53 protein-coding genes, 1 tRNA gene and 3 pseudogenes are annotated in these 56,091 nt (G+C 72.8%); 19 read left to right on the forward strand and 38 right to left on the reverse strand.

Going from position 1 to position 56,091, the window contains the following annotated elements; genetic code table 11:
- The first annotated feature begins 164 nt into the window (after positions 1-164).
- Entirely contained in the window at positions 165-680 is a 516-nt protein-coding gene (locus tag AB0K25_RS10875) for a peptidoglycan-binding domain-containing protein (RefSeq protein WP_363819736.1), read from the forward strand.
- A gap of 52 nt (positions 681-732) precedes the next feature.
- Positions 733-1,965: an APC family permease gene (locus AB0K25_RS10880; protein ID WP_363819739.1), complete on the forward strand. Its 1,233-nt coding sequence runs from the start codon at positions 733-735 to the stop codon at positions 1,963-1,965.
- On the opposite strand, the gene AB0K25_RS10885 is transcribed toward AB0K25_RS10880, so the two are convergent.
- On the reverse strand, positions 1,966-3,756 hold the full coding sequence (locus AB0K25_RS10885; RefSeq protein ID WP_255597768.1) for an NAD-binding protein: 1,791 nt from the start codon (positions 3,754-3,756) through the stop codon (positions 1,966-1,968).
- Between the two features lie 111 nt (positions 3,757-3,867).
- Between AB0K25_RS10885 and AB0K25_RS10890 the strand changes: the two genes are divergently transcribed.
- Together AB0K25_RS10890 and AB0K25_RS10895 are read left to right on the forward strand one after the other, a co-directional pair.
- The gene (locus AB0K25_RS10890; protein ID WP_363819742.1) at positions 3,868-4,392 is read left to right on the forward strand and encodes an MSMEG_6728 family protein; all 525 of its coding nucleotides are present in this window, start codon (positions 3,868-3,870) and stop codon (positions 4,390-4,392) included.
- A 58-nt stretch (positions 4,393-4,450) separates the two neighbouring features.
- Entirely contained in the window at positions 4,451-5,977 is a 1,527-nt protein-coding gene (locus tag AB0K25_RS10895) for an FAD-dependent oxidoreductase (protein ID WP_219464993.1), read from the forward strand.
- 55 nt (positions 5,978-6,032) lie between these two features.
- Here AB0K25_RS10895 and adhE read toward each other — a convergent pair whose 3' ends face one another.
- On the reverse strand, positions 6,033-8,606 hold the full coding sequence (gene adhE, locus AB0K25_RS10900) for a bifunctional acetaldehyde-CoA/alcohol dehydrogenase (protein WP_219464994.1): 2,574 nt from the start codon (positions 8,604-8,606) through the stop codon (positions 6,033-6,035).
- Positions 8,607-8,826: 220 nt separating this feature from the next.
- Between adhE and AB0K25_RS10905 the strand changes: the two genes are divergently transcribed.
- Positions 8,827-9,795 (forward strand): hypothetical protein, encoded by a 969-nt coding sequence (locus AB0K25_RS10905; RefSeq protein ID WP_363819745.1) that lies wholly within the window; start codon positions 8,827-8,829, stop codon positions 9,793-9,795.
- Positions 9,796-10,315: 520 nt separating this feature from the next.
- Positions 10,316-10,759, forward strand: coding sequence for an HNH endonuclease (locus AB0K25_RS10910; protein ID WP_219464999.1), 444 nt, complete (start codon positions 10,316-10,318; stop codon positions 10,757-10,759).
- 117 nt (positions 10,760-10,876) lie between these two features.
- On the opposite strand, the gene AB0K25_RS10915 is transcribed toward AB0K25_RS10910, so the two are convergent.
- Together AB0K25_RS10915 and AB0K25_RS10920 are read right to left on the reverse strand one after the other, a co-directional pair.
- The gene (locus AB0K25_RS10915) at positions 10,877-11,647 is read right to left on the reverse strand and encodes an enoyl-CoA hydratase/isomerase family protein (RefSeq protein WP_357536410.1); all 771 of its coding nucleotides are present in this window, start codon (positions 11,645-11,647) and stop codon (positions 10,877-10,879) included.
- Positions 11,648-11,762: 115 nt separating this feature from the next.
- Positions 11,763-14,150, reverse strand: a complete 2,388-nt coding sequence (locus tag AB0K25_RS10920; RefSeq protein ID WP_363819748.1) for a M4 family metallopeptidase — start codon at positions 14,148-14,150, stop codon at positions 11,763-11,765.
- A gap of 168 nt (positions 14,151-14,318) precedes the next feature.
- Between AB0K25_RS10920 and AB0K25_RS10925 the strand changes: the two genes are divergently transcribed.
- Both AB0K25_RS10925 and AB0K25_RS10930 read left to right on the forward strand, forming a co-directional pair.
- The gene (locus AB0K25_RS10925; RefSeq protein WP_363819751.1) at positions 14,319-14,906 is read left to right on the forward strand and encodes a hypothetical protein; all 588 of its coding nucleotides are present in this window, start codon (positions 14,319-14,321) and stop codon (positions 14,904-14,906) included.
- A gap of 187 nt (positions 14,907-15,093) precedes the next feature.
- A complete protein-coding gene (locus AB0K25_RS10930; RefSeq protein ID WP_219465004.1) occupies positions 15,094-15,834 on the forward strand; it encodes a hypothetical protein in 741 nt (246 codons plus the stop codon).
- Positions 15,835-15,844: 10 nt separating this feature from the next.
- On the opposite strand, the gene AB0K25_RS10935 is transcribed toward AB0K25_RS10930, so the two are convergent.
- The 5 genes from AB0K25_RS10935 to AB0K25_RS10955 form a co-directional block, all read right to left on the reverse strand.
- The gene (locus AB0K25_RS10935) at positions 15,845-16,267 is read right to left on the reverse strand and encodes an ASCH domain-containing protein (protein ID WP_219465006.1); all 423 of its coding nucleotides are present in this window, start codon (positions 16,265-16,267) and stop codon (positions 15,845-15,847) included.
- A 190-nt stretch (positions 16,268-16,457) separates the two neighbouring features.
- A complete protein-coding gene (locus AB0K25_RS10940; RefSeq protein WP_091247537.1) occupies positions 16,458-16,877 on the reverse strand; it encodes a VOC family protein in 420 nt (139 codons plus the stop codon).
- A gap of 35 nt (positions 16,878-16,912) precedes the next feature.
- Entirely contained in the window at positions 16,913-17,305 is a 393-nt protein-coding gene (locus AB0K25_RS10945; RefSeq protein WP_357536419.1) for an AraC family transcriptional regulator, read from the reverse strand.
- A gap of 122 nt (positions 17,306-17,427) precedes the next feature.
- Positions 17,428-18,525: a hypothetical protein gene (locus AB0K25_RS10950; RefSeq protein ID WP_219465009.1), complete on the reverse strand. Its 1,098-nt coding sequence runs from the start codon at positions 18,523-18,525 to the stop codon at positions 17,428-17,430.
- 169 nt (positions 18,526-18,694) lie between these two features.
- Positions 18,695-18,771 (reverse strand) — tRNA-Thr (locus AB0K25_RS10955).
- A gap of 366 nt (positions 18,772-19,137) precedes the next feature.
- Between AB0K25_RS10955 and ugpC the strand changes: the two genes are divergently transcribed.
- Positions 19,138-20,229, forward strand: a complete 1,092-nt coding sequence (ugpC, locus tag AB0K25_RS10960) for a sn-glycerol-3-phosphate ABC transporter ATP-binding protein UgpC (RefSeq protein WP_219465011.1) — start codon at positions 19,138-19,140, stop codon at positions 20,227-20,229.
- A 221-nt stretch (positions 20,230-20,450) separates the two neighbouring features.
- On the opposite strand, the gene rlmB is transcribed toward ugpC, so the two are convergent.
- Together rlmB and cysS are read right to left on the reverse strand one after the other, a co-directional pair.
- Positions 20,451-21,617, reverse strand: a complete 1,167-nt coding sequence (rlmB, locus tag AB0K25_RS10965; RefSeq protein WP_219465013.1) for a 23S rRNA (guanosine(2251)-2'-O)-methyltransferase RlmB — start codon at positions 21,615-21,617, stop codon at positions 20,451-20,453.
- Positions 21,617-23,032 (reverse strand): cysteine--tRNA ligase, encoded by a 1,416-nt coding sequence (gene cysS / locus AB0K25_RS10970; protein ID WP_219465014.1) that lies wholly within the window; start codon positions 23,030-23,032, stop codon positions 21,617-21,619. The genes rlmB and cysS overlap by 1 nt, the downstream gene beginning before the upstream one ends.
- 62 nt (positions 23,033-23,094) lie before the next feature.
- Between cysS and AB0K25_RS10975 the strand changes: the two genes are divergently transcribed.
- Both AB0K25_RS10975 and AB0K25_RS10980 read left to right on the forward strand, forming a co-directional pair.
- On the forward strand, positions 23,095-23,769 hold the full coding sequence (locus tag AB0K25_RS10975) for a helix-turn-helix domain-containing protein (protein WP_219465015.1): 675 nt from the start codon (positions 23,095-23,097) through the stop codon (positions 23,767-23,769).
- Between the two features lie 299 nt (positions 23,770-24,068).
- Positions 24,069-25,268, forward strand: coding sequence for a hypothetical protein (locus tag AB0K25_RS10980; protein WP_363819758.1), 1,200 nt, complete (start codon positions 24,069-24,071; stop codon positions 25,266-25,268).
- A gap of 197 nt (positions 25,269-25,465) precedes the next feature.
- Here AB0K25_RS10980 and AB0K25_RS10985 read toward each other — a convergent pair whose 3' ends face one another.
- From AB0K25_RS10985 to AB0K25_RS10995, 3 genes are all read right to left on the reverse strand, one after another.
- Positions 25,466-27,157: a S8 family serine peptidase gene (locus AB0K25_RS10985; protein WP_363819761.1), complete on the reverse strand. Its 1,692-nt coding sequence runs from the start codon at positions 27,155-27,157 to the stop codon at positions 25,466-25,468.
- An 89-nt stretch (positions 27,158-27,246) separates the two neighbouring features.
- Positions 27,247-27,936 (reverse strand): HAD family hydrolase, encoded by a 690-nt coding sequence (locus AB0K25_RS10990; protein ID WP_363819764.1) that lies wholly within the window; start codon positions 27,934-27,936, stop codon positions 27,247-27,249.
- Positions 27,937-28,123: 187 nt separating this feature from the next.
- Positions 28,124-29,086, reverse strand: a complete 963-nt coding sequence (locus AB0K25_RS10995) for an EamA family transporter (RefSeq protein ID WP_219465019.1) — start codon at positions 29,084-29,086, stop codon at positions 28,124-28,126.
- 77 nt (positions 29,087-29,163) lie between these two features.
- Here AB0K25_RS10995 and AB0K25_RS11000 point away from each other — a divergent pair, with 77 nt between their 5' ends.
- Positions 29,164-29,712: a CGNR zinc finger domain-containing protein gene (locus AB0K25_RS11000; protein ID WP_208567801.1), complete on the forward strand. Its 549-nt coding sequence runs from the start codon at positions 29,164-29,166 to the stop codon at positions 29,710-29,712.
- On the opposite strand, the gene AB0K25_RS11005 is transcribed toward AB0K25_RS11000, so the two are convergent.
- From AB0K25_RS11005 to AB0K25_RS11015, 3 genes and pseudogenes are all read right to left on the reverse strand, one after another.
- The gene (locus AB0K25_RS11005; RefSeq protein WP_363819768.1) at positions 29,669-30,250 is read right to left on the reverse strand and encodes a GNAT family N-acetyltransferase; all 582 of its coding nucleotides are present in this window, start codon (positions 30,248-30,250) and stop codon (positions 29,669-29,671) included. The two genes, AB0K25_RS11000 and AB0K25_RS11005, sit on opposite strands and share 44 nt — an antisense overlap.
- 93 nt (positions 30,251-30,343) lie before the next feature.
- A complete protein-coding gene (locus AB0K25_RS11010; RefSeq protein WP_308290928.1) occupies positions 30,344-30,556 on the reverse strand; it encodes a DUF397 domain-containing protein in 213 nt (70 codons plus the stop codon).
- Positions 30,547-30,992, reverse strand: a pseudogene (locus AB0K25_RS11015) (helix-turn-helix transcriptional regulator). The gene AB0K25_RS11010 and the pseudogene AB0K25_RS11015 overlap by 10 nt, the downstream one beginning before the upstream one ends.
- A 599-nt stretch (positions 30,993-31,591) precedes the next feature.
- Here AB0K25_RS11015 and AB0K25_RS11020 point away from each other — a divergent pair.
- Positions 31,592-31,939 (forward strand): hypothetical protein, encoded by a 348-nt coding sequence (locus AB0K25_RS11020; RefSeq protein ID WP_363819771.1) that lies wholly within the window; start codon positions 31,592-31,594, stop codon positions 31,937-31,939.
- Between the two features lie 106 nt (positions 31,940-32,045).
- Here AB0K25_RS11020 and AB0K25_RS11025 read toward each other — a convergent pair whose 3' ends face one another.
- The 10 genes from AB0K25_RS11025 to AB0K25_RS11070 form a co-directional block, all read right to left on the reverse strand.
- Complete coding sequence (locus AB0K25_RS11025; RefSeq protein ID WP_363819774.1) at positions 32,046-33,455, reverse strand: class II fumarate hydratase; 1,410 nt, start codon at positions 33,453-33,455, stop codon at positions 32,046-32,048.
- Between the two features lie 153 nt (positions 33,456-33,608).
- Positions 33,609-33,851 (reverse strand): type II toxin-antitoxin system RelE/ParE family toxin, encoded by a 243-nt coding sequence (locus AB0K25_RS11030; RefSeq protein WP_219465025.1) that lies wholly within the window; start codon positions 33,849-33,851, stop codon positions 33,609-33,611.
- Positions 33,848-34,147 (reverse strand): type II toxin-antitoxin system Phd/YefM family antitoxin, encoded by a 300-nt coding sequence (locus AB0K25_RS11035; RefSeq protein WP_357536431.1) that lies wholly within the window; start codon positions 34,145-34,147, stop codon positions 33,848-33,850. Before AB0K25_RS11035 ends, AB0K25_RS11030 begins: the two co-directional genes overlap by 4 nt.
- A gap of 283 nt (positions 34,148-34,430) precedes the next feature.
- Positions 34,431-34,673, reverse strand: coding sequence for a hypothetical protein (locus AB0K25_RS11040; protein ID WP_219465028.1), 243 nt, complete (start codon positions 34,671-34,673; stop codon positions 34,431-34,433).
- A 608-nt stretch (positions 34,674-35,281) separates the two neighbouring features.
- On the reverse strand, positions 35,282-35,995 hold the full coding sequence (locus AB0K25_RS11045; RefSeq protein ID WP_363819778.1) for a hypothetical protein: 714 nt from the start codon (positions 35,993-35,995) through the stop codon (positions 35,282-35,284).
- 1 nt (position 35,996) lies between these two features.
- Positions 35,997-36,266, reverse strand: coding sequence for a DUF1778 domain-containing protein (locus tag AB0K25_RS11050; protein ID WP_157746987.1), 270 nt, complete (start codon positions 36,264-36,266; stop codon positions 35,997-35,999).
- Positions 36,267-36,383: 117 nt separating this feature from the next.
- On the reverse strand, positions 36,384-36,947 hold the full coding sequence (locus AB0K25_RS11055; protein WP_219465031.1) for a GNAT family N-acetyltransferase: 564 nt from the start codon (positions 36,945-36,947) through the stop codon (positions 36,384-36,386).
- A gap of 38 nt (positions 36,948-36,985) precedes the next feature.
- On the reverse strand, positions 36,986-38,653 hold the full coding sequence (locus AB0K25_RS11060; RefSeq protein ID WP_357021260.1) for a fumarate hydratase: 1,668 nt from the start codon (positions 38,651-38,653) through the stop codon (positions 36,986-36,988).
- A gap of 67 nt (positions 38,654-38,720) precedes the next feature.
- Entirely contained in the window at positions 38,721-40,133 is a 1,413-nt protein-coding gene (locus AB0K25_RS11065) for a PQQ-binding-like beta-propeller repeat protein (RefSeq protein WP_219470422.1), read from the reverse strand.
- A 202-nt stretch (positions 40,134-40,335) separates the two neighbouring features.
- The gene (locus AB0K25_RS11070) at positions 40,336-40,824 is read right to left on the reverse strand and encodes an Lrp/AsnC family transcriptional regulator (protein WP_219465032.1); all 489 of its coding nucleotides are present in this window, start codon (positions 40,822-40,824) and stop codon (positions 40,336-40,338) included.
- Positions 40,825-40,964: 140 nt separating this feature from the next.
- Here AB0K25_RS11070 and hppD point away from each other — a divergent pair, with 140 nt between their 5' ends.
- The 4 genes from hppD to hisC are packed head-to-tail and all read left to right on the forward strand — an operon-like array spanning position 40,965 to position 45,139.
- Positions 40,965-42,170: a 4-hydroxyphenylpyruvate dioxygenase gene (gene hppD / locus AB0K25_RS11075; protein ID WP_219465033.1), complete on the forward strand. Its 1,206-nt coding sequence runs from the start codon at positions 40,965-40,967 to the stop codon at positions 42,168-42,170.
- An 11-nt stretch (positions 42,171-42,181) separates the two neighbouring features.
- Entirely contained in the window at positions 42,182-42,919 is a 738-nt protein-coding gene (locus tag AB0K25_RS11080; RefSeq protein ID WP_219465034.1) for an RDD family protein, read from the forward strand.
- Positions 42,920-42,959: 40 nt separating this feature from the next.
- Positions 42,960-44,039: an RDD family protein gene (locus AB0K25_RS11085; protein WP_363819783.1), complete on the forward strand. Its 1,080-nt coding sequence runs from the start codon at positions 42,960-42,962 to the stop codon at positions 44,037-44,039.
- Complete coding sequence (gene hisC / locus AB0K25_RS11090; RefSeq protein WP_208567788.1) at positions 44,036-45,139, forward strand: histidinol-phosphate transaminase; 1,104 nt, start codon at positions 44,036-44,038, stop codon at positions 45,137-45,139. The genes AB0K25_RS11085 and hisC overlap by 4 nt, the downstream gene beginning before the upstream one ends.
- Positions 45,140-45,209: 70 nt before the next feature.
- Here hisC and AB0K25_RS11095 read toward each other — a convergent pair whose 3' ends face one another.
- The 5 genes from AB0K25_RS11095 to AB0K25_RS11115 all read right to left on the reverse strand — a co-directional run bounded on the left by AB0K25_RS11095 (position 45,210) and on the right by AB0K25_RS11115 (position 49,740).
- A complete protein-coding gene (locus AB0K25_RS11095; protein WP_219465035.1) occupies positions 45,210-46,457 on the reverse strand; it encodes a PQQ-binding-like beta-propeller repeat protein in 1,248 nt (415 codons plus the stop codon).
- Between the two features lie 161 nt (positions 46,458-46,618).
- Positions 46,619-47,101: an SRPBCC family protein gene (locus AB0K25_RS11100; protein ID WP_363819787.1), complete on the reverse strand. Its 483-nt coding sequence runs from the start codon at positions 47,099-47,101 to the stop codon at positions 46,619-46,621.
- A 108-nt stretch (positions 47,102-47,209) separates the two neighbouring features.
- Complete coding sequence (locus AB0K25_RS11105; RefSeq protein ID WP_208567785.1) at positions 47,210-47,419, reverse strand: DUF397 domain-containing protein; 210 nt, start codon at positions 47,417-47,419, stop codon at positions 47,210-47,212.
- A 201-nt stretch (positions 47,420-47,620) separates the two neighbouring features.
- Positions 47,621-48,817 (reverse strand): fumarylacetoacetase, encoded by a 1,197-nt coding sequence (fahA, locus tag AB0K25_RS11110; RefSeq protein WP_363819790.1) that lies wholly within the window; start codon positions 48,815-48,817, stop codon positions 47,621-47,623.
- Positions 48,814-49,740: a hypothetical protein gene (locus AB0K25_RS11115; protein WP_363819793.1), complete on the reverse strand. Its 927-nt coding sequence runs from the start codon at positions 49,738-49,740 to the stop codon at positions 48,814-48,816. Before AB0K25_RS11115 ends, fahA begins: the two co-directional genes overlap by 4 nt.
- 95 nt (positions 49,741-49,835) lie before the next feature.
- Here AB0K25_RS11115 and AB0K25_RS11120 point away from each other — a divergent pair, with 95 nt between their 5' ends.
- Complete coding sequence (locus AB0K25_RS11120; RefSeq protein WP_357536443.1) at positions 49,836-51,017, forward strand: cupin domain-containing protein; 1,182 nt, start codon at positions 49,836-49,838, stop codon at positions 51,015-51,017.
- A 93-nt stretch (positions 51,018-51,110) separates the two neighbouring features.
- On the opposite strand, the pseudogene AB0K25_RS11125 reads toward AB0K25_RS11120, so the two are convergent.
- The 5 genes and pseudogenes from AB0K25_RS11125 to AB0K25_RS11145 form a co-directional block, all read right to left on the reverse strand.
- Positions 51,111-51,893: pseudogene (locus AB0K25_RS11125) on the reverse strand (hypothetical protein); the annotation flags it as partial.
- A 399-nt stretch (positions 51,894-52,292) separates the two neighbouring features.
- Positions 52,293-52,526 (reverse strand): annotated as a pseudogene (locus AB0K25_RS11130) (tetratricopeptide repeat protein); the annotation flags it as partial.
- A gap of 7 nt (positions 52,527-52,533) precedes the next feature.
- Positions 52,534-53,016, reverse strand: a complete 483-nt coding sequence (gene ispF, locus AB0K25_RS11135) for a 2-C-methyl-D-erythritol 2,4-cyclodiphosphate synthase (RefSeq protein ID WP_357536445.1) — start codon at positions 53,014-53,016, stop codon at positions 52,534-52,536.
- Positions 53,017-53,032: 16 nt separating this feature from the next.
- Positions 53,033-53,728 (reverse strand): 2-C-methyl-D-erythritol 4-phosphate cytidylyltransferase, encoded by a 696-nt coding sequence (gene ispD, locus AB0K25_RS11140; protein ID WP_208567780.1) that lies wholly within the window; start codon positions 53,726-53,728, stop codon positions 53,033-53,035.
- 54 nt (positions 53,729-53,782) lie between these two features.
- Positions 53,783-54,268, reverse strand: coding sequence for a CarD family transcriptional regulator (locus AB0K25_RS11145; protein WP_013288937.1), 486 nt, complete (start codon positions 54,266-54,268; stop codon positions 53,783-53,785).
- Between the two features lie 328 nt (positions 54,269-54,596).
- On the opposite strand from AB0K25_RS11145, the gene AB0K25_RS11150 reads away from it, so the two are divergent.
- Positions 54,597-55,328 carry a hypothetical protein gene (locus tag AB0K25_RS11150; protein ID WP_208567779.1) on the forward strand — a complete coding sequence of 244 codons (732 nt, stop codon included), beginning with the start codon at positions 54,597-54,599 and terminating at the stop codon, positions 55,326-55,328.
- 137 nt (positions 55,329-55,465) lie between these two features.
- Here the strand turns inward: AB0K25_RS11150 and AB0K25_RS11155 are convergent, their stop codons facing one another.
- Complete coding sequence (locus AB0K25_RS11155) at positions 55,466-56,029, reverse strand: hypothetical protein (protein ID WP_363819797.1); 564 nt, start codon at positions 56,027-56,029, stop codon at positions 55,466-55,468.
- Positions 56,030-56,091 lie beyond the last annotated feature (62 nt).

Genomic DNA, 56,091 nt, shown 5'->3' on the forward strand with positions numbered 1-56,091 from the left:
CCCGGCAGAGCGGAGCGGGGGATACGAGGATGGTCGCCCCACCCGGCCCCGGGCCAGCTGTCCGCTTCCCGCCTTCCTGACGACGGAAGGCTGCCTGACAACGGACGAGAAATCGTCAAGCCTGTGTCCAGCGGAGCCCGTCCGGCAGTCAGAGGGGGATACCCATGTTTCTGCGCATCAGGGTCGTCGCGACGGCGGTGGTCGTCGCCGTGCTCGGCGCTCTCGCCATTTCCGCAGCGCCGGCGTCGGCTTCCGTCAGCCAGGGGTACGTCGCGGGTGCGGGGGCATGGGCGGACGACTGGGCGGATGAGGGCCCCGTCTCCGCCTCGACGCGCCCGCACAGCAACGTCGTCGCCATGTGGCAGATGATCCTGTGGGCCGACGGCTATCTCGACCGCTCCGGAATCGACTGTCGGTTCGGGCCGGTCACGACCTCCGCCACGACGAAGTGGCAGAGCGACCGGGGCCTACGCAGCGACGGCGTGGTCGGCTCCGGGACCCTGGCCAAGGCGGCAACCCGCCTCAGCGTCTACGAGTCGTGGTTCTACTACGACGGTGCCGGCACCAACTTCATCTACTTCGATCGCCGCTCCGACGGCAGGTGGGACATGAGCCTCGGCCCCGACCTGGAGTGGCAACTCCTCTCGTACACCTACGCGAGCTTCAGCATCTGCTCCTGACCGGCTGCGCGCCGGGTACCACCCGTTCACCTCCGGTCTCTAACCTGCGCTGGTGGATCGACTGAGCCGGCGGTTGGGCGTACCCGATGCGGTGGTGGTCGGGCTCGGGGCGATGCTCGGCGCGGGCGTGTTCGTGGTCTTCGCCCCGGCCGCCGCCGCAGCCGGTGGGGCCGGGCTGCTGGTGGCGCTGGCGCTGGCCGGGTTCGTCGCCTACTGCAACGCGACCAGTTCGGCCCGGCTGGCGGCCCGCTACCCGGAATCGGGCGGCAGCTACGTCTATGGCCGGGAGCGCCTCGGCCCGTTCGCCGGGTTCCTCGCCGGTTGGGGTTTCGTGGTCGGCAAGACGGCGAGCTGCGCGGCGATGGCGTTGACCATCGGGGCGTACCTGTGGCCGGGGCAGGCCCGGCTGGTCGCGGTCGGCGCGGTGCTCGCGGTGACCGGGGTGAACCTGCGCGGCGTCACCCGCACGGTCGCCGCCACGAAGGTGCTGGTGGTCGTGGTGCTGGCGGTGCTGGCCCTGGTCGCGGTGACCGGCCTGACCGCCGGGGACGTCCGGTTCGACCGGCTCGCCGAGGGCGGCGGTACGGCCCGGGGCGTGCTCACCGCCGCCGGGCTGCTCTTCTTCGCCTTCGCCGGGTACGCCCGGATCGCCACCCTCGGTGAGGAGGTCCGCGACCCGGCCCGCACGATCCCCCGGGCGGTGCCGCTGGCCCTCGGGGTGGTGCTGGCGGTCTACCTGGTCCTCGCCGTGGTCGCCGTCGGCGTGCTCGGCCCCGACCGGCTGGCCGCCTCCGTCGCGCCGCTGGCCGACGTGGTGACCGTCGCGGGGCTGCCCGGCCTGGCCTGGGTGGTCCGGGCCGGGGCCACGGTGGCGGTGACCGGGGTGCTGCTCTCCCTGCTCGCCGGGGTGGGTCGCACCCTGCTGGCGATGGCCCGCCGCCGGGACGTGCCGGGGGCGCTGGCCGCCGTACACCCGGTGCACTCCGTCCCGCACCGCGCGGAGCTGACCGTGGCCGCCGTGGTGGTCGCGGTGGTGGCGCTCGGCGACGTCCGGGGCGCGATCGGCTTCTCCAGCTGCACGGTGCTGGTCTACTACGCGATCACCAACGCCGCCGCGTGGACCCTGGGCCCGGACCCGACCCGACGGGTGCCCGTCCGGGCGCTCGCCGCGCTGGGGCTGGTCGGCTGCCTGCTGCTCGCGGTCAACCTGCCGGCCGCCAGCGTCCTCGCCGGTTTCGGGGTGCTCGCCCTCGGCGCGCTCTGGTACGCCCTGCGCCCCCGCTAGTCACTCCTGCGGATCACGCGAGGCCGGCACCCCGGCGGACGGCGGCGGGGCCGGTGGCGGCGGGGTGGTCTCGCGGAGCAGGGCGGCCAGCCCGGCCCGGCGGGCCACCACGGTCAGCCGGTCCCCCGCCGAGATCACCATCCGGGGGTCCGCCCGCCAGTCGGTCTTCTGCCCGACCCGGGAATGGGCCAGCAGGCGCACCTCGCCGGGGCGGGCCACCGCGCCGAGCGGGCGGCCGTCCAGCGCGGCACCGGCCACCACCGGCACCTCCACCACCAGCAGGGCGTGCCGGTCGACCGGGATGGTGGCGATGACCGCCCGGTCCAGCAGGGCGGCGGCGAAGGACGGGGCAGCCAGGTAGGACACGCTGCGTGAGATGCCGATGCCGAACGCCCGCTGGATGCGTTCGGCGAAGTCGCCGTCGAAGAGCCGCAGCACCACCCGCAGCTCCGGGTTGAGCGCCCGGCCGTTGAGCGCGGCCCGCAGGTTGACCCCGTCGTCGGTGGAGACCACCACCAGCGCCTGGCAGTGTTCCACCGAGGCCGAGAGCAACGTCTCCTCCCGGGCGGCGTCCCCGACGATCAGCGGTACGCCCAGCCGCCGGGCCAGCGCCGCACCCCGCGCCTCGGCACTGCGGTCGATCGCCACCACCTCGACGCCGAAGTCGTGCAGTTGCGCCATCACCCGGGTACCGATGTTGCCCAGCCCGACGACCACCACGTGCCCGGCGCGTTCCGGCTGGATGCGCCCGGCGTGCAGGGCCAGCCGGGCGTTGACGATGCCGTCGACCACCACGGCGGTGATCAGCGGGATCAGCGCCAGCCCGGCCAGGTTGAGCACCACCTGCATGATCTGGGCGGCGGCCGGTTTGGTGACGTCCGGGTCCTGGCCGCTGAGCGTGGTGACCAGGGTCAGGTAGAGCGCCTCCGTCCAGCTCACCGCGACCGCACGGGCGTTGAGCCAGCCGAGCAGGGCGATCACCCCGAGCAGGGTCAGCACCGCGATGCCGATCTTGCGGGTGGCGAAGCTGCGGACCGCCCGCAGCAGCACCGCCAGGGGTCGGCGGCGACGTCGGGCCCGGACCAGCCGGCGGGCCGCCAGCTCGGTGCCGGCGGGCTGCCCGGTCGCCTCGGCGAGCACCACGTCGGCGGCCTTCTCGTCGGCGGGCAGCACCCGGACCAGGTCCGGATCGGTGGTGACGGCCAACCCGCAGACCACGTCGGCGGGGCGGACGTCGGCGCGGCGGGCCACGTAGAGCGTGCGACCGCCGTGCCGGAAGTGGGTCGGGGCCACCTCACCGAGGGCGGCGGCGACGAACGCCGGGGCGGCCATCGAGGCGTCGGAGAGGACCGCCGAGTCGGGGAAGAGCTGCCGCAGGCCGTTGGCGAGGCTGGTGTTGAACATCCGGACCACCAGGCGCAGCCGGGGCTCCACCTCCTGCGCGCAGAGCGCGGCGTGCATGTTGCCCACGTCGTCCTGGTGCAGCAGGGCCAACCCGTCCGCCCCGGCCAGGCCGGCCCGGTGGAAGGTGGCCTCGTCGAGCCGGTCGGCCCGGATCACCTGCACCCCGTCGACGTCCCGCCCGTCGGGGCCCTCCGAGCGGCGGCGCTCCGGCACCACCAGGGTGATCCGCACCCGGCCGTGGGCCAGCTCGGTGCCGAGCAGCGCCCGGACCACCCAGTACGCCAGCGGGTCGTTGCCGCAGACCACGTAGTGCGGACGGGTGTCGCCGTTCATCCGTAACCGCCAGCCGGTCGCGCGCCGGGCCCGGTCCCGCAGGGGTTCGGCCATGCCCGGATGGTAGCCAGCCGGTCGCCGGGGACGCAGCCCTGGTGCGCGCACCGGACGGTACCGGTCGGTCAGGCAGGCATGGTGGGCGTGGCGGCGGGTAGAGCAGCGGGCGTGCAGACGTTCCTGCCGTACCCGGACTTTCTGGCCAGCGCGCGGTCCCTCGACCAGCGGCGGCTGGGCAAGCAGCGGGTGGAGGCGCTCCAGGTGCTGCGCGGGCTGACCCGGCCGGGGTACGGCTGGCGCAACCACCCGGCGGTGAAGATGTGGGCCGGCTACGAGGAGGCGCTGACCCGGTACGGGCTGGACGTGTGCGCGGTCTGGTCGGCGGCGGGCCGGGCGGACACCTGCGCGTCGACCCTGGTCACCGACCTGACCGCCGCCCGGGGCGACGGCCGGGTCCGCAGCCAGGCCGAGCTGGCCGCCGCCGGTGAGTTGCCACCCTGGCTGGGTCGTGAGGACCTGCACCGCAGCCACCGGTCGGCGCTGCTGCGCAAGGACCCGGAGCACTACCGCCCGCAGTTCGGCGACGTGCCGTCCGATCTGGAGTACGTCTGGCCGCCGTCCGACCGTCCCCCGTTCGCCGCCGGGCGGCCGAACCCCGCCGACGACTCCGGTGGCGGCACCGCACCGGTCTGACCGGGCCGGATCGGGCCTGGTCGGGCAGACTGGGGGTCCCTCGGGTCGGAAGGTGCACATGGCGCTGTCGCAGAAGCTGGGCCGGCTCATCGGCGTACGCGAGCATGTGGTGGACCCGGGCGGGGGTGGCGCCCCCCGGGTGGTCCGGCCGACCACGGCCGTGGTGGTGGGCGGCGGGATCGCCGGCATGTCGGCGGCGGTGGTGCTCGCCGAACGCGGGGTGGACGTGACGGTGCTGGAGGCCGCGCCGACGCTGGGTGGCCGGCTCGGCGCGTGGCCGGAGGCGCTCGCCGACGGCAGCCAGGTCAACGAGCACGGCTTCCACGCGTTCTTCCGGCAGTACTACAACTGGCGGTCGATCCTGCGGCGGGTCGATCCGACGCTCGGTTTCCTCAAGCCGATCCCCGGCTATCCGATCCTGTCCGCGCAGTGGCCCACCGAGGAGTTCGGCCGGCTGCCCCCGGCCCCGCCGGCCAACCTGCTCGCGTTACTGCTGCGCAGCCCCAGCCTGCGCCTGGCCGACCTGCGCACCATGGACCGGGACGCCGCGCTGCCGCTGCTCAGCTACGACCCGGTGCGCACCTACGCCGAGTTCGACGACACCACCGCCGACGCGCTGCTCGCCTCGCTGAAGCTGCCCGACCGGGCGCGGGCGATGCTGTTCGAGGTCTTCTCGCACTCGTTCTTCAACCACGAGACCGAGATGTCGGCCGCCGAGATGATCGCCCAGTTCCACTTCTATCTGCTGGGCAACCCGGAGGGGTTGGCGTTCGACTGCCCCGACGAGGACTACGCCACGGCGATCTGGCAGCCACTGACCCGGTACGTGGAGCAGCACGGCGGCCGGGTGCACACCGCCTCGGCGGTCGCCCGGCTGGACCGGGAGCCGGACGGCTGGCGGGTGACCACCGCCGACGGCACGGTCCACCCCGCCGGGCAGGTGGTGCTGGCCGTCGACCCGCCCGCGTTGGCGGCGCTGGTCGACGCCTCCCCCGGCCTGGTCGCGGTGGCGCCCGAGCTGGTGGCGCGGATGCCCGCGTTCGGTCGGCCCGGCCCGCCGTACGCGGTGGCGCGGTACTGGCTCGACGGGGACGTCCGGGCCGACCGGGCGGTGTTCAGCGGGGTGTCCCGCCAGCCCACCCTGGACTCGGTGACCCTCTACCACCGGTTGGAGAACGAGTCCCGGCGCTGGGCGCAACGCACCGGCGGCGCGGTGGTGGAGCTGCACGCGTACGCCTGCGACGAGGGGGTGCCGGCCGAGGAACTGGCCGAACGGATGCGCACCGAACTGGTCACGCTCTGGCCGGAGGTCGCCGGGTTGGGCGTCCGTGAGCTGCGCGCCCGGGTCGAGGCGCAGGCCCCGGCGTTCACCCCGGGCAGCCACCCCGGCCGGCCGGGGGTACGCACCGACGCCGAGGGCCTCTACCTGGCCGGGGACGGCATCGGCACCGACTTCCCCAGCGCGTTGATGGAACGGTCGGCGGCGACCGGGATCATCGCCGCCAACCACATCCTGCGCGCCGCCGGGGCCGCCACCGAGCCGGTCCGCTCGATCCGCCCCCGGGGACTGCTCGCCGGGAAGTGAACCGCCCGCCGAACCCGCCCGGTCCCCTGGCCGGGCGGGCTGTCGGGCCACCCGGTCAGCGCGACGTGCCCTGGTAGGCGTCCCGCATGAGCTGCTGCATGTCGTCGAGCATCGGCATCCGGGGGTTCGCCGGGGCGCACTGGTCCTCGTAGGCGTTGAGGGCCTGCTGTGGCAGCGCCGCCTCGAACGCCGCCCGGTCGACACCGATCGCGGCGAACGACGGTTCGATGCCGACCGCGTCGCGCAGCCGTTCCACCGCCTCGGCCAGCGACGCCACCCCTTGCGCCGGGGTGCCCGCCGGCAGGCCGAGCAGCTTGGCGATGTCGGCGAACCGTTCCGGGGCCCGGTAGCTCTCGTAACGCGGCCAGCCGGACAGCTTCGCCGGGACGGTGCCGTTGTAGCGGATCACGTGCGGCAGCAGCACCGCGTTGGTCCGGCCGTGGGCGATGTGGAACGTCGCACCGAGGGTGTGCGACATGGCGTGCACGATGCCGAGGAAGGCGCTGCCGAACGCCATCCCGGCGATGGTGCCCGCGTTGTGCATCCGTTCCCGCGCCTCGGGGTCGGCGTCGACCACCGCCCGTTCCAGGTTGCCGAAGATCAGCCGGATGGCGTGCAGGGCGAGCCCGTCGGTGAAGTCGTTCGCGTACACCGACACGTACGCCTCGATGGCGTGGGTGAGGGCGTCGAAGCCGCTGTCGGCGGCGATGGTCGCCGGCATGCTGGCGGTCAGCACCGGGTCGACGATCGCCACGGTCGGGGTGAGCGCGTAGTCGGCCAGCGGGTACTTCTTGCCGGTCCGGTGGTCGGTGATCACCGCGAACGGGGTCACCTCCGCGCCCGTGCCCGACGTGGTCGGTACGCAGACCAGCCGGGCCAGCGCGCCGAGGGTGGGGAAGGTGAAGGCGCGCTTGCGGATGTCGAAGAACTTCTCCCGCATGTCGTCGAAGACCACGTCCGGGTGCTCGTAGCGCAGCCACATCACCTTGGCCGCGTCCATCGCCGAGCCGCCGCCGAGGGCGACGATGGTGTCGGGGCGGAAGGCCCGCATCAGCGCGGCCCCCCGGTCGACGGTGTCGACGCTCGGCTCGGGTTCCACGTCGTCGATGATCTGGAGGGCGATCCGCTCGGGGCGGCGTTGCAGCACCCGGTTGATCCGGTCGACGAAGCCGAGCCGGGTCATGGTGGCGTCGGTGACCACGGTGACCCGGTGCACGTCGGGCATCTCGGCGAGGTAGCGGATCGCGTTCGCCTCGAAGAAGATCTTCGACGGGACCTTGAACCACTGCATGTTGTTGTTCCGCCGGCCGATCCGCTTGATGTTGAGCAGGTTCACCGCCGAGACGTTGTCCGACACCGAGGTACGCCCGTAGCTGCCGCAGCCCAGCGTCAGCGACGGCAGGAACGCGTTGTACATGTCGCCGATGCCGCCCTGCGAGGCCGGCGAGTTCCAGATGATCCTGACTGCCTTGACCCGGCGGCCGAACTCCTCCACCAGCTCCTCGTCGGCGGTGTGGATGACCGCGCTGTGCCCGAGCCCGTGGAACTCGACCATCTGCTCGGCGTACCGTAGGCCCTGCTCGCGGCTGTCGGCGCGCAGCACGGCCAGCACCGGGCAGAGCTTCTCCCGGGTCAGCGGCTCGTCGGGGCCGACCCGGTCGACCGCGACCAGGATGATCGAGGTGTCCGGGGCGACGGTGATCCCGGCGGCGTCGGCGATCCAGGCGGCCGTCCGGCCCACCACGTCGGGGTTGAGCTTCCCGGCGGGGAACAGCAGCGCCTCCAGCTTCTCCTTCTCCGCCGGGGTCGCCAGGTGGGCGTGCAGGGTGCGGAACTCGTCGATGGCGGCGTCGTGGATCGCCGCGTCGAGGATGACGGCCTGCTCGGAGGCGCAGATCATGCCGTTGTCGAACGACTTGGACAGCACGATGTCGTTGACCGCGCGCTTGAGCTTGGCGCTCGCCTCGATCCAGGCCGGCACGTTGCCCGCGCCCACACCGAGCGCCGGCTTCCCCGCCGAGTAGGCGGCCCGGACCATGGCGTTGCCGCCGGTGGCGAGGATGGTGGCGACCCCGGGGTGGTGCATCAGCGCGGTGGTCGCCTCGACCGACGGCTCCTCGATCCACTGTATGCAGTGCTCGGGCGCTCCGGCGGCGACCGCCGCGTCGCGTACCGTGCGGGCGGCCTCGACGCTGCACCGCTGCGCCGCCGGGTGGAAGGCGAAGATGATCGGGTTGCGGGTCTTGAGCGCCAGCAGCGCCTTGAAGATGGTGGTCGAGGTGGGGTTGGTGACCGGGGTGATCCCGGCGACCACGCCCACCGGGTCGGCGATCTCGACGATGCCGCTGATCTCGTCCCGACTGATCACCCCGACGGTACGGGTCTTCGCCATGCTGTGCGTGACGTGTTCGCAGGCGAAGATGTTCTTCACCGCCTTGTCCTCGAACACCCCCCGACCGGTCTCGGCGACGGCGAGCTGGGCGAGGGCGGCGTGCCGGTCCAGCGCGGCCACCGACGCCTTGCGGACGATGTGGTCGATCTGCTCCTGGTCGTACCGGTCGTAGTCGGCCAGGGCTTTGAGGCCGGCGGCGACCAGGGCGTCGATCGTGGTGGCGAGTTCGGTCGACATGTTTCACCTCGGCGGTTGGCGGCGTCTCGGACACCCTCAGCATCCATCGACGGCCGTCTCGGCGGTGGGGCGCAAGGACCCGTCCGACGGTGGCCAAAGGTCCCGTCGTCACGCCGTCCCGGGTGCCTCCGGTCGGCCGAAGGTCCCGATGTCACCCGGCGAGCACGCAGCGTCGCCTACCCGACACCGTGTCCCGTCGCCCCCGGCCACCATGATTCGCATGACGGGACCGCGAAAGGCCTACACGTTGCTCACCGTGGCCGCCATCGGGGTGGCGGTGCTGGCCTGGCGGATCGGGGTCGACAAGGCCAATGCCCTGGTGGGCCTGGCCGGCGTCTTCGCCGCGAGCGCGCTCGGGCTGTTGTCCCTGTTCAGCGCGATCGACCCACGGCTGTCCCGGGCGGCGGCGGACGCCGCCGCCCTGCCGCCGGGGCCGACCCCGCCCGCGTCCGACGCACCGACCGGAGCAGACCCCACTCCGTCGGCACCGGGGTTGCGCCGCCGCTGGCGACGCTGGCGGCTGCCGGCGGGGATCGCCGCGCTGCTGCTGGTGATCGTCGGTACGGTGGCCGTGTTCTCCTGGCCGACGGACCGCACGCCGGACGCGCGCAGCGCCTCCCCCACGACCTCCGTCGACGCCTCGTCGGCCGACCCCAGCGTCACGGCGACCCCGGTCGGGCCGACACCCACCGTCGATCCGTCCGGGGCGACGCCCACCACCACCCCGGCGATCCCGACCCCCGGGCCGGACGGGCCCACGGCCGGCCCCGGCCCGACCCCCACGACCCGGCCGGCGCCCACCCCCGGGCCGGTCGGGCCGGACTGGGTGCCGCCGAAGGACGCGCCGCACTGGAAGCTGCTCGACGGGGACTCGGTCTACTTCCTGCCGAAGCCCCGACTGGCGAAGGGCACCGGTGCGGGCACCCTGATCTTCCAGGGGAAGGACCACCAGCTCGCCCTCTACAACTGGACCGACGACCCGACCGACCTCAGCTATGAGGGCTGCCGCAACCCGAAGGCGCAGCGGTATTCGAGCATCGACCTCGAACAGCTCGAACCCACCCCGGTCACCTACTGCCAGCCGGACCCGGGCGACCCGACGGTGGTCAACTACGTCCGGATCGACCACAACCGCTACCAGGCGCAGCCGGCCTCGGTCGACGTCACCGTCTGGTCGGTCCGCTCGTAACCTGCCCACGGCATCGACCGGTCTGCACATGGCCGCCCCGGCACCGCCCGGTCGACCTGCCCGTAGCCGTCGGCGGGGTCGCCGCGTGGGCGCGCGGCCGCCCCACGGCGGGGTGGCAGCAGGGCGGGGCTCCGGTCGACCCGCGTCGGGTGCGGGGCCTGGAGCAGCCTGGGCATCGAAATGCGTTGCCCGCCCTCAGCGCCACGCCTACCGTGGTCCGCGCAAGGTCAACCAGTCGAACCGGGAGCACGCCATGACGTCGCCGCACCACACCAGCGCGTGGTCGACGCTACCCATCGACGGTTACCGAGCCGAACACCCCCGGGACGGGAATCCCGACTGACGCGTGCCCGTACGCGCCGGCCGCCCCGTCCCACCTGAGGACCGGGCGGCCTTCGTCGTCCGGGGCCGACACCAGGACCCGGCAGTGGGCCCGTCCGACCCGGTCCCACTCCGGACGGGCGGCCCCGCCGACCGGCCCGACAGACCGATCGACCGCCGACCGTGAGGGGAGAGCCCGGTGGACGCCGTCCTCGTCATCAACGCCGACCTCGGCCCGCTGCACCGGGTCACCGTCCAACATGCGATCCGGATGCTGTGCCGTCGGGTCGCCGAGATCCACGAGGCCGAGCCGGACCGGGTGATCGGGGTCTTCCCCGTCCCCCGGGTGGTCCGCCTCGTCCGGTACGTCGTCACCCGTTGGCGGTTCAGCGCCGGGCCGGCCTGGTCCCGGGCGGGGGTGTTGCGCCGCGACGGTGGGCGGTGCGCGTACTGCGGCGGGCTGGCCGGCACCGTGGACCACGTGCTGCCCCGCTCGCGCGGCGGCCGGAACACCTGGCGGAACACCACCGCCGCCTGCTACGGGTGCAACCAGCGTAAGGGGGACCGGACGCCGGCCGAGGCCGGCATGCCGCTGCGGCGGGAGCCGGCGACGCCGAGCTGGGCGAGCCTCGCCGGGCGGTGACGGGACCGGCCGGCGGGCACAGGGGGTCGCGTCGGGTACGCCCCGGCGCGACGCCCGCCGGCCCTCACCATCCCACCGGCCTCACCACCCGCCGTTGGCAGTCGGGGTGACTGACGGTCAGTGAACGCCCGTCGGAGACCAGGGGAAGTCGGGTGGGCGGCGTTCGTGGTGGGCGGCGACGCCCTCCCGGGCCTCGCCGCTGTCCTGCACCTTGCGGTGCCACCAGGCGATCCTGGCCGGTCCGGCCCGGTCGTCGATGATCTCCTTGGCGGCGGCGACGCTGAGCTGGGAGCGCGCGGCGATGGCGGCGGTGATCGCGGTGACCCGGCCGGTCAGGTCGTCGGCCACCTCGTCGGCCAGGCCGACCCGCAGCGCCCGTTCGGCGTCGATCAACTCGGCGGTGAAGATCAGGAACTTGGCCGTGGACGGGCCGACGAGCCGGGTCAACCGTCGGGTGCTGGGTGCCGGATAGACCAGCCCGAGCCGGGCCGGCGGCACCCCGAAACGGGCGTCCGGGGCGATGATCCGCAGGTCACAGGCGACCGCGAGCAGACAACCACCACCCACACAGGGGCCCTGCACCGCCGCGACGGTGGGCTTGGCGAACGCCGCCAACCGCTCCTCGGCGGCGACCGCGATGCCCGCGTCCCCGTGCTCGTCCAGCAGCTCGTCGAGGGTGCCGAGGTCGGCACCGGCGCAGAACGCCCCGTCGGCACCGGTGAGCACCAGGGCGCGCACGGCCGGGTCGGACTCCAGCCCGTCCAGCAGCACCGGCAGCCGACGCCACATGGCCGGGGTCATCGCGTTGCGCCGGCCCGGGTTCCGGATCGTCACCGTCGCCACCGCGCCGGTCACCCCGACGGTCAACTCCGCGTCCGACACCGCCACCACCCCTCTCGTCGCCGCACCGGCACGTGCCGCGTCGGTGCGGCGACCATAACGGCGCGGGCCCGACGACCACCCGGGAGGGGTGGCCGTCGGGCCCGCTGGCACGACGATCAGGTCAGGAGACGTCGAGCGCGGTGTCGTCGACCACGAAGGACGTCCGCAGCGAGGCGTCCTCGGTGCCGGTGAACTTCAGGGTCACGCTCTGGCCGGCGTACGCGGCCAGCGAGAACGAGCGCTGGGTGTACCCGGTGGCCTTGTTCAGGTTCGAGTAGGTCGCAAGGGTCGCCAGCACGGTGCCGGAGGAGTTGAGCACCTGCACGGTCAGCTTGTCGTACGCGGTGGTGGAGCTGACCTCCCGGGTGTCGATGTGCAGCCAGAAGCTGAAGTTGTACGTCGAGCAGCCGGCCGGCACGCTCACCGACTGGGAGAGCGTCTCGGTCAGGGTGCCACCGGTGCCGCCCAGCCAGGCGTTCCAGGTGCCACCGTGGGTGGGCTGGCTGGCGCCGTTCTGCCCGATGACGCCCGTGCTGGCCGCCCAGACCGTGTTGCCCGACTCGAAGCCGGGGTTGCCCAGGAGCTGGCCGGCGGTGCAGCTGCCACCGACGCTGCTCACGATCAGCGTGTAGCTGGCCGAGTGGGCCACCGCGCCGGTGCCGGTGACCGTCACCGGGTAGCTGCCGGCCGGGGTGCTGGCCGAGGTGGCGATGGTCAGGGTCGACGAGGCGCCCGAGGTCACCGAGGCCGGGCTGAACGACGCGGTCGCGCCGGTCGGCAGGCCGGACGCGGAGAACGTCACGGTCTGCGCGGTGCCGCTGGTGGTCGCGGTGGCGACGGTGGTGGCGACCGAACCGCCCGCGGTCACCGAACCGGAGGTCGGGGAGAGCGAGACGGAGAAGTCGTTACCGGTGGAGGAGCAGGGGGCGTCGCTGCCGGCGACGTTGACCGCGGTCCACGCCGCCTGGACGGCCTTGTACTCCGTGGAGCAGCTGCCGTACAGGTCGGTCGCCGCCTTGAGGCTGTACGCGCGGGCGGTGTTGGCCGGGGTGCTGGTGTTGACGTACGACGTGTTGGAGGTGAAGTACACGTCCAGGGCGCGGAACCAGATCTTCTCGGCCTTCTCCCGGCCGATGCCGGTGACCGCCGGGGCGGAGCCGCAGACCGGCGAGGTGCCGTACGACGTGGCACCGGTGCCCTCGGCGAGGTTGAAGAAGAAGTGGTTGCCGACGCCGGAGGAGTAGTGCACGTCCTTGTTCTTGGTGCTGGTGCTCCAGCACGAGTCGGACGAGCCGTCCAGCGACGGGTTGTACATGTAGCGCAGCGGGGTGCCGTTGCCGTTGATGTTGATCTTCTCGCCGACCTGGTAGTCGCCCGGGTCGCTCGGCGCGGCGGCGTAGAACTCGACCATGTTGCCGAAGATGTCGCTGGTGGCCTCGTTGAGGCCGCCCGACTCGCCGGAGTAGACCAGGCCGGAGACGGCCTCGGTGACGCCGTGGCTCATCTCGTGGCCGGCCACGTCGAGGGAGACCAGCGGCCGGGAGTTGCTGGCGCCGTCGCCGTAGGTCATCTGGGCGCCGTCCCAGAAGGCGTTGACGTAGTTGCGGCCGTAGTGCACCCGGCTGGGCACACCCGTGCCGTTGCCGAAGATGCCGTTGCGGCCGTGCACGTTCTTGAAGTAGTCGAACGTCTTGGCCGCACCGAAGTGGGCGTCGACGCCGGCGGACTGCCGGTTGGTGTTGGTGCCGTCGCCCCAGGCGTTGTCGGCGTCGGTGAACGTGGTGCAGGTGCTGGTGCCGTTGTTCATGTCGCAGGTGCGGCCGTTGCCGTGCGACGGGTCGATCATCTGGTAGGTGCTGCCGGAGAGCGTGGTGTCGATGCTGACCGAGCCGGTGTAGATGCCCTGGCCGCTGCCGACCACGGACTCGATCTCGTCGTGCGCGCCGATGACCCGGCCGGTGCTGGCGTCGGTGATGACGTGCAGCTTCGACGGGGTCTGCTGGTCGGCCTTCCAGCCGGACAGCACGGTCTCCCAGGCGAGCCGGCCCTTACCGGAGGTGGCGTCGACGAACAGTTCCGGCGTACCCACCTCGGTGATCTTGCCGGAGAACGCCTTGCGGGCCGTCGCCTTGGCCGCCGCCGGGCTGATCTTGGCGGTGGTGCCCAGGGCGAGCGGAGCGGACAGGCCGACCGAGGTGCCGGCGAGGGTCCCGTTGGGCGCGGTGTGGATGACGAAGTCACCGCCGTACACCCGCAGACCCTGGTAGGTGCGGGTGTAGCGGACGTGCGCGGCGCCGTTGGCGTCGACCTTGGTGCGGACGGCCTGGTAGGCCTCTCCGCTGGCGCCCTGCACGGCACCGGGGTTGCTGCGCAGCAGACTCTCGGCGCGGGCGGCAGGGGCGGTGTCCGGAGCGGGGGCGGCCGGGGCCGCCTGCGCTGCGGTGGCGACGCAGGTCAGCAATCCGCTGGTGAGCAGAGCTGTGCTGACGGCGGCGAGGGGTCTTTTCACGTGCCCTCCTGGCAAGGGAAAGATGTGACGGGGGTGGTCACGCATGTAGATATAGCGATACATCGAAGAAAAGAGAAGGGATGGAACGGTTCCATGACACGACACTGGCCGAACGGAGGAGGCACCTTGCCCAGGGAACCGATTGACGTCGATGCGCGTCGGAACGGCATGAGATCATCCGCCCTGGTCCTGACCACGATCACGGTTTCCCTCGGCCTGCTGACCGGCTGCTCAGCGAGTGACCCGGGCTCACCCGCGACGCCGTCCACCGCCCCCACCGGGACGGCCACCACCCCCGGCACCCCGACCACCACCACCCCCGCCGCTCCGACCGCCGCAGCCGGTGGCGTCACCCCGGGCGCGACGACCCAAGCCGGCACCACGCGGGGCCCCGGGGGCACCGGGTCCGCCACCACCGTCGACCGGGTCACCCTGACCCGCTCCGGAGGTTTCGCCGGGAACCGCGACACGGTGACCGTCGAGCCCGACGGTCGGTGGACCACGACCGACCGGGCCGGCACGACCCGTACCGGCCAGCTCACCCCGGCACAGCTCGACCAGCTCCGGACGCTCACCGGCCCGGCCACCCGCAGCCGCGGCGGCCCGCCCGACGGCCGCTGCGCGGACACCTACTCCTACCAACTCACCGTCGGGACCCGCATCGTCGAGTGGTCCGACTGCCCGAGCGGTCCGCAACCGCCGGCCGCCGCACCCCAACTGGCCGCCCTGCTGCTGAAGACCACCACGACCGGCTGACCACCGACGCGGTGGCCGTCGACCCTCCGAGCGGGCACCGCACCCGACCCCGGGTGCGGTGCCCGACCACACCCGATTCCGCCGCCCCGGACCGGAGAACCGCCCACCGTGAAATCGGGGGACCGACGACAAACCGGGGCGACACTGGTCGGATAACCTACCCGCTCCGATTCCCGCGAGGAGCGTTGTGCCGAAGAGACGACCCGCCGGTCCGCGCCGCCCGCTCGACCCGGCCGATCCGCGCCGCCCGGCCAGCCCGGCCGGTGCGCGTCGACCGGTCGGCCCGGCCGAGGTGCGCCACCAGGCCGGCCCGCGTCGACCGGTCGGCCTGGCCGGGGTGCGTCACCAGGCCGGTGCGCGTCGACCGGTCGGCCTGGCCGGGGTGCTGCCGGCGGTGGTCGCCGCCGTCCTGGTCTCCGGTTGCGCGGTGGCCGACGCCGGGCAGCCGGCGGACCCCGCCCCGACAGCGGCGGCACGGACGCTGCGGACCCCGGACACCCTGCTCGGTCTGCCCCGCTCGGGTGCCCCGCTGCCGGCCGGACTGCCCCGGTTCCGGCTGAACGAGTTGGCCCAGGAGGCCAGCCCGGCCACCAGCACCGTCGAGAGAACGTACGGCCGGGGCCGGAACGGCCCCGAGACGATCATCGTGAGCGCCGTCTCGGGCCGGATCACCGACCCGCAGGCCACCCTGGCCCGACTACTCAAGCCGTACCGGATTCCGAAGCTCAGGACGGTGGAGTTCGGCCGGTTCGGCGGCGAGGCCCGCTGCGGGCGGGGCCGGACCGCCGACGAGGGTCATCTCACCGCCTGCGCCTGGGCCGACCCGGAGATCGCCGGGGTGGTGGTCTTCCTGACCGCCACCAAGCAGCCCGACCGCAAGGAGGACTTCCTGGCGGTACGCGACGAGCTGGAACAGCCCACCGGCTGACCGGCCAGCCTCACCCGACCACCCGGAAACGCTCGGCCACGGCGACGGTGTCGTCGTCCACCCGGAACCCGGGGTCACCGAGCCAGCCCAGATAGTCCGACCCGTGCCAGTACCCCTCATGGCCGGCCCGCCAGGCCGCCACCGAGTCGTACCCCTCGCCCTCGTCCCGGGCGTGATCGAGGTCGACGTCACCGAGCCGGACCAGCCGTACCTCGGTCAACTCGATCACCGCGACCGGACGGTCGGCGGAGTCGACCACCACCGCCCGGTCACCCACGACGGGCAACGGCTCACCGTCACGCTCGTAATCCTGGAGCAGCCCGGTGGTGGAGGTCTTCTCCCCGCTGAGCACGGCGGCGACGAGCTGGTCGCGCAGCGGACCGGGAAAGGCGAACTCACACTTCGGCAGATCGGGAAAACTCGGCGTGGTCATCGGGCGACGGTAGCCGCCGACCACGCCGCCCACACCCGGTATTCCGGCGGCCCCGGGCGCAGAGCCCACCGTCGGCCGCACGACCCTCCTGCTCGCCGTGCCGGGCCAGGTAGAGCAGCCGCACACCCGTCGCCACCTCGTCAGGCTCGGGAGGCGCGAGCGTAACCCGCGCTTCCCGGCCACGCCGCCCTCAGGCCCGGGGGAACATCTGGCCGATGCGGATCCGGTTGCCGAACGGGTCCCGGATGCCGAAGTCGATGCCGTACGGGCGCTCGGTCGGCTCGTCGGTGATGTCGACGCCCTTGCCGACCAGATCCTCGTACGTCTTGTGGGCGTCGTCGGTGGTGATGCTCAGCCACCCGCCGATCGCGCCCTTGGTCAGCAGCTCCCGGACCTGCTCGGCGGTCGCCGGGTCCAGCGCGGGCGGGCCGGGCTTCTCCAGCAGCACCTCCCGCTGCGGATCGCCGGGCACGTTGACCGTCAGCCACCGCATGAAGCCCAGATCCTGGTCGGTATTGACCTCGAAGCCCAGCTTGCCGACATAGAAGTCGAGCGCCTCGTCCTGGTCGAGGACGTAGAGCTGGGACCGGGTGATCGCGTTCATCGTCATGCCGGGAACGCTATGCCAGGCCCCTGACCTGCTGCTTATCCAAAACTGCTGGGCCTGGTCCAGGCCTTGGCGAAGCAACTCGGCACCGGCCCGTCGCCCGCCGACCGGCTGCTGCGGTATCCGGTGGGCGACTCGCCGACGATCTGCCGGAAGGTACGGCTGAACGAGCCGAGACTGCTGAACCCGACGGCGTAACAGATCTCGGTGACGTCCCAGTCGGTCTCCACCAGCATCGACATCGCCCGTTCCACCCGACGTCGTTGCAGGTAGCGGTGCGGGGTCTCGCCGAAGGTGGCCCGGAAGGTGCGGATGAAGTGCGCCTCGGAGACCAGCGCGATCCGGGCCAGCGCCGGGATGTCCAGTGGTTCGGCGTACGCCCGGTCCATCGCGTCCCGGGCCCGCAACATGGCCCGGTTCGACTGCTCCACCGCACGACTCATCGGCCCCCGCCCGTCGTCCTAGCCCCGCGCCGACCAGGCTACCCAGCCGGACCGACCGGCGGGGCCCCGCCGCGACCGGCGACGATGCGTCCTGCGGAGATCCGGACCGCTCAGCAGCCGCTCCACCGGACCGGGAAGGAGACCTGCCGGCCGGCGGCCCGGCCGACGACCAGACCGTTGTCGGCGATCGCCTCGGCGACGACGCGGGTCACCGGGTCCGAGACGACGCTGCGCAGCGGCACCCGACGGTCAAGGTGATCGACCACCGAGTCGGAGAGCAGTCCACCGGATGCGTTGACGCCCGTCATTGCGATCAGTCCCGGTCTGACCGGCGTCGCCACCCCGGTGCGCAGGTCCCAGCGCACCATCTGCCCGTACTGCCCGTCCGCCGTGTCGGCGACCTGGCCGACCGCCCAGTTCCCCCGGGCCACCCGCACCGTCGACTTCACCGCGCCGGGCGCGGTGAGCCGGTCGACCCGTCCGTCGGGACGACGCACCCAGGCGACGGGCGGCGGGGCGACCCCGCGCTCCCCGCCGGCACCACGCGCACCGGGACCACGCACTCCGGGACCGTGCGCTCCGGGACCGTGCGACGAACGGTCCTCCTCGCCGGGGACCTCGCCGACGATGGTGCCGTCGTCGAGGATCGCCACCGGGAGGCCGCCGGGCTCGAGAACCTCGACGGTGTCCGGCCGGTCGACCGGCCAGCGCAGGGTCACCGGCTCCTCCAGGTAGCCGCCGAAGCCGACGATGTCCCCCCGGCTGTTGACGGCCGTGACATAGCCGCCGATCCCGCTCGGCGGCAGGGGCAGCCACTCCACCCGGCCGTCCCGGAAACGCCACGGTCGGTTGCCGGCACCGGTGGAGCTGTCACCGACCAGGACGCCGTGCCGGTTGACGGCCACCAGCAGCCCGGGTGATCTCGTCAACACGGTGACGCGGGGACCGTCCCACCGCACCAGCACCGGCTCCTGCCCCTGGTCGGTGGCCCGCCGACCGGTGCCGACGATGAACCGGCCGGCCGGGTCGACGAACATCGCGTCCCAGGCCAGGCCCCCACCGGCCGGCAGGGGCAGCGGATGCATCAGGCAGGCCGGGACACTGCCCGTCCTCGGCGCGGCCATGGCGACGCCGGGCGCGAGCAACGTCGCCGCCAGCAGACCGGCGGTGAGGATGGTGCACAGTCGACGCGGGGCGATAAGGATCATGAGGCAGCCCGTCTCAGCCGGTGGGGTGGGTCCTTCCACTCAACCAGCTCGATTCATCCACCGGAAGTGACCATTCGGTCACGCAGGGCGGAGGTGGCGGCAGGAGCGTGCCCGGCGGGTGTCGACGGATCGACAGGCGGCAACGCCAATGGCGGCCGTGCTGTGGAATTGGAGCCCCCGGCCGGGATCGAACCGGCGACATCTCGCTTACAAGGCGAGTGCTCTGGCCAGCTGAGCTACAGGGGCGCGTGGTGCGACGTCAGCATAGCGACTGACGTCGGGAAATCCCGGCCGGCAGGGTCCCCGAGCATGGAAAACGTCAATCTTCTGCCCGTCCCACCGACGAATCGGCGTACCGCACGCCCGTCAGGCGAGGGGATTGATGCCCGGCCGTGCCCGCCTGACCGAAATGCGTATGCCGTCCGTCCCACTCGATGTATCCCGTCTTGGCACGGCTGGAAATCCCGTTTACCGTGCAGTGACACGGATGACACCCGGGGTCGGCTGCGGCTGCCTCCCGGAGGTGGTCCGTGGGTCGGCACCGTGGGTGCCGACAGCTCCTTCACTCGGATCGTCCGGCACGTTCCTGCCGGTGAAAGGAAGCGCACCACCATGGCTACGGTCACGTACGCGAAGGCCTCCCGGATCTACCCGGGCACCGAACGCCCCGCGGTCAACCAGCTCGACCTCCAGATCGGCGACGGGGAGTTCCTCGTCCTGGTCGGTCCGTCGGGTTGCGGCAAGTCCACCAGCCTGCGGATGCTCGCCGGCCTGGAGGACGTCGACGACGGCGCGATCTACATCGACGAGCGGGACGTCACCCACCTCCCGCCGAAGGCCCGCGACATCGCGATGGTCTTCCAGAACTACGCCCTCTACCCGCACATGTCGGTGTACGAGAACATGGCGTTCGCCCTCAAGCTGCGCAAGACCCCCAAGGCCGAGATCGACCGTCGGGTCAAGGAGGCCGCCGGCCTGCTCCAGCTGGAGGAGTACCTCAGCCGCAAGCCGAAGGCGCTCTCCGGTGGTCAGCGCCAGCGCGTCGCGATGGGCCGGGCGATCGTCCGCGAGCCGCAGGTCTTCCTCATGGACGAGCCGCTGTCGAACCTCGACGCCAAGCTCCGCGTGCAGACCCGTACCCAGATCGCCTCGCTCCAGGCGAAGCTCGGCATCACCACGGTCTACGTCACCCACGACCAGGTCGAGGCCATGACCATGGGCCACCGGGTGGCGGTCATGCTCGACGGCGTCCTGCAGCAGGTGGACACCCCCCGGGCGCTCTACGACACCCCGGCCAACGTCTTCGTCGCCGGTTTCATGGGCTCCCCCGCCATGAACATCAAGACCGTTCCGCTCAACGAGCGGGGCGCGGCCTTCGCCGAGCTGCACATCCCGCTGACCCGCGAGCAGGTCGAGGCGGCCCGGGGCGAGGGTGGCAACGACAAGGTCACCGTCGGCTTCCGGCCGGAGGACTGCGACCTGGTCAGCCCGACCGAGGGCGGCATGCCGGTCGTGGTCGAGCTGGTCGAGGACCTCGGCTCGGACGCCAACGTCTACGGTCACGCCGCGCTGGAGGGCCACGAGGAGCGTTTCGTGGTCCGCACCGACCGGCGGACCATGCCGAACATGGGTGACACCGTGTTCGTCAAGCCGCGTGCCGGCCGCAACCACGTCTTCAACGCGGCCACCGGCCAGCGCATCTGATTCCACCACGCGAAAGGGGCGGTCCGCTTCGGCGGACCGCCCCTTTCTTCGTCTGTCGTCCCCCGGCCGTGCCGGCGGGTGACCGCCCCGGGACGGCCGGGTTCGCACCGGAGCCAGCGGCCGGTCTACCCGGCCGGGTTCGCACCGGAGCCAGCGGCCGGTCTACCCGGCCGGGTTCGCACCGGTGCCGGCGGCCGGGTCGCACCGGTGCCAGCGGCCGGTCAGCCTTCCGCAGCGCGGCGGCGGGCCACCTCGGCGAGGGTGACGGCGGCGGCGACGCTGGCGTTCAGCGACTCCACTTCGGAGATCATCGGGATGCTGACGGTCAGGTCGCAGGTCTCCCCGACCAGCCGGGACAGGCCACGCCCCTCGGAGCCGACCACCACGACCAGCGGACCGACGGCCGCCTCCAGGTCGTACAGGTCGGTGTCGCCGTCGGCGTCCAGGCCGACCACCATGAAGCCGGCCTCCTGGCACGCCTTGAGCGACCGGGTCAGGTTGGTGACCTGGGCGACCGGCACCCGCGCCGCCGCACCGGCACTGGTCCGCCAGGCGGTCGCGGTGATCCCGGCGGCCCTACGCTCGGGTACGAAGACACCCTGCGCACCGAACGCGGCAGCCGACCGGATCACCGCACCCAGGTTGCGCGGGTCGGTGACCCCGTCCAGCGCGACCAGCAGCGGAGCAGCCTGCTCCAGCGCGACGGCCACCAGGTCCTCGAAGGTCTCGTAGGCGAACGGCGGCACCTGGAGGCCGACGCCCTGGTGCAGCACACCGCCGGTCATCCGGTCCAGCTCGGCCCGGCTGATCTCCAGGATGGCGATGCCCCGGTCGGCGGCCGTCCGGGTGATCTCGTTGATCCGGTCGTCGGCGTCGATGCCCTGCGCGGAATACAGCGCGGTCGCCGGCACCTGGGCGCGCAACGCCTCCAGCACCGGGTTCCGGCCGACGAGCAGCTCCGGGGTGTCCCGGGACGGGTTCGACTTACGCCCCGGCGCGACCCGGGGACCACCACGGCCCGTACCCGCGCCGGCCCGACCGCCTGCGCCACCGCGACCCGTACCCGCGCCACCGCGACCGCCCGCGCCGGCCCGGACCGGGGCCATCCCCCGGGTGCCCTTGCCCCAGGTGGTGTCCTTGGTGCCGGGCTGGCCGATCTTGGGGGCCCGGCCCTCCTCGACCGCCGCCCTGCGCTCCTTGTCCTGCTTCCAGGCGGTGCGCTGGGGCAGCTTCTCGGTGCCCGAGTACGCCTTGTGCCAGGGTCGCTCGTCGGCGGGCAGGGTCTTGCCCCGACCCGCGAGGGAGTCCTTGTTCTTGCCACCGGAGCCCTTGGGGGCACCCGCCTTCGGCGTCAGTCGCCGGCCACGGCGCTGCGAGTTGCCGGCCATCAGTCCTGCTCTCCAATAGTCCAACGGGGGCCCTGGGGGGTGTCCTCGACGACCACGCCGGCCAGCTTGAGCTGGTCGCGGACAGCGTCGGCGGCAGCCCAGTCCTTACGGCTGCGGGCCTGCGCGCGCTGCTCCAGGGCCAGCGCGATCAGGGAGTCCACCACGCCGCGCAGGTCGTCGGCACGGCCGCCGCCGGCCCAGGCCGGGTCGAGGGGGTCCACACCGAGGATATCCAGCATCGCCCGGGTGGCGGCGAGGGTGGTGCGGACGGTCACATCGTCCCCCTCGGCCAGCGCGGTGTTGCCGTCACGCAGCGTCGCCTGGAGGACGGCCAGTGCGGCGGAGGTGTTGAGGTCGTCGTCCATCGCGGCGACGTAAGCCGCCGGCAGCTCCCCGAACTGCCCCGGGCCGACCCGCTCGACGGCCCGCTGGACGAACCCCTCGATCCGCCGGTAGGCCACCGCCGCCTCGCGCAGCGCGTCCTCCGAGTAGTCGATCCGGGACCGGTAGTGCGCCGCCGCGTAGTAGTAACGCAGCTCCACCGGGCGCACCCCGAGCGAGTCGACATAGCTCAGGTCGAGGGCGTTGCCGAGCGACTTGCCCATCTTGGCGCCGCCGATGCTGAGCAGCCCGTGGTGCACCCACCAGCGGGCGAAGGGCAGCCCGGCGGCCTGCGACTGGGCGATCTCGTTCTCGTGATGCGGGAAGATCAGGTCGAGCCCACCGCCGTGGATGTCGAACTCGGCCCCGAGGTAACGCTGGCACATCGCCGAGCACTCGATGTGCCAGCCGGGGCGGCCCCGGCCCCACGGGGACGGCCAGTAGGCGTCGGCCGGCTCGTCCGGCTTGACGCCCTTCCACAGCGCGAAGTCCCGGGGGTCCCGCTTGCCCCGCTCGGGGGCGTCCCCGGCGGACTGCATGTCGTCCGGCGACTGACCGGACAGCGACCCGTACGCCGGCCAGGAGGCCACGTCGAAGTAGACGTCGCCGGAGCCGTCGGTGGCCGGGTAGGCGTGCCCGGTCTCGATCAGCCGGGCGATCAGCTCGTGCATCTCCGGGATGTGCCCGGTGGCCCGCGGCTCGTACGTCGGCGGCAGCACGTTCAGCGCCCGGTAGGACCGGGCCAACGCCAGCTCGTTGGCGTACGCGATGGACCAGAACGGACGGCCCTGCTCCTGCGCCTTGACGAGGACCTTGTCGTCGATGTCGGTCACGTTGCGGATGAAGGTGACCTCGAAGCCGGCGGCCGACAGCCAGCGCCGCAACACGTCGTAGTTGACACCGGAGCGAAGGTGACCGATGTGCGGCGGGGCCTGGAGGGTGAGACCACACAGGTAGACCCCCACCTTGCCGGATTCCCGCGGGACGAAGTCCCGCACCGATCGGGTGGCGGTGTCATACAGGCGTAGCGTCACCGTACAAGGGTAGCTGTCCGTGCTCCCCGGGGTCTGCCCGAGCCGGGTCGTACGCTCCTGCTGTGGAGACGACGGCCCCCGGCGAGCCGGGCAACCAGACGCCTGCGGGTGGCGAGACGGCGCAGACCCTGGACCGGGGCCTGCGCCTGCTGCACCTGGTCGCCGACGCGTCGACCGGGCTGACCGTCACCGAGGCCGCCCACCGGCTCGGCATCGGCCGGGCCGCCGTCTACCGGCTGGTCGGCGCGCTGACCGGGCACGGGATGCTGCGCCGGGGCGGTGACGGTCGGTTGCGTCTCGGTGTCGGCGTGCTGCACCTGGCCCGGCGGGCCCAACCGCTGCTCGCCGAAGGGGCGCTGCCCGCGCTGCGGCGGCTCGCCGAGCAGACCGGGGCGACCGCGCACCTGACCGTGGTGGAGGGCGGCGAAGGGGTGGCCCTGGCCGTGGTCGAGCCGAGCTGGACGTCGTTCCACGTGGCGTACCGGCCGGGGACCCGGCACCCGCTGGAACGCGGGGCCGCCGGGCGGGCCGTCCTCGCCGGGCGGGCCGGCCTCACCGCCCCGGTGAGCACCGCCGGGGAACTCCAGGCCGGGGCGTACGGGGTGGCCGCGCCGGTGCTCGGGGTGCCCGGCCTGGAGGCGAGCGTCGGGGTGATCTCGCTGGCCCCGCTGCCGGTCGACACCGTCGGCCCGCAGGTCACCACCGCCGCCCGGACGATCGCCACCGCCCTGTCCTGACCGCCCGCACCGTCGGGAAGAGCGAGGATGATCGACTCACGTGGGCCTTGGTAGCGGTCTCCCGCCGAGTCTCACCCCGCAACTTCGGCCCAGGTGAGTCGATCAAGACGCGCCATCGCCGGCCGCCCACCTGTCCGCGCGACGGAAGGGGGCGGCTGGATCGTGGGCGGCGGATCGGTTGCGCCGCCTTACCACATGGCACGGTGTGAGGGGGCTTGTCCACAGGGGCGGGGGGCGCGGGCGGGCGCGGTTGTCCACAGGGGTGTCGCCGGACGGCCGGGCGGCCCGAGGCTGGTGTCATGCCACCTCAACCGCATCGGCCGGAGGCCCTCGCCTGGCAGGTGTTCCGCGGCTCGGACGCGATCCGGCGTGGCCTGCTCACCCGACACCAACTACGCGGGGCAGCCTGGCTCCGCCTCGGTCACGACGTGTACGCCGACGCCCGCCTCGACCGGGACCACGCCCTGATCTGCCGCGCCGCCATCCTTCGGATGCCCGCCGGATCGGTCATCGCCGGCCCGTCGGCGGCGTATCTGCACGGGGTGGAGCACGCCGCCGGCTTCGGTGACGAGGTGCACGTGCTCGTGCCCCGGGCGGCGCGGGTCGGCTCCCAGGGAGCCACCACGGTCACCTCCCCCGGTGGGGTCCGGCTCGGCTCCCCCGGTGGGGTCCGGCTCGGCTCCCCCGGTGGGGTCCGGCTCGGCTCCCCGGGTGGTATCCGGGTGCACTCGGTAGCCGACCCCGGCGGACCGGCCGGGTCCCGGCGACCGCCCCCGTCCGACCATCACCCTGAAGCCACCCCACTCGACCTCCCCGGGACCGCCAGGCACGACCTCCCTCGGACCGCCAGGCACGACCTCCCTCGGACCACCAGGCTCGACCTCCCTCGGACCACCAGGCTCGACCGCTCTGCAGCCGTCCCACCCGGGCTGCCTGCGGCCACCACGCTCGGCCCGCCTCCGATGCCGCTCAGCCCGCCCCGGTCGTCTCCTGCGCTCGCCGCCTGGGAGACAGCGGCGTGGCTGGAGCCGGTCCGCGCGGTGGGGATCGTCGACGCACTGCTCGGTGGCGGCCTGACCAGCCCGGCCGCGCTCGCCGAGATCGCGCAGCGGTTCGCCGACCGGCGGGGCGGTCGACGGGCCAGCCGGGTCTTCGCCCTGGCCGACCCGGCCGCACAGTCGCCACCCGAGTCGCACCTGCGGGTCCGGCTCGTGCTGGCCGGCCTACCCCGGCCGGTCGCCCAGCATGCCGTACGGCTGCCGTCCGGTCTGGTGTTGCATCCCGATCTGGCGTGGCCGGAGTTCGGGGTGGCGGTGGAGTACGACGGCCACTGGCACACCGACCCGGACCAGATGCACCGGGACCGCCGCCGGCTCAACCAGTTGATCGCTGCCGGCTGGGTCGTGCTGCATGTGACCAGCCGTCGCCTGCGGGACGACTTCCCCGCCGTGCTCCGCGAGGTGCGCGACGTCCTCGCCCAACGGGGTTGGCGCCGATGATCCACTCCCTTGGGCCGATGTTGCGGTATCCCGCCCACCCCGAAACCGCAATATCGCCCCCCTTGAGTCGATCATCGACGGACCACGACCGGCCAGGGCGGGACGCGGAGGGGCCCGGACGACCTCCGTCGTCCGGGCCCCTCCTGGGAACGTCGAGCGTCAGCCCAGGTGTCGGGCGTCAGCCGGGGTGCCGCGCGTCAGGGAGCGACGTTCGGCTTGAGCGGGCTGCGCACCGCGGCGTTCGCGTCCACGATGCCGTACCCGTAGAAGCCGTTGAAGTTCAGCGACCCGGCGCAGTACGCGTCGAACTCGGTCGACCGGCCCTCGTTGGCGTAGCTCTGCAGGCGCGGCTCCGGGCAGGCGTGCTCGGCGGCGGTCCGGTAGAGGTGCTGCTCCACCTTGGCCGGCGCCAGGCCGTAGCCGTCCTTCCCCTCCTTCTTGCCCCACTTGCTGACGATCAGCGCGGCGACCCCGCTGACGTGCGGCGACGCCATCGAGGTGCCCTGCAGGTAGGTGTAGTAGCCACACTCACCGGCGGTGGTGCACTGCTTGAACACCGAGTTCTCGAAGCCCGGCACGACGTTGCCGTTCTCGTCGACCGAACCCTCCTCCTGGAGCACCTTCTTCGGGTACGTGGAGAGGATCATGTTGGCGTCGGTGCGGTAGGTGTCGGTGCCGAAGCCGTCGCGGAACCAGCCACCCGGCGCGGCGACCGAGATCTGCTCGGTGCCGTAGTTGGAGTAGTCGGACTTCTTGCCGGACGGTCCGACGGCGGACACGCCGATCACGTGCGGACCCTCCACCGGGAAGTCCCAGCAGCTGTCGTTGTCGATCGGGCGCGGGTACGGGTCGGCGCCGTAGTCCGGGCTGGACACGTCGGTACGGGGTGCGCCGAGGTCCTCGTGGTTGTTGCCGAGCGAGCCGACCAGGGTGACGCCCTTGTTGTGGGCGAAGTTCAGGGCCCGCTTCATCGCCTTGATGACGGCCCGCTGCTCGGCCTGCGACTCGGGCGAGTCGGCCGGGTTGGCGGTGCAGTTGTAGAGCCACGGGTCGACGTAGAACGACATGTTGACCACGTCGAGGCCGGACTTGCCGGCGTGCACCAGGGCGTTGACGACCGGGTTGAGGAAGAAGTATCCCGAGTCCTGGCCGCCCTTGAGCTCCACCAGCGAGACGTTCGGGGCGACACCGGACAGGCCGAAGCCGTTGGCCGCCGCACCGATGGTGCCGGCGACGTGGGTGCCGTGCCCGCCGTCGTCGGTGCCGACCGGGTCGAGGCAGCTCGCCACCTCGCACGGGCCGTCGACGTCGGCGATGTCCGGGGCGAAGTTGCGCGACAGCGCCCAGTTGAAGTTGGGCGCGAGGTCGGGCTGGCTGGCGTCGACGCCGGTGTCCAGGATGCCGACGGTGACCCGCTTGTCGCCCGGCATGACCTTGCGGGCCTTGTCGGCCCTGATCATGCCGAGGCCCCAGAGCTTGTCGTCGAGCGGGTCGAGCTTCTTGCCGTTGGCGTTGCCCTTGGCCTTGACCGCCTGCTTGGTCTGGGTCAGCAGGTTCTCCTGCGCGACCCGGTCCAGCTTGGGCTTACGGCCGATGGCCCGCTGCTCGGCCGCGCCGACCAGCGCGGAAGCGGCGGTGACCCGGCCGGCGAAGTCGGCCCGGTCGCTGGTGACCTGGAACAGACCGACGTCGTCCGTACGGGACACGACGGTGCCACCGGCGGCGCGGATCGCGGCGATGGCCGCATCCGCCGAGACGCCGTCCTCGGCCACCACGGTGAACGTACGGCTGGTGGTCGGCCCGGCGTTCGCCGGGACGGTCAGGCCGGTCACCGTAAGTGCCAGGGCCGCCGCGGTCGCGACGGCTCCGGCGGTGAAGCGCTTGCTCACCACATCAGATCCTCTCGTTGAGGGACGTGGCAGCCATCCCATAGCACCGGCGACGATTCCGCCAGATACAAGTCGGATTTGGCCTCGCATCAGGCATTCGTCGGTTGCAGGCTGCGCAGCGCCGCCGGCAACCCGGTGAGCGTGCCTACCTCGGCGTCGGGGCGTACCCCTTCGGGGAGAGGAAGTCCGAGCCGGTTGAGCCAGATGCCGCGCATTCCGGCCTGCTGGGGGCCGAGCACGTCGTGGGAGATCGAGTCGCCGACGTACGCGATCCGTTCCGCCGGCACCCCGGCGGCGGCGACGACCGCGGCGTAGAACGCCGGGTCGGGCTTCTTGGGCAGGCCGCCCTCGTGGGCGTACAACTCGAAGGCGAACTCCCCGGGCAGGCCGCAGCGTTCGGCCCGGCTGTTGCCGTTGGTGGCGTACCCGAGGGTGAAGTCGGCGCGCAGGGCGGCCAGCGCCGGCAGGGTGTCGGGGTACGGGTGGCTGAGCGCGTAGCGCCTGGTGAAGAAGAGTTCGGCGAACTCGTCGAGCTGGCCGACCAGCCCGGCCCGGTCGAGGGACCGGGCCAGCGCGGCCCGGCGGATCTCCATCACCGGTGCGGCGGTCATCGACCCGAAGACCGCCTGCCAGTCGGACTCCACCTCGGCGAGGGTCACCCCGGCCGCCACCGGGGTCCGGCGACGCATCTCCTCCAGTACGGCCACCAGGGCGCCGGTGACCGCCGGCCGCAGGTCGATCAGGGTCTCGTCGGCGTCGAACACCACCACGCTGAGCATGCCCGACACCCTCTCACGTCGTCGTACCCGGCCACGCCGAGCAGGTCGCCACCCGGTCACGGCAGCGCCGATCCACCCGACTCAGTTCAGCGCCGCGTGACCGCCCCGGCCCAGGTCATCGCCGCGTGACCGCCCGGCCCAGGTCAGTGCCGGCTCGCCCACCCGGATCAGGGCCCGCTCGTCCGGCTCAGGTCAGGGCCGGCTCGTCCGTCCGCTCCGCCGCCCGTTCGATGCGGCCCTCGCGCAGCTCGTCGAGGCGGACCAGCGCCACCCCGGCGACGATCAGCGCACCCCCGGCGAGCTGCACCGGCACCGGCAGCTCACCCAGCACCAGCCAGGCGATGAGCACCGCGAACATCACCTCGGTCAGCCCGACGAACGACGACAGCCGGGCCCCGAGGATGCGGGTCGCGGCGATCCCGGTCAGGTAGGCCACCACGGCGGCGATCAGTGACAGCCCGGCGATCGGGACGAGCCAGCTGGTGCGCTGCCCGGCGAAGTCGACCGCGCCGAAGGTGGCCCGCAGCGGCAGCACCCCGACCAGGCCGAGCAGGGCCAGCACGGCTGCGCCGACGGCCATCCCGCCGCTGGCCATGGTGACCGAGGGCAGGTCGGCGTCGACCCGCGCGGCGAGGACGAAGTAGCCGGCCAGCCCGACAGCCGCGCCGAGACCCCAGAGCACGCCGACCGGGTCGAGCCGGCCCGCGCCGGTCAGGTCGAGCACCAGGACGAGCCCGGCCAGGGCGGCCAGCGAGCCGACCACGGTGAGCCTGCGGGGGCGCTGCCCGTGCACCAGCCACAACCAGCCGACCACGAGGATGATGCCGAGGTATTCCAGCAGCAGGGCCACCCCCACCGGCAGGTAGCGGACGGCGTTGAAGAAGCATGCCTGGGCGGTGGCGACGCCGAGCAGACCGAAGACGGTGACCGGGCCGAGGTTGCGGCGCAGCACGCCGGCCCGGCCGCGCAGCGCGAGCACGGCGGGGACGGCCAGCACCAGGGCGGCCAGGCCGACCCGGGCGACCACGACGGCCTCGGCCGACCAGCCGGCCTCGATCAGCGAGCGGGCAAAGGTGCCGGAGGTGGCGAACGTGACGGCGGAGAGCAGGGCGAGCGCCAGCCCGGTGCCGGCGGTGGATCGGTGCGGCATCGGGGCTCCTCGGGCGTGACATCAGCAAAGTAGGATTACGCCGGTGACGCTAGCGGCCGACTACGACAGGGGTCAAGTTGCTTTTCGCTCATGACACGGAGTGCGGGCTGACCGCCGCTGCCGCACTGGTCAACACCGACAACCGGGACGGCGAAGGGTTGCCCGACATCGCCGCACTGGACCGCTTCGTCGCCGCGAACCGGTGGACCGGGCGACACGACCGCACCGGGGCCGAGCTGCGCGCCGTCCGGGCGTTACGCCCCCGACTGCGCCGGCTCTGGGACGACGACCCGGACACCGTCGTCACCGTGGTCAACGACCTGCTCCGCGAGTCCCGGGCACTGCCGCAGCTCATCCGGCACGACGACCAGCCCTACCACGTGCACGCGGTGCCCCGGGACGCCCCGCTGGCCACCCGGATGGCCGTCGAGGCGGCGATGGCCGTCGCCGACCTGGTCCGCGGCGACGAGCTGGGCCGGCTGCGGCACTGCGCCCACCCGGAGTGCGCCAACGTGCTGGTCGACCTGTCCAAGAACCGGTCCCGCCGATTCTGCGAAGCAGGCTGCGGCAACCGGGTCGCGGTCAGCGCCTACCGGGCCCGGAAGGCGGCTGGTAGTCGCCCCTGAGCAGCTCGTACTCCACCTCGCCGTGCTCCGTTCCGGCGATCGGGTCGGGCCAGTCGGCGTGGAAGGTGCGGACGTACCGCAGGCCGGCCTTCGCCAGCACCGCCCGGGACCGCACGTTGACCGCCATCGTCTGCGCCCACACCCGGCGTACCCCAGGGGTGTCGAAGGCGTGGCCGACCAGCGCGCGGGCCCCCTCGGTGGCCAGGCCCCGCCCCCAGGCCGCCCGGCGCAGCCGGTAACCCAACTCCGGCCCGGTGCCGTCGTCGGACGGGTCGAGCGCGAACCAGCCCAGAAAGGTGCCGTCGACAGCATCCTCGGCAGCCCACCGACCCTGCCCCGGGTAGCGGTCGTAGCCGGCGAGAAGCCGGGGCAACTGCTCGTCCCGCACGGTGGCGAGGGGGGTGGGCCGGCCGCCGGTGAGGAACCGCATCACCTCCGGGTCGCTGTCCAGCTCGACCAGGCGCGGCACGTCGTCTTCGGTGAAGCGGCGCAGCCGCAGCCGTGCCGTCGTCAGCAACACCCCGCCCAGGCCCGTCACGACCCGCATCATGCCGCCCGCGAGCCGCCCGGTCGACCGGTTATCCCGGCGGTGACCGGGCCAGCGGCGACCGTCCACCGCGAGCCGGTCCCGTCAGCGCGGCGGCGCCGCCACGAAGACCCGCCAGGAGTACGCCGGGAAGGTGAGCACCGGGCCCGCCGGGTCCTTGCTGTCCCGCACCCCGACCATGCCGACCAGATTCGCCACCTCGACACAGTCGTGGTTCTGACTACTCCGGGTGCTCTTGCGCCAGACCGGGCCGGTCGGCCCGGGAACCGCGCGACCTGCCGCGCCGGTCAGTTCCACGACTCCGCCACCTGCCGCATCAACTCGATGGACTCCGCCGGGGGCAACGCCTCACCGAGAGTAGACTCCCAGACCTCCCGCATCCGGGTCAGGACGTCGGGCTCGCTGAACTCCTGGGTACGGACCTGCCCGCCGACACATCCCAGCTCCATGCCGTCGGGCAGGGTCGCCAGCCGAGTTGCCACACCCGGGCCCGGTCGAGGGCAACCAGATCGGTGAGCATCCGGCTGAAGATGCCGCAGGTGTCGAGGGCCCTGTCGGCCAGTTCGAGGTATTTCGCGGTGGGTGGCTGCTGGCCCAGCTCTATCGCGCTGACCATCGACGCCGAGTAGTTCACCGCCTTGGCGAGGTCGTCCTGACTCCAGCCCCGCCGGGTCCGGGCCCGCCGTAGCTCCGCGACGAGGAAAGCCGCCGCCGTCATCCGCCCGTCCGTCATCTCCAGCAGCCCTCCACCGCCCCGACGATCGACTCCGACACCACGCCGACCAGGAAAGTCGCAGACACAGGACAAGACCGGAAGCCGACAACAACCCTTCACACCGTAGTGGTTTCATCAGCAGACTGTGAAGTGCGACATCGACCGCCCACCCCTCCGGGCGGGCGGTGTCGCGGTGGGACAGCCCGCTCCCCGGCCGGCGGTCCCACCGCCGGGGGAGACGACCAGCCGACCCACCATGGAGGCGACGCGATGCCCCGGCTCACCTGGCGACACCGGCTTGCCCGCAGGCTCTGCTCCACCCGACGCCCCGACGCAGCCCCACCCGAGATGCCCCACCCCCTCGGCCGGGCCGACGAACCCATCCTCAGCCCGAGCGGGAACCCGGGCGACCGGCGAGCCGCCGGCCACCACCCGGCCCGGCCCGGAACCCACCCGGGCGGAACACCCGCTATCCGCCCTGACGCCGGGTCGGCCGCACCACCCACCGCCGGGTCGGCTCCGCCCGGGTGGGAGGACACCACGGTGTCGTTTCCGCGAGTGGGCCGGGTCGGTTGGCTCACGCTGGCCCAGGAGTGGCGGGCCAACCGGGGACGCCGATGAGCCCGGCGGTCACCCCGGGCTCATCACCCCGTCCCGGCGGACCACCTGACCCGGCCGGCCGGAGTGGGCCGCGCCAGGGGATACCGCGCCCGCACCTGCCGCTGCGCCCACTCTGGCTGTGTCGGGTGTGCGCCGCGCCGTGGCCCTGCGGGGCCGCCCGACTCACCCTCGTCTCCGAGTACGCCCACGACCGGGTCGCGCTCAACATCTACCTGTGCACCGTGCTGCACGACGCCGCCGCCGACCTGTACCGGCTCTATCCCGACACCGGCCCCGACCCGGCGACCCTCTTCGCCCGTTTCCTCGCCTGGGTTCCCCGCGCCCGCCCACCGACCGAGCCATGATCCACTCATGGGGGCCGATGTAGCGCTGTCGAATCCGTCTGACACCGCTACATCGGCCCACAGGAGTCGATCAAGCCGGGCCGGGCCGGGCAGGGGCCGGGGTGGGTCAGGGGTGGGTCATCCGGAGCAGGTCGAGGGCCTCGTCGAGCTGGGTCTCGGTGAGTTTGCCGGAGTCGACGTGCCCCCGGGAGAGCACCACCTCGCGGATGCTGACCTGCTTCGCCAGCGCCTCCTTGGCGATCGAGGCGGCCTCGTCGTACCCGAGGTGGCGGTTGAGCGGGGTGACGATCGACGGCGACCCCTCCGCGTACGCCAGGCAGACCTCGGCGTCCGCGACCAGGCCGGCCACCAGGCGGTCGGCGAAGATCCGGCTGGACGCGGAGAGCAACTTGATCGATTCGAGCAGGTTGCGGCCCATCACCGGGAGCATCACGTTCAGCTCGAAGTCGCCCTGGCTGCCGGCGAACGCGACCGCCGCGTCGTTGCCGATCACCTGGGCGCAGACCTGCCGCACCGCCTCGGCGACCACCGGGTTGACCTTGCCCGGCATGATCGACGAGCCGGGCTGGAGGTCGGGGATGTGCAGCTCCCGCAGGCCCGCCCGGGGGCCGGAACCCATCCAGCGCACGTCGTTGGCGATCTTGTAGAGCCCGACCGCGACGGTACGCAACTGGCCGGACGTCTCGACCAACGCGTCCCGCGCCCCCTGCGCCTCGAAGTGGTTGCGGGCCTCGGTCAACGGCAGCCCGGTCGAGGTGCGCAGCTTCTCGATCACCTTTCCGGCGAAACCCAGCGGGGTGTTGATGCCGGTGCCCACGGCGGTGCCGCCCAACGGCAGCTCGGCCAGCCGGGGCAGCGCCGACTCCAACCGCTCGACGCCGTAGCGGACCTGCGCGGCGTACCCGCCGAACTCCTGCCCCAGGGTGACCGGGGTGGCGTCCATCAGGTGGGTACGCCCCGCCTTGACCACCGTCTCGAACTCGGCCGCCTTCGCCTCCAGCGCCTCCGCCAGGTGGCGCAGCGACGGCAGCAGGTCCTCCACCACGAACTGGGTGGCGGCCAGGTGGATCGACGACGGGAAGACGTCGTTGCTGGACTGCGAGGCGTTCACGTCGTCGTTCGGGTGCACGTCCCGGCCCAGCTCCCGGGTGGCGAGGGTGGCGATCACCTCGTTGGTGTTCATGTTCGACGAGGTGCCCGAGCCGGTCTGGAACACGTCGATCGGGAACTGGTCGTCGTACCCGCCGTCGGCCACGTGCGCGGCGGCGGTGGCGATCGCCTCGGCGACGTCCGCGCCGATCACCCCCAGCTCGCTGTTGACCAGGGCGGCGGCCCCCTTGATCTGGGCGAGTGCCTTGATCTGGGCCGGTTCGATGCCCCGGCCGGAGATCGGGAAGTTCTGCACCGCGCGCTGGGTCTGCGCCCGCCACAGCGCCTCGGCGGGCACCTCCACCTCGCCCATCGAGTCGCGTTCGATCCGGTAGCCCGCTGCCTCTGGAGTCGTCACCCGTCCCATCCTGCCCCGCGCTCCCCCTGCTCGCAGCGGGGCTCGGGAGAAAACGGGCGGTAGGGCAAGATCGTGCTCGATCAGGGAAAGAGTGGTGTCACCCGCCGCCCCAGGTTGGCCACTTGACTGTTGCAGCCGGGCAAGGTCGCCGGAGCTGGGTGCTTACGAGTAGACGTCCTTGCGATGCCCGACGTCGTGGACGGTCAACTCGTCGCCGTCCAGGCGGTAGAGGACCCGGTAGTCCCCGACACGCAACCGACGCCCGGACCCATCGCGCATCTCGGTCGAACTCTGCGGCACCGGGTCGGAAACCAGGCCGAGGATCGCGCTCAGGACAGTCAGGAACACGTTACGCGGCTGTTTGTGCAGCCAAACCAACACATCCCGGTCGATCTGAACCTTCACGCCGCCGCACCGCCGGCCCGGTCGGCCAACAGCGCTTCCACCTCGAGGGGATCAACTCCGAGCGACTCCAGAGCCGCCGACAGCGGCACGAACTGCCCCTCGGCACGAGAACGAGCGATCACCGCCGAGTCCCTGCGGTCTCGGAACGCCTCGATCTCCTCCCACTCGTCGATTCCGAGCAACACGGCGACGGGCCGCTCGTACTTGGTGATGATGACCGGCTCCCCGGTGCGCTCGACCCCGTCCAACACTCGGCCCGCGCCATCGCGGAACTCCCGCAGGGTAATCCTCATCATGTACCAAACCGTACCACGCGGTACCCCGCTGCGCAGGGAGCAACTCCATACCCCCGAGGGGATCTCCACCCCGGGTGGTGCACGCAGGAGTACGCCACCAGCCATCGACCGGTCTTCCATGACCACAGGCCCGACGGTGCGCCAGAGCAGGCATCAGAGTTGTTCGAGGTAAGGGTCAACTACAACTCGGGCAGGCCGACCTCGATCGCCTTGCGCAGGATCACGGCGAGTTGCCGGTATCGCGGCACCGGCAGCACCGGGTCGATCTCGGCGGTCATGCCAGTCAGTCTTCTCCGTTGCGGATGATCTGCCGGATTCGCTCCCGGCTGTAGCCGGTGGCCGTCACGATGTCGACCTGGCGTGTGCCGTCCCGGTCAGCGGCCCGGATCGCCTCGGCCAGCTCGACACGCGCAGCTTTCACCTGGGCGCGGGCTTCAGCGATGAGCTTGGCCGCCCGCTCCTCGGCGCGGGGCACGCCAGCCTGCGCCGCGCGCAGCTTCCGTACCGCTGACTCCAGGTTGGCCACTCATCCATCGTCCCTGGCCGGAGAGTAGGCCAACCTATGCATCCAGCAACTAGGCCAATAGAATGACTTGAAGTTGTGCCAACTTTATCGTCTACCGTTTGGCATGAAGACGCATGCTGCAGGAGGAGCCTCCATGCCAAGATCCGAAGTTCTGGCGGTGGGACCGCGTGAGCTACCCGAACACGGAACCGTGCAGGTCTGGGTAGACGCCGGCAGTGGCGCAACCGGACAGCACGTCGTGGCCGCCGTGAAAGATCTCCGAATTGCCGGGCAGGACCGAGGGGAGGGCGCGACCGCGCTCTACGCAGTCCGGACGCGCTACCGCCAGGGCTGACCCGCATGCCCGGCGCCTCTACTACCGGGCATGCGTCCGCGAGTCGGCTAGCGCAGAAGAGCCTGCGGCACCACCTGTAGGAAGTGAGCCCGGCAGCCTTCCGGACGGTGGGTGGGCCGGGTTTCGCGCTACGCAAGACCCGGGGCATCGACCCGACTCGCGACTGCTGTAGCAACTGCACCGAAACGAGAACCGGTGAGGCTCGCCCCCCGCCACATGGGCACTCAATCACGACTGCCGGGTCCCTGCCTGGCAGCATACGAGGAACCAGTTCTCAGACCTCGCTGAAGGGATCCCTACCGAGCGCCACCTTGATGGCCTGTCGCAGGGAATCCATGGTGAAGGGTTCCGTGAGGTCGGCGCGATTCTCCAGCTCGCTGGCGATCGCCCGTAGTTCGTCTGGCGAAGCGACGACCGACGCCGCCTCACCGCGCGGGGTGGACAGGACGATTCCTGCCACACCCAGACCGCCACCGGCGCTCACCGTCATCTTGCCCGTGCTCAGTGCCCGCTTGGCTGTCTCGACCTTCATGACCAGCCGCAGGGCGTCGCCCTTGATCGGTTGAAAGCCCCGCTGCTGATAGTAGGCCGCCACCCGGCTGTTGATCGCGTCGACAACGATCAGACGACCGCCGGCTACACTCGTCGCCCTGATGATGACCTCTACGGCGTCCAGCAGAAGATCATCGCTGAGGCCCTGTCCCTGAATGGAGCGATCAAGGGCGAACCGGGTCAGCAGGTAGGCGGGAACGACGCTGAAACCGCCCGCCTGCCCACCGGTCAAGCCGGCCCGTTCGACCTGCGTCGGCGCAATCGAGTAGTAGGCCACCGCGTCGTCGCTGCCCTCCGGGGTCCAGACATAGGTGCGGGACGTCCCGGCGCGCTGAGCACGGCGGGCCTGCTCGGCAAGCCAGATGTTCAGCGACGGCTCGCCACAGTCGAAGCAGGCGAGCTGGTGTTGGTCTTTAAGCCGGCCGGAAAGAAACAACTCACACCCGCCGGAAACGCCGGGGGCGGTTGGCGATCTCGGTAAGCACCGGCGCCTCGTCAGGTTCGTCGAGTGCCGCGATGAGCAGGTCAAACTGCTCTGCGGGCATAATGGTCCGTTCCGCCCTTGCGAGTACTTTGTCCGCCTCCGCACGGGCAGAACGCACCATGAAGGCCGACACTGGTTCGCCGAGCATCTCGGCCGCCTCGGCGATTCGCGACTTACTGGCCTCGTCCGCTCTCACCTCGATGCGCTCAGTCTTGGCGCTCATCTGAGACTCCATCCGGTCGTGTGCCGCTCCCGAACCTACTGTACGGCGAATGTACGGCATCGCACACCAGGTGCGGCAACCTCGCACATCACGGCGAAGAAGTCGTCAGCAGTCCCATCAGCCCCGTAGCGCACGTAGGCTCCACTCGCGCGCCAGGATGGCGTAGACGAGCTGGTCGGCCCACTCGCCTCGGAACAGATAGCTTTCGACGTGGTGCGCCTCCTGACGCATGCCGAGCCGGGCCATCAGACGGGCGGACGCAGCATTGCGCCCGTGACACCGGGCATAGATCCGGTGCAGTCCGAACTCGGTGAACCCCCAGTCCAACAGCGCCGTGGCGGCCTCCGTAGCCAACCCGCGACCTCCCCGGTCGGGATGGAAGACGTACCCGAGTTCAGCCGTGCGGTCGGTCTGGCTGCGCCAGACCAGCTCCACCGTCCCGATGACCTCGACGTCGGTGACCACGGCCAACGTCAGGCAGTCCCCCTCGGCGCGGAGCGCGTCCTCGCCCGCCATGGCGACCACCGACGATCGCGACTCCTCGCGGGTACGCGGCCCGCTGAGCGTCCAGCGGAAGACCTCCGGTCGACACTGCCAGGAGCACACGTCATCGAGATCGTCCAGCGTGACCGGACGCAGGGTGAGCCGCGCAGTACGAATCGGGTACGTCGGTCGGAACATCAAGCGATGTTAAGGCGTGTGCGTGGCGAGTTGACTCGTCAGCGGCGGCCCACGGTCAGCACCGGCTTGGTGACCTCGGCGAAGAAGTCGTTGCCCTTGTCGTCGACCACGATGAAGGCCGGGAAGTCCTCCACCTCGATCTTCCAGACCGCCTCCATGCCCAGCTCGGCGTACTCCAGCACCTCGACGTGCTTGATGCAGTCCTGGGCCAGCCGGGCCGCCGGGCCGCCGATCGAACCGAGGTAGAAGCCGCCGTGCTGCTGGCAGGAGCGGGTCACCTGGCCGGAGCGGTTGCCCTTGGCCAGCATCACCTGGGAGCCGCCGGCCGCCTGGAACTTCGCCACGTAGGCGTCCATCCGGCCGGCGGTGGTCGGGCCGAACGAGCCGGAGGCGTAGCCCTCGGGGGTCTTGGCCGGGCCGGCGTAGTAGACGGCGTGGTCGCGCAGGTACTGCGGCATCGGCTCACCGGCGTCGAGCCGCTCGGCGATCTTGGCGTGGGCGATGTCCCGGGCCACCACCAGCGGGCCGGTCAGCGACAGCCGGGTCTTCACCGGGTACTTCGACAGCTCGGCCCGGATCTCGGCCATCGGCCGGTTGAGGTCGACGCGCACCACCTCGGAGGCGTCGAGGGTCTCGTCGGTGACGTCCGGCAGGAAACGCGCCGGGTCGGTCTCCAGGCGCTCCAGCCACACCCCCGACGGGGTGATCTTGGCGACCGCCTGCCGGTCGGCCGAGCAGGACACGGCGATCGCCACCGGGCAGGACGCGCCGTGCCGGGGCAGCCGGACCACCCGCACGTCGTGGCAGAAGTACCGGCCGCCGAACTGCGCGCCGATGCCGAAGTTGCGGGTCAGCTCCAGCACCTCGGCCTCCAGCTCCAGGTCCCGGAAGCCGTGCGCGCTCATCGAGCCGGAGGTGGGCAACGTGTCGAGGTACTTCGCCGAGGCGTACTTGGCGGTCTTGAGGGCGTACTCGGCGGAGGTGCCACCGATGACGACCGCCAGGTGGTACGGCGGGCAGGCCGAGGTGCCGATCAGCCGCAGCTTCTCCTCCAGGAACTGCATCATCCGCGTCGGATTGAGCAGCGCCTTGGTCTCCTGGTAGAGGTAGGACTTGTTGGCCGAACCGCCGCCCTTGGCCATGAACAGGAACTTGTACGCGTCGGGGTGGCCGTCCGGGTCCTCGGCGTACAGGTCGACCTGGGCGGGCAGGTTGCTGCCGGTGTTCCGCTCGTCCCACATGGTCAGCGGGGCGAGCTGCGAATACCGCAGGTTCAGCCGCGTGTACGCCTGGTAGACCCCACGCGAGATCGCCTCGGCGTCGGAGCCGTCGGTGAGCACGTGCCGGCCCCGCTTGCCCATCACGATCGCGGTGCCGGTGTCCTGGCACATCGGCAGCACGCCACCGGCGGCGATGTTGGCGTTGCGCAGCAGGTCCAGCGCGACGAACCGGTCGTTCGGGGAGGCCGCCGGATCATCGATGATCGACCGGAGCTGGGCCAGGTGCGCCGGCCGCAGGTAGTGGGCGATGTCGTGCATCGCCTCGGCGGTCAGCGCGGTCAGCGCCGCCGGCTCCACGGTCAGGAAGCGGCGCCCCCCGGGCCCGTGGACGACGTCGACGCCCTCGTCGGTGACCAGGCGGTATTCGGTCTGATCCGGACCGGTCGGCAGCAAGGGGGCGTACGAGAACGCGGCGGCACTGCTCATGTCGGAAAAGCCTAGGGCAGACCGGTCGATCGGTGACACCCGCCGGGTGGGTCGTGGGACGCCGCTCTCACCCGTCGCCGTTGGCGCAGAGTTCCCGCTTCGGTCCGCAACTGTCCTCGACGTCCGGTACGCCACCGGTACGCCCCGGGCCGGGCCCGCCTTGACCGTCCGACCCGGCCGGTGGCGCGGCGGGTGGCGGCGCACCGGCACCCGCGCCGAACCGGACGTACCCGATCTCCCGCCCCTCGCCGACGACCATGCCGTTGCGGCCGACCGCGAGCGCATTGGCGCTGGTCCGCAACACCACCAGTTCCTTACCGGTACGCGGGTCCACGGCGACCAGCCGACTCGGCTTGTCCCCGGTCAGCACCGCCGCGTACGGGGTCAGCGCCGCACCCGCCTTCGCCCCGGCCGGCCGGGTCCAGCGGGCCTTGCCGGTGCCCAACTCCCGGGCGATGACCGAATCCTTGTCGGCGCTGCGCACCAGGGCGTACCGGTCGTCGACGGCGAGCAGCTTCTCCCCCTCGGCGTTCACCAGCAGCACCCGGCCGTCGTAGCCGTCGAGGACCGTCTCCCGCCCGTCGGGGCCCACCCCGATCAGCACGCTGCGGGCCCCCTGCGGGTCCTCCCGCTGCACGCACCCGGCACTGTCGGCGGTGCGCAGGTTGAGCCCGGTGCGCCGCCACACCTCCTGCCCGGTGGCCGGGTCCCGGGCCGAGACGGCGTACTGGCAGCTGCCGTCGACCGACACTGCGGTGATCTTGAGCATCCGGCCGCCGACGACGGACAACCGCTCGTCGCGGCCCGGCTCGACGTTCTGCACGACCCGGCCGGTGGCGGTGTCCACCACGTGCACCCGGCCGTCCACCGGGAACCCGAGCAGCGGCGGCACCGCCTCCGGCCCGGCCACCCCCTCGTCGATCCGCAGCGCGGTGAACCGCCGGGTGCCGAGCAGGCCCGGGTTGTCGGCGAAGAGCCCGGTGCTGACCCCGGGCAGGAAGGCCGTCCACAGCGGGCTGTTACCGCGCGGGTCCCAGGCGCTCAGCGTGCAGTCGGTGGCGGCCACGCACCGGGCGTCCAGCAGCATGTTCCGGTACGTCCAGACGGCCACCGCGTCGCCGTCACGCCGACGTACCGCCCCGGTGGTGGGGTCGAGCAGCTCGTACCCCTTGACCAGGAGCTTGCCCACGGCGACGACGGCGTCGCGGTCGCCGCCGGCCACCGCCGACCAGTCCGCCTTGCGCTCCCACAGCGGGGCGCCGGTGGCGAGGCTGCGCACCTCCGTGCGGGTACGTTGCTCGACCACGACGGTGTCACCGACGATCGTGACGCTCTTCGGGGTGCCGCCGACCCGCTGCTGCCACAGCACGTCCGGTTCGGAGATCGGCTCGCTGCGGTCGACCCAGTCCCACACCCCGGGGAAGGGGTTCCACACTCCGGTGACGGCGAGCGCGATCACGACGACGAGCCCGAGCAGCAGCCCTCCCCGCACCCCGCCAAGGCCCTTCACACCGCACACCGTAGCGACGTTCACCTCCCCGCCCAGCCCCCGCGCCGGAGTGTCGCCCCGCTTTCTCCCTGGCGGGGGACGCACCCGGCGGGCAGACCGGACGCATCACAACATCGCCGAAATAGCGTCCACAGAGCCTTCGAATACCGCTATATCAGCCCAATTGCCCTGATCACGACCCGGCGGCGGACCGCAGCAACGGCAGCGTGCGGTAGGGGATCTGCTCGGCGAGCGCGATGATCGTGGAGGCCCGGCGGATCGCCTCGGACGAGACGATCTGGTCGATGACCCGTTGCAGGTCGGTGTTGGAGCGCGCCACGATCCGGCAGAGCAGGTCGCTCGCCCCGGTGATGGTGTGCGCCTCCAGCACCTCGGGGATCGCCGCCAGGTGCGCGGTGACCGTGTCGTGGCCGTGCCGCTGGCTGATCTCCAGCGTGACGAAGCTGGTCACCGCGAAGCCGATCGCCGCCGGGCGGATCTCCGGCCCGAACCCGCCGATCACCCCCCGGTCGACCAACTTGTCCAGCCGGGCCTGCACGGTGCCCCGGGCCACCCCGAGCCGACGGGAGCATTCCAGCACCCCGATCCGGGGTTCGTCGGCGAGGAGCTGGACCAGCCTGCCGTCCAACGCGTCGAGCTGTGCACCCTGTGCAGCGTTCATGGCTTGACACCCTACCGATTGCGCAACCTGACCAGGGTAAAACGTGAGTGTTGCCCAGTGGACGGGCCCACCGCGATGCTGCCTGCAAGAGCTGACGGACCACCGGCCCACGACGCCGGCCGCAACCGAGGGAGGCCACCGTGACCCAGGCGATCGACCGACCCCAGTCGACCGAGGACATCGACGTCGACACGCTCGTCGGCGCAGTCGACCACGACATCACCCGTGACCCGTTCCCGGTCAAGGGCCTCGACCACGTGCACTTCCTGGTCGGCAACGCCAAGCAGGCCGCGCACTACTACTCCACCGCGTTCGGCATGACCTGCGTGGCCTACCGGGGGCCGGAACAGGGCTACCGCGACCACGCCGAGTACGTGCTGACCAGCGGCTCGGCCCGGTTCGTGCTGACCGGCGCGGTCCGCCCCGACGCGGCCGGTGCCGAGCACGTCGCGAAGCACTCCGACGGGGTCAGTGACATCGCGCTGGAGGTGCCGGACGTCGACGCCGCGTACGCGCACGCGCTGACCCAGGGCGCCACCGGCCTGGTCGAGCCGCACGACGTGACCGACGCGTACGGCACCGTCCGGCTCGCCACCATCGCCGCGTACGGCGACACCCGGCACAGCCTGGTCGACAGGTCCCGCTACACCGGCCCGTTCCTGCCCGGCTTCGTGGCCCGGGGCCCGATCGTCGACCGGCAGCCGATGATCGCCGCCGGCCTCCAGCCGAAGCGCTTCTTCCAGGCCGTCGACCACGTGGTCGGCAACGTCGAACTCGGCCGGATGGACGAGTGGGTGGAGTTCTACAAGCGGGTGATGGGCTTCTCCAACATGGCGGAGTTCATCGGAGACGACATCGCCACCGACTACTCGGCGCTGATGAGCAAGGTCGTCGCCAGCGGCACCCGGAAGGTGAAGTTCCCGCTCAACGAGCCGGCGGTGGCCCGCAAGAAGTCGCAGATCGACGAGTACCTGGAGTTCTACCAGGGCCCCGGCGCGCAGCACATCGCGGTCGCCACCAACGACATCCTGGCCAGCGTCGACGCGATGCGGGCGGCCGGCGTCGAGTTCCTCGACACCCCGGACTCGTACTACGACGACCCGGAGCTGCGGGCCCGGATCGGCAACGTACGGGTGCCGATCGAGCAGCTGAAGTCCCGCAAGATCCTGGTCGACCGGGACGAGGACGGCTACCTGCTCCAGATCTTCACCAAGCCCGTGCAGGACCGCCCGACGGTCTTCTTCGAGCTGATCGAGCGGCACGGCTCGCTCGGTTTCGGCAAGGGCAACTTCAAGGCGCTGTTCGAAGCCATCGAGCGCGAGCAGGAAGCGCGCGGCAATTTGTAACACTGTCTCGCGTGACGCAACCTCCGAGCTACCCGACACCGCCGGCCGGTGGGCCTGGGCCCGCCGCCGGCGGCTTCGCCCCGCCCGCCGGCCCACACCCGCAGGGGTACGCCGTGCCGCCGCAACCCGGCCCCTACGCCGCCCCGCCCGGCGGCTACCCGCGACCCGGCCCGTACGCCGGGATGCCCGGGTACCCGCCGCCGGGACCCGGCATGCCGCCGCCCGGTTTCCCCGGGATGTCGCCGCGTGGGCTGCCGCTGGCCAGCTTCGGTGACCGGCTGCTCGCCCTGCTCATCGACGGGGCGGTGCTCGCCGCGGCCAGCATGGTCTTCATCGTGCCGGCCTTCATCGTCTTCTTCCAGATGGTCCTGCCCGACCTGACCACCACGGCAGACGGCACGCCCACCTCCGACCCGTTCACCAACTTCCTGATTCCGATGCTGGTGTTGCAGGGCGTGATCTTCGTGGTGGCGTTCGCCATGAGCTACGTCTACCAGGTCGAGATGATGTACAAGACCGGGCAGACCATCGGCAAGCGGGTGATGAAGATCCAGGTGGTGCCGCTCGACCCGGCCGCCACGCTGACCCGTACGGCCGCGGCCAAGCGGTGGGCCGCCGCCCAGATCGGCGGGGCGATCATTCCCGTCTTCAGCTACCTCGACGGGCTGTGGCAGCTCTGGGACAAGCCGTGGCAGCAGTGCCTCCACGACAAGTTCGCCGGCACCATCGTCGTTAAGGTTGCCGGGTGAGCGAGCAGAGCGACCGTACCGGACAGCGCAGGGCGAAACCGTGAGCGTGCAGCCAGGGTGGTACGTCGACCCGGCCGAGCCGACCACCCGACGGTGGTGGGACGGTGAAGGCTGGATCGGTGCCCCGATCCCGGTCGACGCCACCCCGCCGGACGGCCCGCCACCGCCCGAGCCGGAGCCCGCGGCCGAGCCGCCCGCCCCGACCTCCCCCGCCGACGCCCCGCCGACGGCCGGCCGGCACCCGTCGGCCCCGGCCGCTCCCGGCACCTCACCGGGCACCCCCGGCCCGCCCTGGACCGGGCAACCCACCGCAGGCCAACCCTGGACCGGGCAACCGGGAGCGGGCCAGCCCGGACACCCGTGGGCCGGGCAGCCGGAGGGTCACGGGGCCGGGCAGCCGGAGGGTCACGGGGCCGGGCAGCCGGAGGGTCACGGGGCCGGGCAGCCCGGCGGGCCGCCGCCCGGCTGGCCGTACCCGACCTGGCCGGGGCGTCCGCCGGAGCCACGCCCACACGGTGTGCCGCTGGCCGGCTACGGTGCCCGGCTGCTCGCCCGGCTGATCGACTTCGGGGTCGTCTTCGGGCTCAACGCGGTGGTCAACGGCTGGTTCGTCTGGCGGTACTTCGAGGAGACCGCGCCCTACCTGCGGGAGGCGGTCCGGCGGGCGATGGCCGGCGACTCCTCCCGGGATGGGCTGCCCGCCATCGGTGAGCAGGCCGGCGGCCTCCAGATCGCCATCCTGGTCATCGCGACCGCGCTCTGGTTCGCCTACGAGGTGCCGACGATGGCCTCCGGTGGGCAGACCCTGGGCAAGCGGCTGCTGCGCATCCGGGCCGTGCCGGTCGACGCCGACCAGCCGCTCGGCTTCGGTCGGGCCACCCGGCGGTGGAGCACCATGGGCATGCCCACCCTGCTCTGGTTCTGCTGCGGCTTCGGTCTGCTGCTCCAGTTCGTCGACGCGGTATCCGCGCTGTTCGACCACCCGCTGCGCCAGGCGCTGCACGACAAGCGGGCCCAGACCGTCGTGGTGCAGGTGCCGCGCGCCGACCACCCCGACACCCCCACCGACGACACCGCCACCGACCGCACCGACCCCGAGCCCCCGGGAGACACCCCATGACCGACACCGGACGTCACCAGCCCCCGCTGCGGCTGACCCGCGCCGACCTGGACGCCCTGCCGACCTACGTCCCCGGGCGCAGCCCCGCCGACCTGGCCCGCGAGCTGGGGCTGGCCGAGGCGATCAAACTCGCCAGCAACGAGGTGCCGTACGGGCCGCTGCCCGGAGTGGTCGAGGCGGTCACCGAGGCGGTCACCGGTTCGCACCGCTACCCGGACATGGGCGTGGTGGCGCTACGCACCGCACTCGCCGAGCGGTACGGCGTGGACCCCGACCGGATCGCCACCGGCTGCGGGTCGGTGGCGCTGGCCGAGCACCTGGTCCGGGCCACCTGCCTGCCCGGCGACGAACTGCTCTACTCGTGGCGCTCGTTCGAGGCGTACCCGATCATCGCGGCGACCAGCGGCGCGAGCAGCGTGCGGGTGCCCAACGACGCCGGCCACGGGCACGACCTGGCGGCGATGGCCGCGGCGGTGACCGACCGGACCCGGATGGTGCTGGTCTGCAACCCGAACAACCCCACCGGGACGGCGGTGCGCAAGCCGGAGCTGGACCGGTTCCTCGACGCCGTGGGCGACGACGTGCTGGTCGTCATCGACGAGGCCTACCGGGAGTTCGTCACCGATCCGGCGGTGCCGGACGGCCTCACCTACCTGGACCGGCCCAACGTGGTGGTGCTGCGCACCCTGTCCAAGGCGTGGGGGCTGGCCGGGCTGCGGATCGGGTGGCTGGTCGGCGCCCCCGAGGTGGCCGCCGCCGTGCGCAAGGTGGTCACCCCGTTCTCCACCAGCACCGCCGCCCAGGCGGGCGCACTGGCCGCGCTGGCCCAGGCCGACGAGGTCGAACGACGCTGCGCGCTGGTCGTCACCGAGCGGGACCGGGTCACCGAGGCGCTGCGCAAGTTCGTCCCCGACGTGCCGTCCAGCCAGGCCAACTTCGTCTGGTTGCCGCTGGGTGAGCGGGCCGTGGCGTTCGGCCGGGCATGCGAGGCCCGTGGCGTGATCGTCCGGCCGTTCGCCGGGGACGGGGTGCGGGTCACCATCGGCACCCCGGCCGAGAACGACGCCTTCCTGGCCGCCGCGGAGGCCGCCCTGTCCTGAGTTCGCCGGGGCGCGGGGCGGGGCGGTCCCGCCGGGCCCGCAGTCAGGTCAGGGCCCGCCGGGGCCGGGGTCAGGTCGCGGCGAGCACCACCGGCTCGGCCGTCAGGAAGTACGCCTGGTCGTCGTCGTCCGGGTCGGCGCGCTCCCGCAGCCGCTCCACCGCGACGTAGCCGCCGGCCGCGTACGCCCGGCCGGGTTTCCAGCCGATGCCGTCCCGGCCGGGGGTCATCGGGAACCGGGAACGCTGGGCGCCGGTGACCGGGTCGAGGGTGACCAGTTCCCGGCGTTCGGTCAGCACGTAGAGCCGACCGGCCTCGGTGGCGAGGACGGTCACCGGGCCCAGGTCACCACGCTGCCAGCGGCCCTTGCCGCTGCGCGCCTCCCAGCCCTTGAGCACCCCGCCGTCGTCGCCGACGGCCAGCTCACCGACCAGGGTGGTGCCGGCGGCGTCCAGGGCGGGGGCGGCCATCGGCGCACCCGGGCCGACCTGCCAGCCCCGACCACCGGAGCCGCCGTCGGTGCGCAGTGCCCGACACTGCGACCGGGGGGTGAGGCAGCCGACCGGGGTGACGGTGAACCGGTCGGGGGCGTCCGGCGGTCGCCAGCGGGTGGTGACCGTGCCGGTGGACACGTCCCGGAACTCGACCGTCGTCGGGCCGGCGCAGGAGTCGACGGAGAAGACCTGCCCGGCGGCGGTGGTGCCCAGGTCGGTGCGGCAGTCCCGGTCGCCGTCGACCCGCCAGAGCGCGCGCCCGTCGGCGAGGTCGTAGCCGCGCAGGCCGCCGACCCCGGAGACCACCAGGACCGTCCGGCCGCCCGGGGCGGGGGCGACGGAGATGCCGCGCGGGTCCCAGACGGTGGCCGCCCCGGTGCGCCGGGCGGGTGGGGTGTCGGCCGGCGTCGGCCCGTCGGCCCGCCAGGCGACCCGGCCGGTCAACGCGTCCAGGGCCACCAGCTGCCCGTCCGACCAGTGGCTGAGCACCGTCGTGCCGGCCGCCAGCATCCCGTCGAGGGTGGCCGGCCAGCGGCGGTACGACCAGAACGGGGTGACCCGGTTGCGGCCGTCGGCCGGCTGGTCGGCGTAGAGCTGACGCTCGGCGGCGTAGACCCGCAGCCGTCCCGCCACCACCAACGGTGCGGCCGGCAGCCGACCCACCACCCCGATCGCGGGGGTGCCGGCGGGCGGCGGTGCGCCCCGGGCGGGCGTGACGACCTCGGCGGGGGCGAGCACCCGGTAGCCGATGCCGGCGACCGCCGCGAGGGTGAGCAGCGTGGTGGCCGCGACCACGAGTCGCCGCCGTCCCTTCGGGAATCCCATGCCCACCTCCGCCCGGCACCCTACCCAGGCGTCCCCCCTCGGGACCGGTCAGGTCGCGTCGCGTCGTGCGAAGGATTCCGCCGACCGGTTCCGGTGCGGCGCCACCGCCCCCGGCCTGCGGACGGCGCGGGACGCGCCACGCGGGGCGGGCGGGAACGGGGTCAGGCGGCGGTGGCCCGGCCGGTGCTGTGCACGGTGGTGGCCAGTGCGGTCAGGTCACGCCGGATCGCGCCCTCCACGGTGCGGGCCGCCAGACCGCCGAAGAGCAGCGCCATCATCCGACCGTACGGGGCGGTCGGCACCGCCCGGTGCTCGACGGTGACGGCGGTGCATGCGCGGCGACGGCGCTGGACGGCGCGCAGGGTCCAGGTGATCCGGTAGTCCACCCCGATGCCGGGGGAGCTGAGCACCAGCCGGTGCGGTGGCTCGGCGGCCAGCACGAGGAACTCCTCCGCCTGGTCGCCGCCGTCCGGCCGGGTGCGGGTCTCCCGCCACGCGGTCCCCGGGCCGAACGGGCCCGGGGTGAGCGGCTCGACGGCGCTGACCGTGCAGAGCCAGTCGACGCGGACCGGCAGGTCGGTCAGGAGCGCCCACACGTCGACGGCCGGCGCCTCGATGAAATCGGTGACCGCAACCGTCGACATGACACCTCCCGTGTCGTCCACCGTACGGCGGGTGAGCGGCCAGCGGGGGGCCGGACGATGAAATTTCCGTCACCGGTGCCCCTGTCGAGGCACCGGTGACGGGGTTGATCAGGGCCGCAACAGCCCTGCCCGGACGGCGTCGACGAACGCCGTCCAGCCCGGGGGGCCGATGACCAGGGCCGGGCCCGACGGGTCCTTGGAGTCGCGTACCCCGACCACTGCTCGGGTACGGACGAGATTGTCCGCCACCTCCACGCAGAGCCCCTGGTCGTTCGAGCGGCTGCTGGTGCGCCACACTGCGCCGACGAGATCGTTCATGCTCCTACCTCCTGTCCGCTGGGACGTTTCACGCCGACGCACCCCGCGCCGCCGACGGGGGCGGGCGGCGCGGGGTGTGCCGACGGAATCCGGTGGAACAAACGCGGCAGGAGACGCCGAAGATCGGACAGCCGGTGCGACCGGCGCGACCCGGTGCCGGGCGGCCGGTCGGTGCCCGGCGGTCCCGACCCGGACCGGGGCTCAGCGGGCGGGCAGGATCTGCCCGGTGACCTCGCCGAGGGCGATGGTGGTGCCGTCCGGCCCGGGGGCGGTGGCCCGCAGGGTGACGGTGTCGCCGTCGGCGAGGAAGGTGCGGGTCTCCCCGCCGACGCTGACCGGTTCGGCCCCACCCCAGGTCAGTTCCAGGAACGAGCCGACCTGCCCGCGCTGGGGGCCGGAGACGGTGCCCGAGGCGTACAGGTCGCCGGTCCGCAGGGACGCGCCGTTGACGGTCAGGTGGGCCAACTGCTGGGCGGGCGTCCAGTACATCCCGGCGAACGGTGGCTCGGTGACCCGCTCGCCGTTCCACTCGACCGCGAGTCGCAGGTCGAGGCCCAGGTGTGGGGTCTGCCGCAGGTAGTCCTGCACCGGCGGGTCCTGCTGCGGGGCGGGCACGAACGAGTCGGCCAGGGCGTCCAGCGGGGTCACCCAGGCGGAGACGGAGGTGGCGAAGGACTTGCCGAGGAACGGTCCGAGCGGCTGGTACTCCCACGCCTGGATGTCCCGGGCCGACCAGTCGTTGACCAGCACCACCCCGAAGACGTGGTCGGCGAAGTCACCGGTGGGCACCCGGTCGCCGAGCGCGCTCGGTACGCCGACCACGAAGCCCACCTCGGCCTCGATGTCGAGGCGTACCGACGGGCCGACGGTGGGGCCCTCGCCGGTGGCGCGCTGCCCCGACGGGCGGACGACCGGGGTGCCGGAGACCACCACCGTGCCGGCCCGGCCGTGGTAGCCGATCGGCAGGTGTTTCCAGTTCGGCAGCAGCGGCGGCTGGCCGGGGCGGAAGATCTGCCCGACGTTGCCGGCGTGGTGCTCCGAGGAGTAGAAGTCGACGTAGTCGGCCACCTCGAACGGCAACAGCAGCTCGACGGCGTCCAGCGGCACCAGCAGCGGCTCGACGGCCGGCCGGTGCGCCGGGTCGGTGAGCAGTTCGACGAGGCGCTGCCGGACCGAGGTCCACTGCGGGCGGCCGAGCGCCATGAAGGCGTTGAGGGTGGGCCGGCGCAACGCCCCGGCGGCGAGGACCAGCCCGGCGTCCTCCGCCGCCGCCAGGTCGAACACCACGTCGGCGACGCGTACGCCGATCCTGGGCGGCTGCCCGTCGTGCCGGAACACCCCGTACGGCAGGTTGGTCACGCCGTACGGCGAGCCGTCCGCGCCCGTCACCCAGCTCATCGGTCGAATCCCCCGTTCACCAGCCCCAGCCGGATCAGATCGGTCAGTGGTTCCCGGACGCTGCACGAGCCGAACCCGACCCACAGCGGGCGGTCGGCGTCACGGGCCGCGCGGGCCGGCTCGACCAGCCGCACCGCGTCGGTGTCGGCGAGCAGCGCGGCGACGACGTCCACCTCGGCGTCGGCAGCGGCGGCGAGGGTGGCGGCCAGCACGTTACCGAAGCCGTGGTGGGTGAAGCCGGTCTCCGGGTCGAGGTGGCGTACCGCGTGGTGCAGCCCGGCGGTCAGCTTGAACGGCAGGTCCCGGTCCCGGCAGGCGCAGATCACCGCGGCCAGTTCGACGGGGGTGGGGAAGAGTTCGGCGGCCAACCCGCCGGTGCGGAACTTCGCGGCGATCGGCACGTCGGCCGCGCGGGCCTCGGCGAGGGTGTCCAGCGCGGCGCTGAGGCCGAAGGTCAGCGGTAGCTCGGCGTACCAGGCGACGGCCGGCCCCTCGGAGCGGGCCGGCTCCCGGTCGGGGTGGTCCCCGGCGATCCGGAGCAGCTCGGTCAGGCCGGGCTGCGGGTCCTCGCCACGTCGGGCGACCGCCACCTCGACCTGCCGGACCACGAGGCCACCGGCGGCGAGGCGGGTCAGCGCGGCGGGCAGCCTGGCGATGCCGGTGTCACCGATCAGCCCGACCTCGAAGCCCGCAGCCTGGTCGGCCTGATCGGTCTGATCGGTCTGGCCGGTCTGGCTGGTCAGGTCGGTCAGCGTGTCGGCGGCGGAGGCGGGCACCAGCAGCGGGCCGACCAGGTCGGCGTACCAGGAGGCGCGGTGCTGGTGGTGTGCGGTGACCGCGTCGGGCAGCGACGCGCTGCCGGGCGGGAAGACGGCGGCGTCGTCGACGAGTCCGGCGAGGAGGCGGGGGACCTGCGTTGACACGAGACAAGAATCTACGGGACGCTGTCAAGGAGCGGACAGCAACGTCCGACTATCGGACGCCGCCGGCCGAATATCGGGACAATACGGGAGGCGACATGCCGTACTACCGCAGCGTCGGCGAGGTGCCCCGTAAGCGGCACACCCAGTTCCGCCAGCCCGACGGCACCCTCTACACCGAAGAGCTGATGGGCCAGGAGGGCTTCTCCGCCGACTCGTCCCTGCTCTACCACCGGCACCCGCCGACCGCGATCGTCGCCGCCGAGGCGTTCACCCCGCCCGGGTACACCCGGCTGCCCAACCACCCGCTCAAGCCGCGCCACCTACAGACCCACAAGCTCGACGGCGCGGGGGCCGACCCGGTGCTCGGCCGGCGTCACCTGCTCGCCAACGACGACGTCCGGATCGGGTACGCGCTAGCCGACCGGCCGTCCCCGCTCTACCGCAACGCCACCGGCGACGAGTGCCTCTACGTCGAGGCGGGCACGCTGCGGCTGGAGTCCACCTTCGGCGCGCTCGACCTGGTCGCCGGCGACTACGTGGTCATCCCCACCTCGACGGTCCACCGGCTGGTGCCCACCGGCGACACCCCGGTCCGGCTGCTGACCATCGAGGCCACCGGACACATCGGCCCACCCAAGCGCTACCTGTCGGTGCGCGGCCAGTTCCTCGAACACTCCCCCTACTGCGAGCGGGACGTCCGGGGGCCGGACGCGCCGCTGCTGGTCGACGACACCGACGTGGAGGTACTGGTCCGGCACCGGTCCCGGGCCACCGGCACCGCCTGGACCCGGCACGTCTACGCCCACCACCCGTTCGACGTGGTCGGCTGGGACGGCCACCAGTACCCGTGGGCGTTCTCCATCCACGACTTCGAGCCGATCACCGGCCGCCTCCACCAGCCGCCGCCGGTGCACCAGACCTTCCAGGGCCCCAACTTCGTGATCTGCTCGTTCGTGCCCCGCAAGGTCGACTACCACCCGGATGCGATCCCGGTGCCCTACCACCACCACAACGTCGACTCCGACGAGATGCTCTTCTACACCGGCGGCAACTACGAGGCCCGGCGCGGCTCCGGCATCGGGCAGGGCTCGATCTCGCTGCACCCGTCCGGCTTCACCCACGGCCCGCAGCCCGGCGCGGCGGAACGCTCGATCGGCGTCGACTTCTTCGACGAACTGGCCGTCATGGTCGACACCTTCCGCCCCCTCGACCTCTGCGACGCCGCCGTCGAGTGCGAGGACCCGGGCTACGCCTGGACCTGGAACCGCCAGCCCTGACCCGCCGGGTGCCGCGATCAGGCACCGCTGAGCAGCGGCCTTCCCGGCGCGTCGGGTCGCCCAGCCGTCGCCGGTCGGAGGTGGGGCGCGAGGCTAGGCGACGCCCGCACGGGTGGCGGCGATCAGGGTGGCCGGCACCGCGAGGGCGATCGCGAGCACCAGCGGCCACGGGCTGCCCACCAGGGCGAACAGCAGGAGCAGGGCCGGCCCGGCCGGGACGGCGTACACGGCGAACGCCAACGCGCGGTCCTCGCGGCGCAGCGCCGGCAGGACCACCCGACCCAGCTCGGGCACCCGCCGGGACAGCTGCCAGGCCAGCAGCGCGCCACCGGCCGCCGCCAGCACCGCCACCACCCGGCTCGCCCCCGCCCCGCCAGCGGCCAGGAACGCGAGCAGCAGGCTGGCGACCAGCGACCAGCCGCTGCCGACCAGGACGAGCCGGCGCAGCCCGGTCCACAGCGGCAGCTTCTCCGCCCGCGCCGGCCGCACCGGCGCCAACGCGGCCACCTGCTCCAACGCCAGCACCCAGCGCCGCCGCTCCAACCGCAGCACCCCCGGGTCGTGCCGCGCCTCAGCCAGCTCCGGATCGAGCCGTAACGCCTCCCGGTAGGCCCGTTCGGCCAGGTCGAACAACTCCAGCCGGCCGGCGACCAGGGCCAGCACCAGGTGCGCCTGCGGCTCGTCGGGGGCCAGCTCCACCCCACGCCAGGCCGCGTTCAGCGCCGGCTGGCCGTTGCGCGCCTCGGCCAGGATCGCCGCCGCGCTCCGCTGGGCGTACGCGTCGGTCGGCCCGGCCGCCAGGATCCGATCGGCGGTACGCGCCGACTCGGCGTACTCCCCCAGGTCGGCGAGGGCGATCGCCCGGACGACCAGTGCGGCGGCCGGCACCCTCGCCGGGGCCTCCCCCGACGGGCCGAATTCGCCGGCCGGGGCGGGTGCACCGGCCGGGCCGGGGAAGGAGGGTGCCCCCGGCTGGTCGGAGCCGAGAGGCGGTCCGGGCCGGTCCGGCGACGATCCAGACGGGTCGGGCAACGTCGGAGGGCCCGCCTGTCCCGGCGCCGCCCATGATCCGGTAGGGCCGGCCGGTGCCGGCCCACCTGACCGGTCAGCCGGGCCCGAGGGCGCAGCCGGGCCTGGGGGCGCAGCCGTACCAGGCGGCACAGCCGGGCCTGGGGACACGGGCGGGCCCGAGGACACAGCCGCACCAGGCGGCACAGGCGGGCCTGGGGGCACAGGCGGGTGCGGCGGTCCGGGGAGCGGTGGGGTGTCGGGGCGGGGTGAGGTGTCGGGGCGGGGTGGGGCGATCGCCGCGTCGGCGGCGGCGAGCGCCTCGCCGGGGCGGCCGGCGGCGAGGTGCAGCCGGGCCAGCAGCGTCAGCGCGGCCGGGTCGGCGGGGGCCAGGGCGAGCGCGAAGCCCAACTCCTCGGTGGCCTCGTCGTGGCGGCCCAACTCTGCCAGGAGCTGGGCCCGCTGCCGGTAGCCGTCGAGGGGCGACTCGTCGTCGGTCATCGCGGCCCTACCCGGCCGCCGCGTCATAGACCAGGGCCACCGCGATACCGGCGAGGCCCTCGCCCCGCCCGGTGAAACCGAGGCCGTCGCTGGTGGCGGCGGTGACGGTGACCGGTGCGCCGACCGCCGCGGAGAGCACCTGCTGCGCCTCGTCGCGCCGTGGCCCGATCCGGGGCCGGTTGCCCACGACCTGCACGGAGACGTTGCCGATCGCGTACCCGGCGGCGCGGACCCGACGGGCGGACTCGGTGAGCAGCGCCACCCCGGAGGCGGCGGCCCACTCCGGCTCGGCCACCCCGAAGTTCGCCCCGAGATCACCGAGCCCGGCGGCGGAGAGCAGCGCGTTGCAGGCGGCGTGCGCGACCACGTCGGCGTCGGAGTGCCCGGCCAGGCCGTCCTCGCCCGGCCAGTGCAGGCCGGCCAGCCAGCACGGCCGGCCTGCCGCGAAGGCGTGGATGTCGGTGCCGACGGCGACCCGGGGAACGATCATGGATCGAGGGTACGCGTCAGTGCCCGGCGGCCAGCAGGTGCTCGGCCAGGGTCAGGTCGAACGGGCGGGTGACTTTCAGCGCGTACTCGGAGCCGGGGACGCAGAACACCGGTACGCCCTGCTGCTCGACCAGTCCGGCGTCGTCGGTGAGCGGGTCACCGGCGGCGGCGTGTGCGGCGGCGAGCACCTCCCGGCGGAACCCCTGCGGGGTCTGCACGGCCCGCAGGGCGGACCTGTCGACGGTGGCGAGGACGACGCCGGCAGCGTCCACCTGCTTGATCGTGTCGCTGACGGGGAGGACCGGGATCACCGCGTCGTGCCCGGCCCGGACTGCTGCCGCCACCGCCTCGACGAGCGCGGGTGGGGTGAGCGCCCGCGCCGCGTCGTGCACCAGCACGATGTCGGGGCCGGACGGCACCGCCGCCAGCGCGTTCGCCACCGACGCCTGGCGTTCGGCACCGCCCGCCACCACCAGGACCGGGGCGACCGGGGTCAGCAACTGCCGGACGGCGTCGACCTCGGTGGCCGGCGCGGCGACGACGACGGTGTGCACCGACGGGGCGGCGGCGATCCGGCGTACCACGTGCACCAACAGGGGTTCACCGCCGAGGAGCCGGAGCGCCTTGGGACCGCCCGGACCGAGGCGTACCCCGGCACCGGCCGCAGGAACGAGGACCGCGACGTCACCGCGCGGATTGAGCTGCGCGGTCACGTCGCGGTCCTCGGGAATTCTTCGCTGCGGGGTGGGTACGACGATGCGGTCGGATCAGGCCTCGGTGAGGACCTTGTCGAGCAGCGTCTCCGCCTCGTCCTTGGTGCTCTTCTCGGCCAGCGCGACCTCGCCGACGAGAATGTCGCGGGCCTTGGCGAGCATGCGCTTCTCACCTGCGGAAAGGCCCCGCTCCCGCTCCCGACGCCACAGGTCGCGGACGACCTCGGCGACCTTCAGCGGGTTGCCGGAGGCCAGCTTTTCCAGATTCGCCTTGTAACGCCGCGACCAGTTGGTCGGCTCTTCGGTGTGCGGTGCACGGAGCACGTCGAAGACCTTTCCCAGGCCCTCTTCGCCGACCACCTCGCGCACACCCACGATCTCGGCGTTCTCGGCGGGCACCCGGACCGTCAGGTCACCCTGTGCGACCCTGAGGACCAGGTATTCCCTGGGCTCACCCTTGATGACCCGAGTCTCGATTGCCTCGATGAGTGCGGCCCCGTGGTGGGGGTAAACAACGGTCTCGCCGACGCTGAAAACCATAGGTTCGAAACCCCTTTCGCTGTGTCTAGGGTAACACGCTCAGGCACCAATGTCCCGCTGCCGTCCTGACCGTTGGCGCAGCTCAGGGGCCCTGTGAGAGGTGTTGCTTCGGCTTGACAGGCGGCCAAACCAGTGGTTCAAACACGCTCCGTGAGCAGCAGATGACAACCCGGTACGGGTGATCGGAGCGTGGATTTCTCGGGCTATGCGCTCTTCCCATGGTAGCCCGCGGGCGTCCGCACCGCCCAGGTCTAGCGGCAGGAGGGTCCGTGCGGGACGCTGGAGGGGTACCGCACACCGCTCGCCGCACCGCTTACCGGGGGGTCCGATGGGCAAGCCCGACGCCGAGGGACAGGGTCCGTCCGAGGAACTGCCCGACCTGCCGCCGGAGTGGGGCCGGGTGGTCGTGCCGGACGACGCGTCGGCGCTGGCCGAGGAGGCCGCCCAGCTCCGTCGCGAGCTGCGCCGACGCACCTCGGCCACCCGCTGGCGACGCCGGCTGGGGCTGACCGCCCGCCCCGACGGCCGGCCACCGCTCGGGCTGCCCCTGCTGTTGCTGCTGGTGGCGGTGCTCGCCACCAGCGTCGGCCTGGTCACCGTCACCTGGCCCCGGTCGTCGCGGGGCACCGACCGCCCCACCGTCCTGCCGCAGTCGGCTACCCCGGCACCCCTGGTCGGGCGGTCGCTGCCCGCGCTGGACCTGGTCGACGTCGACCAGACACCGGTGCCGCTGCGCGGCCTGCTGCCCGCGATGATCGTTCTGGTGGACGGCTGCGCGTGTGCCGCGCAGGTGGCCGCCGCCGCCAGCGCGGCACCCGACGGCGTGCAGGTGGTCACCGTCGCCGGCGGACGTGAGGTGACGCCCGCCCCGCCGGTCGGCGGTCCGGTCCGCGCCCTCGCCGACCCCGCCGGGGAACTACGCGCCGCGCTGCACCTGACCGCCCGACCCGACACCGCCCCGGCCCTGCTGGTGGACCGGGCCGGCACCGTGGTCCGGGTGCTGCCCGAGCTGGGTGCCGCCGCCGACTACCGGAACGACCTGGTCCGGCTCGCCGGCTGACCCGGGGCCGCCCGCCCAGGACGCAGGCCGCCCAGGACGCAGGCCGCCCAGGACCAGAGCCGCCCGGACCCGGGGCCGCCCGGACCCGGGGCCGCCCGGACCCGGGGCCGCTGCCGGCGGCACGTCGACCGGCCCGCTCAGGGCAGCGCGACGACCTGCGCCTCCAACTCGACCGAGCCGGGGCCCACCGCCGAGAACTCCAACCGGGTGCCACCCAGCAGGCCGGTCAGCTCCCAGGCGACCAGCTCGCCGTCGCAGTCCGCCTGCCGGCGCTGCGGCGGATCGTCGTGCAGCACCGAGACCAGCAGCGTCCCGTCGCCCGAGCAGCGGTACTGGAACAGGTGCCGTGCGCCGTCGGGGGCCGACTCCCGCAGGACCGGCGCCCGGCCGGACACCAGGGTCATCCGTTCCCGCCACATGGTGTCGGTGAACGTCGGCAGCCCCACGTCCGGGTCACCGGAGGAGCCGGGCAGTTCGGTCGAGCCCAGCACCCGCCCGGTGCGGCTGTCGAGCACCACCACCCGCCGGGTGGCCTCCGCGAGGGCCGACGGTGCCGGGGACACCGTCCCCGCCGACCCGACCGGGTCGACCGCAGGGGCGGCGGCCGACCACCACCAGCCGCCCCCGACCAGGGCGATCAGGGCCGCGCCGGCCAGCACCGCACCGCGCAGCCGATCACTGCCGCCCCTCTCGACCCCCACCCGGCGAGGGTAACCAGGAGCCGACGACGACGCTCGGCGCAGCGCCGACCGCACCCTCCCCG

Origin of the sequence: Micromonospora sp. NPDC049257, assembly GCF_040678915.1 — a bacterium.
Lineage (GTDB): Bacteria > Actinomycetota > Actinomycetes > Mycobacteriales > Micromonosporaceae > Micromonospora > Micromonospora antibiotica.

Bases quoted from the DNA above. Each gene is read 5' to 3' on its own strand.
- AB0K25_RS10875 (WP_363819736.1), top strand. From the start codon at position 165: ATGTTTCTGCGCATCAGGGTCGTCGCGACGGCGGTGGTCGTCGCCGTG.
- AB0K25_RS10885 (WP_255597768.1), bottom strand. From the start codon at position 3,756: ATGGCCGAACCCCTGCGGGACCGGGCCCGGCGCGCGACCGGCTGGCGG.
- AB0K25_RS10895 (WP_219464993.1), top strand. From the start codon at position 4,451: ATGGCGCTGTCGCAGAAGCTGGGCCGGCTCATCGGCGTACGCGAGCAT.
- adhE (WP_219464994.1), bottom strand. From the start codon at position 8,606: ATGTCGACCGAACTCGCCACCACGATCGACGCCCTGGTCGCCGCCGGC.
- AB0K25_RS10905 (WP_363819745.1), top strand. From the start codon at position 8,827: ATGACGGGACCGCGAAAGGCCTACACGTTGCTCACCGTGGCCGCCATC.
- AB0K25_RS10925 (WP_363819751.1), top strand. From the start codon at position 14,319: ATGAGATCATCCGCCCTGGTCCTGACCACGATCACGGTTTCCCTCGGC.
- AB0K25_RS10935 (WP_219465006.1), bottom strand. From the start codon at position 16,267: ATGACCACGCCGAGTTTTCCCGATCTGCCGAAGTGTGAGTTCGCCTTT.
- AB0K25_RS10940 (WP_091247537.1), bottom strand. From the start codon at position 16,877: ATGACGATGAACGCGATCACCCGGTCCCAGCTCTACGTCCTCGACCAG.
- AB0K25_RS10950 (WP_219465009.1), bottom strand. From the start codon at position 18,525: ATGATCCTTATCGCCCCGCGTCGACTGTGCACCATCCTCACCGCCGGT.
- ugpC (WP_219465011.1), top strand. From the start codon at position 19,138: ATGGCTACGGTCACGTACGCGAAGGCCTCCCGGATCTACCCGGGCACC.
- rlmB (WP_219465013.1), bottom strand. From the start codon at position 21,617: ATGGCCGGCAACTCGCAGCGCCGTGGCCGGCGACTGACGCCGAAGGCG.
- AB0K25_RS10980 (WP_363819758.1), top strand. From the start codon at position 24,069: ATGCCACCTCAACCGCATCGGCCGGAGGCCCTCGCCTGGCAGGTGTTC.
- AB0K25_RS10990 (WP_363819764.1), bottom strand. From the start codon at position 27,936: ATGCTCAGCGTGGTGGTGTTCGACGCCGACGAGACCCTGATCGACCTG.
- AB0K25_RS10995 (WP_219465019.1), bottom strand. From the start codon at position 29,086: ATGCCGCACCGATCCACCGCCGGCACCGGGCTGGCGCTCGCCCTGCTC.
- AB0K25_RS11020 (WP_363819771.1), top strand. From the start codon at position 31,592: ATGAGCCCGGCGGTCACCCCGGGCTCATCACCCCGTCCCGGCGGACCA.
- AB0K25_RS11025 (WP_363819774.1), bottom strand. From the start codon at position 33,455: ATGGGACGGGTGACGACTCCAGAGGCAGCGGGCTACCGGATCGAACGC.
- AB0K25_RS11035 (WP_357536431.1), bottom strand. From the start codon at position 34,147: ATGATGAGGATTACCCTGCGGGAGTTCCGCGATGGCGCGGGCCGAGTG.
- AB0K25_RS11050 (WP_157746987.1), bottom strand. From the start codon at position 36,266: ATGAGCGCCAAGACTGAGCGCATCGAGGTGAGAGCGGACGAGGCCAGT.
- AB0K25_RS11055 (WP_219465031.1), bottom strand. From the start codon at position 36,947: ATGTTCCGACCGACGTACCCGATTCGTACTGCGCGGCTCACCCTGCGT.
- AB0K25_RS11060 (WP_357021260.1), bottom strand. From the start codon at position 38,653: ATGAGCAGTGCCGCCGCGTTCTCGTACGCCCCCTTGCTGCCGACCGGT.
- AB0K25_RS11070 (WP_219465032.1), bottom strand. From the start codon at position 40,824: ATGAACGCTGCACAGGGTGCACAGCTCGACGCGTTGGACGGCAGGCTG.
- hisC (WP_208567788.1), top strand. From the start codon at position 44,036: ATGACCGACACCGGACGTCACCAGCCCCCGCTGCGGCTGACCCGCGCC.
- AB0K25_RS11095 (WP_219465035.1), bottom strand. From the start codon at position 46,457: ATGGGATTCCCGAAGGGACGGCGGCGACTCGTGGTCGCGGCCACCACG.
- AB0K25_RS11100 (WP_363819787.1), bottom strand. From the start codon at position 47,101: ATGTCGACGGTTGCGGTCACCGATTTCATCGAGGCGCCGGCCGTCGAC.
- AB0K25_RS11105 (WP_208567785.1), bottom strand. From the start codon at position 47,419: ATGAACGATCTCGTCGGCGCAGTGTGGCGCACCAGCAGCCGCTCGAAC.
- fahA (WP_363819790.1), bottom strand. From the start codon at position 48,817: ATGAGCTGGGTGACGGGCGCGGACGGCTCGCCGTACGGCGTGACCAAC.
- AB0K25_RS11120 (WP_357536443.1), top strand. From the start codon at position 49,836: ATGCCGTACTACCGCAGCGTCGGCGAGGTGCCCCGTAAGCGGCACACC.
- ispF (WP_357536445.1), bottom strand. From the start codon at position 53,016: ATGATCGTTCCCCGGGTCGCCGTCGGCACCGACATCCACGCCTTCGCG.
- AB0K25_RS11145 (WP_013288937.1), bottom strand. From the start codon at position 54,268: ATGGTTTTCAGCGTCGGCGAGACCGTTGTTTACCCCCACCACGGGGCC.
- AB0K25_RS11150 (WP_208567779.1), top strand. From the start codon at position 54,597: ATGGGCAAGCCCGACGCCGAGGGACAGGGTCCGTCCGAGGAACTGCCC.